The following is a 55,610-nucleotide window of genomic DNA, read 5'->3' as shown; positions in this document are numbered from 1 at the left end:
GAGGCCTCGAGTCCTTCGCGCAGGCCGATGAGGTAGTTGCCGAGCAACAAGGGGCGCACCTCCTCCAGGGGCTCCGGTGGCGGAGCCGGATGTTCGGGCCTAGGCGCACTAGGCCATTAGGTAAACCTAACCTAATCGCGATTCTGTGGCGCGGGAGGGGGCGACGCAACCCTGTGGCCTGTGACACTTGCGGGTAGATCGTCCGGAGTGCCGAGCAATGATCATTTGGTGTTGATTTGGTGGGGCCACATGTACCCCAAGCGCCTCTAGAGGGCATAGCGTTTGACATGTGGAGTTTAGGGACGTGGTGACTCGCCGTCGGATGCTCGCGCTGGGCGCCGCCGGCCTCGGTGCGCTCGCCGTGGGCGACCGTGGCCGGGTGGCGTCTCTCCCGGTGCGCCCCTTAGCGCAGGGGCGGCCGGCGGCCCGGCCGGTCAAGAGGAAGCGGGTCCCCTCGGGACCGCGGCCGGGCGTCATGCCTCCGCCGAACGCCCCCGTGCCCGCGCGGACCGACGCGATCCACCGGGTGCACGACCTGTTCCCGACGGCGCCGCCGAACGCCATCGCGCTGACGATCGACGACGGCCCGCAGCCGGAGTGGACGCCGAAGATGCTCGACCTGCTGGCCGAGTTCGACGTGAAGGCGACCTTCTCGCTCATCGGCATCCAGGTGAAGCAGTTCCCGAAGCTGGCGGAGCGAATCGTCCAGGGGGGTCACCAGTTGTGCAACCACACGATGACCCATCCGCTCGACATCGCCTCGCTGTCACGGAAGCGGGTCGACCGGGAGATCACCGAGGCGCACGACCGCATCGGTGAGGCGACCGGGATCGCGCCGAAGTTCTTCCGCTCGCCCGGCGGGGCCTGGTCGCACGCCGTGTTCCACTCGGCCGCCCGGCACGGCATGATGCCCATCGACTGGGACATCGACCCCCGCGACTGGGCGCGTCCGGGCACCGGGCACATCAAACGCGCGATGCTGAAGGCCAAGGGCGGCGACATCCTCCTCTGCCACGACGGCGGCGGCGACCGCTCGGAGACCATCAAGGCCCTGCGCAAGGTCATCCCAGAGCTGAAGAAACGCGGCCTGACCTTCGTGTCCCTGTGAACTCGAGATCGGCCGCCGGCTCGACGCCGGCCGAAATTCCGGCATCGCGCTGGGCCCGGGTGCTCGACCGTGACTGAGCCGCCCGGTCATGACGGCCGCGCGTCGGCCGATCCGGGTCGAACACTCACAGGTCGTGGGAAAGGACGCGGGAGTACCAGACGTACGGCGAGGCCAGGTGGTCGATGGTGAAGCTCAGGCGTTCGAGCAGGCGCCGGGACGCGAGGTTCGTCTCGTGTACCTCGGCGGTCACCCGGCGACAGCCGGCGAGGTTCGGCAGCCACTCGACCAGGGCGCCGACCGCCTCGGTGCCGTAGCCGTTCGCCCGCCAGGCCGCGCCCATGCCGTACCCGATCTCCGCCGACCCGTCCGGGCCCGGTGCGTGTTTCAGGCCGCATTCGCCGATCACCATGCCTCGGCGGGCGATCAGCCAGGTCAGCGCGCCCGGGTCCACGGCGGCCCGCATCGCGACGATCGGCGTCGCCTCCGTGGGCCAGTCGGCACCGGCGGGTACGCCGGAGTAGTCGCCGTCCGCCAGGTCGCGTGCGGTTCCGGCGGTCAGCGGCCGCAGTTCGAGCCGAGGGGTGCGGATCGCCTCGAAAGGCTCGCCACGGCTCCCGGGCGGGCCCTCAGGACTCACTCTTGGTCGCCAGCCTGACCATCGCCTTGGCCAGCGGCTTCGCCGTCAGCGTCACCTGCCACGTCCGGGCTCCGAGCGCGGTCAGCACGAGCCCGACCGACTCCTCGCTGATCGACTCCGGCGGGCTCCACGCCAGCCGCCGTACGGTGTCGGGCTGCAGGAGGTTCTCCGTCGGCATGGTGTGCTCGTCGGCGAGGGCGGCGACCACGGCGCGGGTGGCGGTGAGGCGTTCGGCGGCGGCCGGGTCGCGTTCGGCCCAGCGGTGCGCGGGCGGCGGGCCCTCTCCGGGCAGGCTGTGCTCGGGCAGTGCGGCGTCCGGCAGCGTACGGCCCTTCTGCACGGCGCGGAACCACGCCGCCGCGTGCCGCCGGGGGTTGCGCCCGCGGAACGCCGGCAGCGCGGCCAGGTCGTCGGGCGTGCGCGGGAGCTGGAGCGCGGCCTCGATGATGGCCGCGTCGGGCAGGACGCGCCCGGGGGACAGGTCGCGCTCGCGGGCGATCCGGTCGCGCGTCGTCCACATCTCCCGTACGACCGCCAGGCCACGCCGGGTGCGCAGCCGGTGGATGCCGGAGGTGCGGCGCCAGGGGTCCTGGCGGGGCTCTTTGGGCGGCGCGGCCAGGATCGCGGCGAACTCCTCCTCGGCCCAGGCGAGCTTGCCCGCCTCGTCCAGCTCGGTGCGCAGCGCGTCACGGAGCTCGACGAGGAGCTCGACGTCGAGCGCGGCGTACCGCAGCCAGTCGGCGGGCAGCGGGCGCGTGGACCAGTCGGCGGCGGAATGACCCTTCTCGAGGGTGAAGCCCAGCACGGTCTCGACCATGGTGCCCAGCCCCACACGGGGGTAGCCGAGCAGCCGGCCGGCCAGCTCGGTGTCGAACAGCCGGCCCGGTACGAGACCGAGCTCCGAGAGGCACGGCAGATCCTGGGTGGCGGCGTGCAGGACCATCTCGGTGTCGGCGAGCGCGTTGTTCAGCTCGCACAGGTCCGAGCAGGGCACGGGGTCGACGAGGACCGTTCCGGCGCCCCTGCGGCGGAGCTGCACCAGGTAGGCGCGCTGCCCGTAGCGATAGCCCGAGGCACGCTCGGCGTCGACCGCCACCGGCCCCTCGCCCCCGGCGAGCCGCTCGACCGCCGCGGCCAGCGCATGCGCGCTCTCACAGACCGGGGGGATGCCTTCCCGTGGTTCGAGGAGAGGTACTACTTCTGCTTCCGACAATCCCACGCGCCTACCGTACGTCGTCAAACACCTGGACCAGGCAGGGAGGTGACTCCCGCCGGCGGCAATCCAGCCGCAAGACACAGAACATCACACCAGGCGTTGATATGCCCGGACATGTCCCCGTCCGTCGGTGACCAGGAAGCCCGCAGCTCGAGTTCGGTGGTCTCAGGGTCGTCGTTCTTGTCGCCGAAGCTCTCCGAGACCGCCCGGGTGATCGTCCCGGAGGCGGCCTTGTAGCCCGCGCCGCGCTGGTCGAGGGCCTCCGTCAGCCAGCTCCAGCCGACCGGGCCGATCAGCGGATCGGCCGCGATCTCCGGCTCCAGGTCGGCGCGGACGTAGGCGACCACGCGGAAGTCGCCGTGCCAGCCGCGCTGACCCTCGGGGTCGTACAGCAGGATGAGCCGGCCGACGCCCAGCTCGCTGTCGTCCTCGCGGTAGACGGTCGCCATGATCGCCGCGGCGTACGGCGCCAGGCGCTGCGGCGCCGGCATGTCCTCGATCACGAGCTCCGAGCGGGCCGGCTCTGCCTCGACGAACGCGCGCATGGTCTCGACGGCTCGCCGGAACGGCTCCGGCGGGCGCGCGTCCCGGGGAGTCATCGGTCCACCGGGCGATCCGCCGGACGCATGTCCTCGGTGGGGAGAAGGGGACGCATGGTACGGGGTGGTCCTACGCGGCCTGGGACCGAATGATCACCGGCATCTCGGGGGCATCGCCGATCACGATCGCCGTGCCGCACACCGAGCACATCAGATCGGGGCAGTCGACGCCGTGACCTTCGTCGCACGGCGGCTGCTCGAAGACGCGTTCGTCATCACAGACGGAGCAGTGACGGGTGAGGGTCATCCGCTGACAGCCTCCCTCAACTCGGCTTCGGGGTGGAGCGTTCACACGCTCGCATGCCGCCCGGCACGATCGCGGGATGTCGCTCGGCGTGTCCCGAAGATTCTCATAACGGACGTGCGGCGCTTGTCGCCGTACGGACTTGGGGGTACCGGCCCGGCCTGCGATGTTTCGTGGGACCATCCAAGTGTGCCCGACGTCGAGAACCCCCAGAACGGCGCCGCTCCGCGGCCCGGCGCAGCACCGGAGACCAGGCCGGACAACGGCCGTGCGAACCTGCCCGCCGCCCGCCGCGACGGCCCGTTCCTCAACGCGTGCCGCCGGCTGCCGGTGCCGCACACGCCGGTGTGGTTCATGCGGCAGGCCGGCCGGTCGCTCCCGGAGTACCGCGAGGCACGAGGCACCGTCCCGATGCTCGAGGCGTGCACGATCCCCGACCTGATCGTGGAGATCACGATGCAGCCGCTGCGCCGCTACGCGGTGGACGCGGCCATCTTCTTCAGCGACATCGTGGTGCCGCTCAAGGCCATCGGCGTCGACCTGGACATCAAGCCGGGCGTCGGCCCGGTGATCGCCGACCCGATCCGCGACGCCGCCGCGGTCGGTCGCCTGCGCCCCCTGACGCCGGACGACGTGCCCTACGTCACCGAGGCGGTGCGCTCCCTCGACGCCGAGCTGGGCGACATCCCGCTGATCGGCTTCGCCGGCGGGCCGTTCACCCTGGCCTCCTACCTCATCGAGGGCGGCCCGTCGAAGAACCACGAGCGCACCAAGGCGATGATGTACGGCGAGCCGGAGCTGTGGGCGCGGCTGCTCGACCGCCTCGCCGACATCGCGATCGCCTACCTGAAGGTGCAGGTCGAGGCGGGCGCGCGGGCGATCCAGCTGTTCGACTCGTGGGTCGGCGGCGTGGCGCCGGCCGACTACCGGCGGTCGGTGCTGCCGCACAGCGAAAAGATCTTCTCCGCCCTGGAGCCGTACGGCGTGCCGCGCATCCACTTCGGCGTCGGCACGGGCGAGCTCCTGGGGCTGATGGGAGAGGCGGGCGCGGACGTGGTCGGCGTCGACTGGCGGGTCCCGCTCGACGATGCCGTACGCCGCGTCGACGCCGGCAAGGCCCTGCAGGGCAACCTCGACCCGGCCATCCTGCTGGCCCCGTGGGAGGTCGCGGCCGAACGCGCCCGCGAGGTCCTCGCCCAGGGCCGTACGGCGGAGGGCCACGTGTTCAACCTGGGCCACGGGGTGCTCCCGTCGACCGACCCGGGCGTGCTGGCCCGCCTCGCCGACCTGGTCCACGAGGAGTCCGCCGTCCACGCCCAGGCGCGCTGACCGCCCCGGGGCGGGCCGGGGCGTACGGTCAGGCGGCGCTCGACCCGGACGAACGGCGGCGGCGGCGCCACAGCCACCAGGCCGGCAGGCTGATCACCGCGGCGAGGCCGGCGAACGGCAGGAGCCAGCCGACCACGAGCGCCAGTCCCTTCACGAACACCGTGAACGCGTGCCAGCCCGACGACACGCCGCCCGAGAAGCCCGTCGACCGGTGATGTTCGCGGCGCGTCGGCGTCGTGCCCTCCAGCCGCAGCGTCACGGTGGCGTAGCTCGTCTGGGAGGCCAGTGACTTCTGGCGTGCCTGCAGGGACTCAAGGTCGGACTCCCGGCTGGCGATCTCCTGTTCCAACTGCACGATGTCGTCGACGTCGGAGGCCTTGTCGAGCAGCTTCCGGAACGACGCCAGGGTCGCTTTGGCCGACTTGACCCGGCTGTCGACGTCGGCGACCTCCTGGGTCACGTCGTCGGCCTGCTGCCGCAGCGAGACGCGGGTGCCGATGCGCGAGGACGCGAGCTGGTCCAGCACGCCCTGGTACCGCGCCGACGGGATCTTGAAGGTGATCGTGGCCGACGGGCGCGAGCCGGGGTTCTCGGTCGCGTTCTCGTTGCCGACGTAGCCGCCCGCGGCGGCGACCACGCTCTTCGCCCGGCCCGCGGCGCCGGTGACGTCGCCGGACCGCATCGTGAGGTCCGCGGTGTAGACGATGGCCTGGGTGGGCGCGAGGCGCACGTTCTGCGCCCGGCCCGCGGCGTCGGCCTCTTTGCTCGGTGCGCGCGCGACGGCGGCGCGGCCGCCCGAGCCGGCGGATGCTCCGTTGTCGGCGCCGGAGCAGGCCGTGAGGAGGACGAGCGCGGCGGCCGATACGACGATGAACGGTCTCATATGACTGGGACGTCGTGACGTACGTCACCGTTCGCGGGGCGGCCGTCGCGATCGGATCACGATGACGACGCGCCCAGGTCACGGCACCCGTGTCAGGGACGGGTGGTGTGCCGGCCGGGCGAAGGCTCTGGGATCGTGGAGCCATGACCGATGCGCCGACCCGTGCCCACGTCGCCGTCGTCGGCGGCGGGATCGCCGGGCTGACCGCCGCGTACCACGCCGCCAAGGGCGGAGCCCGCGTCACGCTCCTGGAGGGTTCCGCCGACGTCGGCGGCAAGCTCCGCGTCAGCGAGGTCGCCGGCCTGGCGGTGGACGAGGGCGCCGAGGCGATGCTCGCGCGGCGGCCCGAGGGGCTGGAGCTCGTCCGCGAGCTGGGCATCGGCGACCGGCTGGCCTTCCCCGGGACGACCTCCTCGGCGATCTGGAGCCGAGGCGCGCTCCACGACATGCCCTCCGGGCACATCATGGGCGTCCCCGCCGACCTGGTCGCGCTGGCCCGCTCCGGCGTGCTGTCGGCCGCCGGGATGGCCCGCGTCCCGCTCGACCTCGTACGCCCCGCCACCCCCCGCGGAGAGGACGTGTCCGTCGCCGGCCTGGTCGGCGCGCGGATGGGCGCCGAGGTGGTGGACCGGCTGGTCGAGCCGCTGCTGGGCGGGGTGTACGCCGGGCGGGCCGACGACCTGTCCTTCGAGGCGACGATGCCGGGCCTGGCCGACGCGGCGCGGACCCACCGATCGCTGATCGCCGCGGCCCGCGCCGTACGCGAGGCCGCGCCGGCGAGCTCGGGCCCGGTGTTCACCACGCTCACCGGTGGCATGGGCGCGTTCGCGCAGTCCCTCGCGAGCCGGGTCACCGACCTGGACGTCACCCTGCGCACGGAGACGATGGTGCGCGAGCTGCGCCGCGGGCCGGAGGGCTGGCGGCTCACCGTCGGCCCCGCGCGGGAGCCGGAACTGGTCGAGGCCGACGCGGTCATCCTCGCGGTGCCGGCGCACGCGGCCCGGCGGCTCCTGCAGGAGGAGGTGCCCGCGGCATCGGCCGAGCTGGGGCGGATCGGGTACGCCAGCATGGCGATCGTCACTCTGGCCTACTCCGCCACGGCGTTCCCGCGGCCACCGCGCCGGAGCGGCTACCTCGTGCCCGCCGTGGAGTCCGACGGCGTCAAGGCGGTCACGTTCAGCACCACCAAGTGGCCGCACCTCCTCGACGACGCGCCCGGCGTGGTGGTCGTCCGCTGCTCGATCGGCCGGTACGGCGAGGAACAGGTCCTCCAGCGCCCCGACGAGGAGCTGAAGGCCCTGGCCATGACCGAGCTGGCCCGGACGACCGGGGTGACCGAACTGCCCGTCGACAGCCGGGTCACCCGCTGGGGCGGCTCGCTCCCGCAGTACTCCGTCGGCCACCTCGACCGGGTCGCGCGGATCCGCGGCGCCGTCGCCGGCGCGCCGGGCCTCGCGGTGTGCGGCGCCGCGTACGACGGCGTGGGCGTCCCGGCGTGCATCGCGTCGGCCCGCGCGGCGGTGGCCCGGGTGACGGGGGACCTGAAGAGTCGGGGAGAATCGGAGACGACCGGGCGACGTCGGCCGGTGCCGGAGCAGAAGGGGAACTGACCGTGAGTGGCGACAAGCCGAAGGCACGCGACCTCAACCAGGTGATCCGCTACACCATGTGGTCGGTCTTCCGGGTGCGCAACCTCGCCGACGCCGACCGCGACGCGGTCGCCCGCGAGGTCGAGGACCTGCTCGAACAGGCCGCGGCCAAGGACGTCACGACCCGTGGGGTGTACGACGTGGCCGGCCTGCGGGCCGACGCCGACTACATGTTCTGGTGGCACGCGCCGTCCTCCGACGACCTCCAGGAGATCTACAACCGGTTCCGCCGTACGACGCTGGGCCGGGCGTCGGAGCCGGTGTGGTCGGTGATGGCGCTGCACCGCCCGGCGGAGTTCAACAAGAGCCACGTCCCGGCGTTCCTCGCCGAGGAGCAGGCCCGCGCGTACGTCTGCGTGTACCCCTTCGTCCGCTCCTACGAGTGGTACCTGCTGCCGGACGAGGAGCGGCGGGCACTGCTCGCCGAGCACGGCCGGATGGCACGGGAGTACCCCGACGTGCGGGCCAACACGGTGTCCTCGTTCGCTCTGGGCGACTACGAGTGGATCCTCGCCTTCGAGGGCGACGAGCTGTACCGCATCGTCGACCTGATGCGTCACCTGCGGGGCTCGGAGACGCGCCGGCACGTCCGCGAGGAGACGCCGTTCTACACCGGCTCCCGCAAGCCGGTCACCGAGCTCGTCGCCGCCCTTCCCTGAGGGACAGACCCCTGTTCCGCCGGTAAAGACTTCGCCATCGGCGGCACCCCGCGTACCGGCCGTGCACGAGGATCCGTGACGCGGCGACCGCCGCGGGCCCGGGGGAGCCGGAGGAGCAGGGTGAACGGAGCACGGCGAATAAGGGGACGGCACGCGCGCCTACCGGGCGCGGTGAGCGCCGTACGCGCGGCCCTGTCGCCGCGGCGCACGCGGATCGTCGTGGCCGCGGGCTTGTTCGTGACCCTGACCGGTGCCGTGGCCACGTTCGTCACGCTGGCCCCGGCGGACACGCATCGGCCGGACACCGTGCCGAAGGCCGCCGCGGCGAACGTCCTCGGCGGCCGGTCCGCCCAGGCGCCCGTCGCGCGGTCACGCCCCGTGCGGCCCGGCGACCTGGCCGCCCTGGCCTTCTACCGGCAGCAGGACCCGACGCGCGCCGCGCACGTCACCGAGGTGATCTGGACCGGCCCCATGCTGCGCGTCTACACCGACCTGCCCGCCTCCGACGCGAACTCCCGTACGGCCATCGCCCTGTGCGAGACCGCCGCGGCGTACGCCGAGGACCACGGCCATCTCCCGGAGGTGTTCGTGCACGCCGACCGCGCGGCCGGATACCCGGTCCTGGCCAACAAGATGAACGACCGAGACGACTGCCGCCTCGACCGCGTGCCCTGAGGACCGGCCGGACCGGCCGTCGCCGGGGCTGGTAGCCCCCTCTGGGGCTGGAACGTTCGTGATGCTGCCTTCTGGGCTTCTGGCTTATTTGGGGAGGGTGGGGAGGTATTTCGGGGGGCGGCGGGACTGGGTGGCCTGTTCGAAGGCGTAGGCCAGGCCGAGGATCTGCTCGTCGGCCTTGTCACGTCCCATGAAGGAGACGCCCACGGGCAGCTCCCCTTCGGCGAACCCGGCCGGGACGTTGATGTTCGGGTATCCGGCGACGGCCGCAGGGCCGCAGGTGCCGTTCCAGGAACCGTTGTTGTCGAGGATCCTGGTGGAGGGCGAGATGGTCGGGGCGACGATCGCGTCCAGGTGGTGCGTGTCGAAGATGCGGTCGAGGTGGTGACGGGCCTGCTCGGTGATGTTCTGGCGCCTCTCGTCGTGCTCGTGTATGGAGAGCACCGTGTCCGTGTCCGTGTCCTGGGCCCGTTCGAACACGGCCTGCCCGAAGTCTGAGGATCGTTCGCCGGGGTGATCTCGGGTGAAGGCGATCAGTTCGGCGAGGTCGCGTGGGTGTTCGCCGCCGGTCGTGGCCAGGTAGCTGTTGATGGCCTGCTTGAACTCGTACGGCAGCACGACCCATGTGTTGGGGAGGGGCAGGTCGACGGTGACCGTGGTGGCGCCCAGTTCGTGGAGGCTTTCGACCGTCTCGGCGAGGACGCGGTCCACATCGGGATGGTTTCCGTCCCGACGCCACACGCCGATCCTCGTTCCCGGTGGCAGGTCGGGGCTCAGGCGGATCGGCTCGGACGTGGTCGCGATGGCCTCGAAGACCGCGGCGGCGTCGGCCACGTTCCGGGTGATCGGCCCGGCGGTGTCCTGGAAGAGTGAGACCGGCACGACGCCATGCGGGCTGACCCGCCACAAAGAAGGTTTGAAACCGACCACGCCGTTCATCGCCGCGGGGGAGACGATGGAGCCGGAGGTCTCGGTGCCGATGGTGATGGGCGCCATGCCGGTGGCGGCCGCCACCGCGGAGCCGCTGGAGGACCCGGACGGGCTCCGGTCGAGGACGTAGGGGTTCCTGGTCTGGCCGCCGGTCGCGCTCCAGCCGTGTCGGGGGGTGTCCGAACGAAAGTTGGCCCATTCGGACAGGTTCGTCTTGCCGAGGATGATCGCGCCGGCGTCGCGGAGTTGGGTGACCACCTTGGCGTCCGCGTAGGGTTTGTTGTGCAGCAGGGCGAGGGAGCCGGCGGTGGTGGGCAGGTCACGGGTGTCGATGTTGTCCTTGACCAGGACGGGGATGCCGTGTAGCGGGCCGATGTCGACGCCGGAGGCGCGGACACGGTCGGCCTCGCGGGCTTGGGCGAGTACGGCGTCCCGGTTCAGTGAGCCCGGTATGACGGCGCCCAGTTCCTTATTCATCGCGTCGATGCGGTCCAGGCACCGCTGCGTCAGTTCTTCTGAGGTCAGCCGGCCGGCGGCCATCTCGGTTCGCAGGTCCTGGACGGTCATCGTCTCGGGGAAGGCCGGTGGGACGTCGCGGAGATAGGGGGCTCCGGCCCCGGCATCGAGTCTGGCGGTGAGGTCGCCGGGGCTCACCACGTGATCGTGGACGCTGCCGGGGTTCACCGGGTGGTCGTGGACGCCGCCGAGCCCCGCGGTGGCCGGGCCGTCGAGCGGACCGGGTGCCGTGCTGTGGAGCGGTCCGCTCGCCGGTGGTGCGGATGGGGTGTGGTGGAAGAGCCGGCCGGCCAGTTCGGTTCCGGCGCCGGTGAAGGCCATGCCGAAGCCGTATTTGGCGGCGTCTTGGAGCTGGTCCAGATCCCAGCCGTGGCCGGTGAGTCCTCCGGCGGTCCAGATCGCGGCGGTGCCGGCGCTTCCGGACAGGGCGTACCGGGTGGTGACTCCTCGTGCGCCGGGGGACCGGCTCCACCGCGACAGCCATTCCAGCGCCGGGGACCGCCGTAGCAGGGCCGGCAGCGCCCCGTGGACGGCGAAGCCGGTCAGCCCCCCGACGAGGAGTCCTTCCAGCGCCAGGCGGGCGAGCGCACCGAAATCAAGGCCGTCGCCGTGGAACAGCAGACCGATCTCCCCGGTCCCGGCCGTGAACGCCATTCCCAGTACCGCGTCCCGGATCACCCGCAGCGCGATCCACAGCGCCGCGCCCTCCAGCTTGATCAACCGCGCGACCAGGCCCTGGACCCAGCGGCCCAGCGCACCCGCGAGCAGGGTCAGCGCCACCACGAACACCGCCGTGGCGACGCACTGCCACCGCGCGCTGATGATCGCGCGCCGGCTGTCGTCGCAGTAGCGTGCCAGTTCCCCGCACCGGTGCGCGAGGGACCTCAGCAGGCCGGATTCGCCGTGCACCACGTTCGCGGTCGCGGTGAACGCCTCGGTCGCCGCGCCGGATCCGTCACCGACCCGTCTGGCGTGCCCGGCCACCTCCTCGGCCACCTCGTCGAGCACGCTCTTCATCGACAGCGCGGCATCGCGCAGATCGGCCAGCGCGGTCAGGTCGCCCTCGGGCCAGGCGACCGGTACCCCGCACCATCCCAGTACCTTCTCGGCCCAGGCCCACACATCCGGCGCAGGCGCCGCGGCCGGCAGGCCGCCCGGGACCGGCGGCAGGACATAGGACTCCGGCATCCGTGCCCACCGGGGCGGATCCTGCCCGGCCGGGCCCGGCCCGCCCAGCCCCTCCGCGATCGTCCCGTCCGCCTCCCGGTACGTCCCCCCGGCCACCACCAGACCCGCGGCCATCGCCCGCAGGAGGTTCACGGTCCAGGTCAGGTCCTTCAAGAGCCCGTCCCGCAGCCCGGCGAATCCCGGCGCGCCCGACTCCCGGTCCCCCTCGAACAGCGCCCGCCCCAGGTCATCGGTGCCGAACCGCGAAGGCCCTCCCACCGCCCGGCAGAACGCGTCCACACCCTCCCCGGCCCGACGCCCGCACGCCAAAACCTCGGCGGCGTCACGGATCTTCGTCCCCGCCTCCACCCAGGTCCCCGCAGCGACAGCGAATCCCTCCACCCCGAGCCTCCAGCCGCCGCCTTCCCGCTGCGTCATCGTGGAACCGGCCGACCGCCGCTCCACCAAGATCACATTTTGCTAAGCCACGGTAATCAGCAGGTGCGGGCCACCGCCATGGCCCAAAAGTGGAAGAACAAACCGCAGACCCGGGTCGCAGGATCGCAGCACCGTCGTGCCCGTTCGTTGCGGGTCCGGGCCGGGCTTGCTCGTGTGGGCTTTATTCGGCCGGTTCGAGGGTCAGGGAGACGCTGTTGATGCAGTACCTCTGGTCCGTTGGCGTGGGGTAGCCCTCGCCTTCGAACACGTGGCCGAGGTGTGAGTCGCAGTTGGCGCAGCGCACCTCCGTGCGGGTCATGCCGAGGCTCCGGTCCTCGATGAGCGTGACCGCGTCCGACTCGGTCGGCTGGTAGAAGCTCGGCCAGCCGCAGTGGGAGTCGAACTTGGTCTCCGACCGGAACAGCTCGGTGCCGCAGGCCCGGCAGCGGTAGACGCCCACCGTCTTGGTGGAGACGTACTCACCGGTCCACGGAGCCTCCGTGCCGGCCTCCCGAAGGACGTGGTACTCCTCGGGCGAAAGCTGGGCCTTCCATTCCTCGTCGCTCTTGCGTATCGCTGTCACACAGTGAACAACCATCGCCGGCAAGACGTCATTCCAGGGCGGAACCCGATCGAATGTCGGTCCCGGCGGGTACCGTGCGCGTATGGCGTCACCATTCGTGGAGCTCGAGGTCGGCGACCGCGTCGTCAAGGTCACCAACCCGGACAAGGTCTACTTCCCGGCCCGGGGAGAGACGAAGCTGGACCTGGTCAACTACTACCTGTCCGTGGGTGAGGGCATCCTCCGGGCGCTGCGCGAGCGGCCGACCACTCTGGAGCGCTGGCCCGGCGGGGTCTTCGAGGGCGCCAAGTTGTCCACCCGTGCCGACAACCGGGGTGACGCCTTCTACCAGAAGCGCATCCCCAAGAACACCCCCGAGTGGATCGAGACGGCGCGCATCGCCTTCCCCAGCGGCCGGTTCGCCGACGAGCTGGCCCCGATGCACCTCGCGGACGTCGCCTGGGCGGCCAACCTCGGCACCGTGACCTTCCATCCCTGGCCCGTACGCCGCGCCGACGTCGACCACCCCGACGAGCTGCGCATCGACCTGGACCCGCAGCCCGGCACCGACTTCGACGACGCGAAGAAGATCGCCCTCGGCCCGGTGCGCGACATGCTCGCCGAGCTCGGCTACACCGGTTACCCCAAGACCTCCGGCAGCCGCGGCGTCCACATCTATGTGCGCGTCGAGCCGCGCTGGACCTTCACCGAGGTACGCCGTTGCGCGCTGGCGTTCGGCCGGGAGGTGGAGCGGCGGATGCCCGACCTGGTCACCACCAACTGGTGGAAGGAGGAGCGCGGCGAGAAGGTCTTCATCGACTTCAACCAGAACGCCCGCGACCGTACGATCGCCTCGGCCTACAGCGTCCGCCCGAAGCCGCACGCCCCGGTCTCCACGCCGGTGACCTGGGACGAGCTGCCCGACGTGGACACCGACGACTTCACCATCGCGACGGTGCCGGAGCGCTTCGCCAAGCTCGGTGACCCGCACGCCACCATCGACGACGCGGCGTTCTCCCTGGAGCCCCTGCTGGAGTGGGCCGACCGGGACGAGCGCGACCACGGCCTCGGCGACATGCCGTACCCACCGAACTACCCGAAGATGAAGGGCGAGCCCAAGCGCGTCCAGCCCAGCAAGGCCCGCAAGGACTGACTCGGTGCGGTCAGCCGCGGGCCTCGCGGAAGCGTTTGATCGCTTGGCCCGCGCTCACGGCGAGGACGGCCAAGGCCGTGACGTTGTAGAAGGCGTCCGGGGTCTTCCAGTCCGGGCCGTTGAAGTCCGTCAGGACGTTCGGGTCGAAGAGCATGTGGCGGGACAGCACGTACGCCACGGGCAGCGCGAAGATCGCGTGGGCGGCCGCGTGAACGGCGGCCAGGGGGACGGTCCAGTCGCGGGTGGTGAGCTGGATCAGGTTGAGCGCCACGATGCCGGCCAGGCCGAGGAGGATCGGCCAGATCCAGCCTGACCACAGGGCCGGGTCGAGCACCTGTACCCGGGCGTCGCCGAGGCGGTAGGGCTTGGCGACGTGCTGCCAGATGATCAGTACGAGCAGCAGCGCGTGCCACACCGCCGAAGTGAGAGTGGCGGCGCCCCGCCTCTCCCTCTGCACGGGCGCGGGCAGGTCGTCGGGAGTCCAGGCGCGGGTGCGGGCCGTCGCGCCGCGCCGATGCAGGGACCGCTCGACCAGGGCGAACAGCATGGTGACCCAGGCGATCATCTGCGCCCCGACGGTCAGCACCATGGTGACCGCGCCGCCGATCGCCGCGCCGACGCTCTTGCCGTCCGCGACGTCGAGCAGCATGAGCGCGGCGGCGACCAGCGGCAGCACGGTGGACAGCAACCCCACCAGCAGGCGTTTGTAGACCGGGAACAGGTCGGGCCCGATGAGGGCCGGCGGCCGGTCGGCGTAGCGGGCGGCGAGCCGGGCGGGGGCGCCCATCTCGGTGAGCACCTCGCGTTCGGTCGCGCCGCGTGCCTCGACGGTGTCGGCGATCGTGGCGCGCAGTTCGTCGGCGATGTCGTCGCGCTGGTCGGCCGGGATCCACCGGACGACCTCATGCACGTAGCGCTCGGTCAGCGAGCTGGCGGTCATCGACTCTCCTTGGTCAGTTCTGCGATCGAGGCGACCAGGCCCTGCCATTCGCGGATCAGGCCGGCGCGTACCCGGGAGCCGTCGGGGCTGACCCGGTAGAACTTCCGGGGCCGCGACTCGTCGGTGTTCCACTCGCTGGTCAGCAGGCCTTGCTTGTCCAGCCGGCGCAGCAGCGGATAGAGGGTGTTGCCGTCGACGGCGATCCCGGCGTTGTTGAGCGTCTCCAGCAGCGCGTAGCCGTACTGCGGCTCGTCCAGCAGCGCCAGGCAGGCCAGCACGACCGTGCCGCGGCGCAGCTCCTGCGCCTGACCGAGGATCAGCTCATCCAACGTCATGCGACACACCATAGTGTGTGGCGCACACTAATGTCGAGCGCGATGGAACCGCGGCCGAACGTGAGAAGACCCCGAGCGCGACGCGCTCGGGGTCTCCCATCGGCCGCTCACGGGCTCCAGGTGAGGAGAACCGTCACGGGATGACCTGCACGGTGTCGCCGACCGCGCGTTCGCCGGTCGCGTCGGACGGCTTGTTGACCACGGTGCCGTCGACCGCCATCGCGGTCGAGCCTCCGCCGTCGAGGTTCAGCGCGTTCACCGCGCCGAGGCCGCGCATCAGCCGGGCGGCCTCCTCCAGCGTCGCGCCCTCGCTGACGCCCGGCTGGCGGCCGTCGACGGTGACGAGGATGAGCCGGCCCCAGGCGTCCGTGCCCGCGAGGGTGCGGGGCTGGCGCTGTTCCGCCCAGGCGTAGCCGAAGGAGAGGTCCGCCGGGTCCACGACCCCTTCCGCGGCGGCGTCGATGGCGACCTTCCCGTCGCGCAGCAGGATCGGCCCGGCGCTCGCGATGCCGGTCCGGCCGGTCAGCGGCACCGTACGGCCGGCGGAGTCACGGACCCGCTCGTCGACGGTCAGCCGCCGTCCCACGACGGCGTGGGCCTTCAGCCACGTCGCGGCCGTTCCGATGCCCTGGAGCACCTCGCCGCCGGCCGGGACCCTGCCGCCGACGGTCCCCGCGGCGACCACCCGGCCGCGGCCGTCGAGCACGGCCTGCGCGCCGGCCCCGGTGGGCAGGTCCGCGCCGTAGTGCGGCGTGAAGGACACCAGGTCGTCGGCGCTGGTGCAGGTGAAGTCCTGGCGCGGCTGCTCGGTCGGCGACACCCCCGGCCGCCCGCAGTCACGGATCCTGCCCGGCACGCGGTTCGTTCCGTTGATCGGGTACGACGACGCGCCGTCGCGGACGGTCGCGCGGGAGGTGAGGTTCGCGACCCGGCTGTGCCGGCCACCGTCCTGGAGGATGAGGGCGGCCCGGCCGCCGGAGGACTGGGCGTCGAGCACGCCGCCGTAGACGCCGAGACCCGCCTGCGTGCCCTGGACGCCGTCGGCGTCGGCGGTGATGAAGAAGCCGGCGTTGACCGCGAGGACGGAGCCGGCCGCGCGGGCCTGGGCCGAGGTGGTCGACCGTCCGGCGACCGCGCCGCCGTGGTCGGCGACGACCCTGCCGTGGAACACCGTGGGATCGACGATCCCGACATGGACGCTCTCCCGGTCGGGTGCCTGGTCGACGTCGTACCCGGTCCATTCGACCAGCGGGTGCAGGCCGGCGGCGGTGACCGCGTCCGCCTGCTTCTTCGCGTCGGCCTGGGTGGCGAAGCCGCCGACGCGTACGCGCGAGCCCTCGGTGCCGTGCGGAGTGTCGGTGAAGGCCGGCCAGGGCACCTGGTCGACGTGCGCGTCGATCCCCGCCGCGGCCAGCCGCGAGACGGACGTCGCGGCCCACGCCGCGTCTCCGAGCTCCGCCCAGGCGGCGGCGCCGGTCATCCGGTTCACGGCGGGAGCCTGCACGGTGACCGTCCACACCGGCTGCGCCTGCGGCACGGAGATCGACGCGGTGCGCACCTCCACGCCCGGGGCCGGGGAGGTGGACGTCCACGTCGCCGTCGCCGATCCCCACGGCAACGCGACCCCGCCCGGCCGCTCGGCCGCCACGGCCGGGCCGGCGACGGCCGTGGACGCGGCGATCAAGGCGATGCCCGCGGCCATCCATCTTCGACGCACCATCGAGGACTCCCAACTGGATATAAGTGGACGTTCTGGACATAGAAGATCATCCACTGCGGTTGGGGTCCACGCTGATCAGAAAGCCGGCAGGTGAACTGCCGTTGAAAGCTGTGCCGCGCCGGGCTCAGGTGCCCAGGATGTCGTCCAGGTCGTAGGCCACCGGCACTTCGAGCTGGTCATAGCCGCACGACTCCGGCGTACGGTCCGGGCGCCAGCGGCGGAACCGCGCCGTGTGCCGGAACCTGCGCCCCTCCATCTGGTCGTAGGCGACCTCGCACACCAGCTCCGGGCGCACCGCGACCCACGACAGGTCCTTCTTGGCGTTCCAGCGGGTGATCGCGCCCGGCATGCGGTCGGCGGTGGCCTCGGTCTGGGCGGCCCACTCGGCCCAGGGGTGCCCGTCGAGCTCGGTCATCCGGTACGGGGCCAGCTCGTCCACCAGCTCCGCGCGGCGTTTCATCGGGAAGGACGCGGAGACGCCCACGTGCTGGAGCCGCTCGCCGTCGTACAGGCCGAGCAGCAGCGACCCGACGATCGGCCCGGACTTGTGCCAGCGGAACCCGGCCACCACGCAGTCGGCGGTGCGCTCGGGCTTGACCTTGAACATGGCCCGCCGGTCCGGCTCGTACGGCCCGTCCAGCGGCTTGGCGATCACTCCGTCCAGCCCGGCGCCCTCGAACTCGGAGAACCACCGCAGGCCGACGTCGTACTGGTCGGTGGCCGGGGTCACGTGGACCGGCGCCCCGGCGTCCGCCAGCACCTCGGTGAGCCGGGCCCGGCGCTCGCCGAACGGCGTCTCCATGAGCGACTCGTCGCCCAGCGCCAGCAGGTCGAAGGTGACGTAGGACGCCGGGGTCTGCTCGGCCAGCAGCTTGATCCGCGAGGCGGCCGGGTGGATGCGCTGCTGGAGCACCTCGAACTCCAGCACGTGCCCCTGCCGCAGGACGATCTCGCCGTCGAGCACGCAGCGTTCGGGCAGCTCACGGCCGAACCCCTCGACCAGCTCGGGGAAGTAGCGGCCGAGCGGCTTGCCGTTGCGACCGCGGATGTCGATCTCGTCGCCGTCGCGGAACACGACCGCGCGGAACCCGTCCCACTTGGGCTCGTACAGCAGGTCGCCGCGCGGGAGTTCCTTGACGGCCTTGGCGAGCATCGGCGCGACCGGCGGGCTCACGGGAAGATCCATGAGCTCACCCCCTTAGGTATCGGAGGAAGACGAAGCCGTCTTCTTCGAGGACATGCCCGAGGCGCAGCGGGATCGGCGCCGTCGCCGGGCCGTTCAGCACGCGTGCCGCGTCCCCGGCGGTGAGCCGGGGACTCATCGTAAGGCAGAGCTCGTCGAGGCGCCCGGCCGCGGAGAGTTCGGCCAGCAGCCGCGGGCCGCCCTCGGTGAGCTGCCGTACGAGCCCCCGCTCCGCGAGCGCGTCCAGGGCCGCGGGTACGTCCGCCTGCTCGCCGCCGGTGACGATCACCTCGGCGTGCCTCCGGGCGGCGCGCAGGCGCTCGGCGGGCGCGGACGGGCAGGTCACCAGGATCGTCGGCACGAGGGCCTCGGTGAACACCGGCGCGTCGAAGTCGAAGTCGAGTCCGCGCGAGACGATCGCCAGCGGCGGCGCCGGCGTACGGCCGCGGCGCAGGTCGCCCCACCACTCGCGGGGCCGCACCGGCCCGTACCCCTCGGCCCGTACGGTGGCGCCGCCCACGACCACCACGTCGGCCAGGGCTCGCAGGAGCGAGAGCAGCCGCCGGTCGGCCCGGCCGCCGAGCGCCTCGGTACGGCCGTCGTGGACCGCGGCGCCGTCGGCGGAGGACACCATGTTGGCGCGCAGCCAGGGCCGCCGGCCGGGGTAGGCGTACGCCTCGGGCAGGTCGGGGGTGCCGGCCGGTTCGAGTCTGCGCATGTCATCAGGGTGTCACACATATGTTCGGTCACATTTTGCGACTGGATGGCTGCGTTCGGCTTATCAAATCGGCGTTTTCCAGGAAGACTTGTCGCGGAAGGGGAGAGGTCCGGGAGAAGGAGACGCGTTGGAGATCGCCGCATTAGTCATGTGGGTGCTCACCGCGGTGGCGGGACTCCGCCCCCTCGTACGCCGGCTGTCCGAGGGCGGGCTCCGGCGGCAGGGCACCAAGGTCACCCGCTATCCGGTCGCGCTGCTCCTCGGCCATCCCGCACTCGCCCTGCTGGCCCTGGCGATCTGGGTGGTGTTCCTGCTGACGCGCAGCTCCGTGTACGCCTGGAGTTCCTTCGGCGCGCTGGTGCTGGTGACGCTGCTGGGCTTCACCATGTTCACGCGCTGGCTGACCGGCCAGGGCGGCAAGCACGCGCGGGACGGCGAGCAGGGCTTCCCGGTCGTCTCCGTCGTGGCCCACGCGGCGGTGGCGACGCTGACGTTCGTGCTCGTACTGCTCACCGCGATCACGGTGAGCCGTCACTGAGCCTCCGCAGGAGCAGCAGCCCGCGGTCGATCACCTCGATCTCGTCGCGGGCCTTGACCGGCTCGTGGCCGCTCACCAGGTCGGTCGCCGTGTCCAGGGCGATCTCCCAGCGCTCGCCGTACCCCTCCTCGGGCAGCCGGAAGACGATGCTCTCGGAGTGGGCGTTGAACAGGAGGAGGAAGGAGTCGTCGCGCACCCGCTGACCCCGGGTGTCCGGCTCGGTGATGGCGTCACCGTTGAGGTAGACCGCGACCGCGCGGGCGTACCCGGTGTGCCAGTCCGACTCCGTCATCTCCTCGCCGGCCGGCGTCAGCCAGACGAGGTCGCGCTCGCCGTCGAGGCCGGCGCCGTGCGTACGGCCCTCGAAGAAGCGGCGGCGCCGGAACACCGGGTGGTCGCCGCGCAGCGTCGAGACCCGCTGGACGAAGTCGCTGAGGTCGTCGTCGGTCCGCCACGACACCCAGGCGAGCTCGTTGTCCTGGCAGTAGGCGTTGTTGTTGCCGCGCTGGGTGCGGCCCAGCTCGTCGCCGTGGGAGATCATCGGCACGCCCTGCGACAGGAACAGCGTGGCGATGAGGTTGCGCTTCTGGCGCAGCCGCAGCGCGCGGATGTCCGCGTCGTCGGTCTCGCCCTCGGCGCCGTGGTTCCACGAGCGGTTGTCGTCGGTGCCGTCGCGGTTGTCCTCGCCGTTGGCCTCGTTGTGCTTGTGGTCGTAGGAGACCAGGTCGTGCAGGCTGAAGCCGTCGTGGCAGGTGACGAAGTTGATCGAGGCGAGCGGCCGGCGGCCGTCGTCGGCGTACAGGTCGCTGGAGCCGGTCAGGCGCGAGGCGAACTCCGGCAGCACCGGCTCACCGCGCCAGAAGTCGCGGACCGAGTCGCGGTATTTGCCGTTCCACTCCGTCCACAGCGGGGGGAAGTTGCCGACCTGGTAGCCGCCCTCGCCGACGTCCCACGGCTCGGCGATCAGCTTGACCTGCGAGACCACCGGGTCCTGCTGCACCAGGTCGAAGAAGGCGGACAGCCGGTCGACGTCGTGGAACTCCCGCGCCAGCGCCGACGCCAGGTCGAACCGGAAGCCGTCCACGTGCATCTCCAGCACCCAGTAGCGCAGCGAGTCCATGATCAGCTGAAGCGCGTGCGGATGCCGGACGTTGAGGCTGTTGCCGCAGCCGGTGTAGTCGAGGTTGTACCGCCGGTCGCTGTCGCTGAGCCGGTAGTACGCGGCGTTGTCGATGCCGCGGAAGCTCAGCGTCGGCCCCAGGTGGTCGCCCTCGGCGGTGTGGTTGTAGACCACGTCGAGGATCACCTCGATGCCCGCCTCGTGCAGGGTCCGCACCATCGCCTTGAACTCCAGCACCTGCTCGCCGCGCTGGCCGGAGGAGGAGTAGGCGTTGTGCGGGGCGAAGAAGCCGACCGTGTTGTAGCCCCAGTAGTTCGTCAGCCCGCGCGCGACCAGCGCGTGCTCGGAGACGAACTGGTGCACCGGCATCAGCTCGATCGCGGTCACGCCCAGCTCGATCAGGTGATCGACCATGGCCGGGTGCGCGAGACCCGCGTACGTGCCGCGCTGGCTCTTCGGGATCTGCGGATGCCGCCGGGTGAGGCCCTTGACGTGCGCCTCGTAGATCACCGTCTCGTTGTACGGCGTGTGCGGCGCGCGGTCGTCGCCCCAGTCGAAGAACGGGTTGATCACGACGTTCTTCGGCATGTACGGCGCGCTGTCCTCGGTGTTCATCTCCGACGGCGCGGCGAAGTGGTACGAGAAGACCGACTCGTGCCATCTCAGGTCGCCGTCGACCGCCTTGCCGTACGGGTCGAGCAGCAGCTTGGCCGGGTTGCACCGGTGACCGTACTTGGGCTCGTGCGGGCCGTACACCCGGTAGCCGTACCGCTGACCCGGGCCGACGCCGAGCACGTACCCGTGCCAGACGAAGCCGTCCACCTCGGGCAGCTCCAGCCGCGTCTCCCGCCCGCGGTCGTCGAACAGGCACAGCTCGACCCGCTGCGCCACCTCCGAGAACAGGGCGAAGTTGGTCCCGGTGCCGTCCCAGCTGGCACCCAAGGGGTACGGCGTACCAGGCCACACCTCGTGCATCGCTCTCCTCGGCCTGCGGCGGACTCTCCCACGTTGACAGATGGGTTGATTGTTGCCGCACCCGGAGAAATATGCGAACGGCGAGGCCGAGCGCGTGATCCGATCGTGACGCTGAGTACCTGGGCGTCGACTCTCCGGGGCGCTAAGTGGCCGTCTCGGGGGTGGCGACGGGATCTCGGCCGAACTCCACGCTGTGCGCCTCCTTGCCGAAGGCGGTCAGCAGGATCACGGCCAGCAGTGTCGGGGCCACCACGACCGCGAACGCGAACGAGTAGCTGTGCGAGTCGGCCAGGTGTTCCTGCAACGGCAGGTTGAGCGCGGCGAGGAGGTTGCCGAGCTGGTACGTCACCCCGGGATAGAAGCCCCGGATGGCGTCCGGTGACATCTCGGTGAGGTGCGCCGGGATGACGCCCCACGCGCCCTGCACGAAGAACTGCATCAGGAAGGACCCGATCAGCAGGAACGCCGTCGTCGTGGAGTAGGCGAACAGCGGCAGCGCGACCAGGGCCAGAATGGAGGACCCGACGATCGCCCGGCGCCGGCCGAAGCGCTGGGAGAGCGCGCCGACCAGCGTGCCGCCGAGGATGGCCCCGACGTTGTAGACCACGGCGATCCCGACCGCGTAGTGCGGGGAGTGACCGAGGCCCTTCTTGAGGAACGTGGGGTAGACGTCCTGCGTGCCGTGGCTCATGAAGTTGAACGCCGTCATGAGCAGCACGAGGTAGACGAACCGGATCAGCACCTTGCGGTCGAAGAAGACCCGGCGCAGCGGCGTGCGGGTGATCTGAAGGCGTTCGTTGGTGCGCTCCCAGGCCTCCGACTCGCCCACCCGGTAACGGATGTACAGCGCGATCAGTCCCGGGATGGCGCCGAACATGAACAGGCCCCGCCACCCGAACAGCGGCGTGATCACGAAGTACGCGACGGCGGCGACCAGGTAGCCGAGCGAGTAGCCGACCTGGAGCAGCCCGGAGAAGAAGCCGCGCTTGCCGACCGGGATCTTCTCCATCGCCAGTGACGCGCCGAGCCCCCACTCGCCGCCCATGCCCAGGCCGTACAGGAAGCGCAGCACCAGCAGCATGGTGAGCGAGGTCGAGAACCCGGAGATGAACTCGACGGCGGAGTAGAACAGCACGTCGACCATCAGCGGCAGGCGCCGGCCGGACTTGTCCGCCCAGATGCCGAACAGGTACGCGCCCACCGGCCGGGCGATCAGGGTCAGCGTCGTGGCGACGGTGACCTTCTCGGGCGAGGTGTCGAAGTCCTTGGCCACCTCGGTGATGACGAAGATGAGGAGGAAGTAGTCGAAGGCGTCCATCGTCCAGCCCAGCAGGGCGGCGAGGAAGGCGTTGCGTTGGTCGCGGTCGAGGCCGGAGGCCTGGTCGCGGATGTCACTGAGCAGGGGGAGGCTCATGTCGATCCTTTGTCCGATCCGTCGCTCCCAGTGATCCATCAATCAGACTCGCCGTCAAGATCTTCCTATCCGCGCGGCAAGGAGGTTGGTCAGCGACGTTTACGCCGCGCGTGGCCGGGATCGGCCCGGACGAACACGCCGACGCCGTTGGCGACGGCCCGTTCCGCGCCGCGCGACGGGGAGTTCCGTACGGACACGACGGGCTCGCCGGGCGTCCGCAGCACGAGAGTCGACGAGCCCCCACCGTCGAGGTCCATCGCGTCGTGCGCGCCCGCGCGCCGGAGCAGCAGGGCCAGCTCCGCGAGCGTCGCGCCGTGGCCGGCGGGGGAGCGGCCGTCCACGACGACGAGGTAGAGGTGCCGGCCGTTCGCGCTCACGCCCGCGGCCGTACGGGCGGCGCGGATGGCGGCGTCCAGGCCCGGCAGCGGCGCGCCGCCGCGCAGGATCGCGAAGCCGCCCACCGCGAACCGCAGGCGCGCCGGCCCGGCCAGGTCGTACGCGACGTGCACGTGGTCGCCCGGACGCAGTCGCCGCAGCACGTCCGCCCCGGCCTCCCGTCCGGCCAGCACGGTCGTGCCCGGCGGGATCGTCCCCCCGCCGACGGGGGCGGCGACCCGCGTCACCACCCCTCGCCGTACGGTCACCTCGGCGGCGTCGGCGCTGCACGGGGCACGGCGTACGGCGTCGGTGCCGCAGACCGCACGCCGCCGCGACGCCGAACCCCAGTGGTTCGTGAACAGCCCGACACCCCCGACCGGCAGGGCGTACTGGTTGAGGCCGCCCAGCGGGATGCTCAGCCGCCCGTCGGGTGCGCGCCGTGACGCGTGCACTCGCCGCGGATGCCGTCGCCCCGGGTGCCGTACGCGCAGGGCCGAGTCGTCGGCCTCGTCCGCGTCGTCGTCCAGGTCGTCGTCGAGATCCTCGTCCGGCGGCCCGTGTACGGGGCCTCGCGGGGGCCGGGCCACGGGAGCGTTCGCCGGGGGCCCGAGCGGTCCCTGGACGGTGACGGTCCCGTTCAGGCGCAGTGTCGTCATCCGCCCGACGCGGTCGGCGCCGACGCCGATGACCTCCTCGGTCGTCGCGCCGAGCGGGCGGCGCGGGCCGAACCGCTGTCCCTCGGGCACGGCCGCCTTCAGCGCCCGCCCGTCCGCCATCTCCGGGCCGACGGCCGCCCCGGTCGCCGGCACCCCCCGATGCGACTCGCTGATGTTGAAGAAGTCCCCGTTGACGCCGGCCACCGCGTGCTGCGCGTCGGCCATCAGCGACACGCGCTCCCGCGCCGCCACGACCGGCGGGTGCAGCAGCCCGACGGTGACCCGCGGCTCGCTCAGGTCGACGTCGAGCAGGTACCCCTGCACCGGACCCCGCGCCCCGGCGGCGGCGAAGGCGCGGAACACCACCCCCGGCCACACCCGCGAGGCCGCGGTGAAGTGCGGCGGCCATGCCCCGGCCGTCGCGGCCGGCGCCGCGGCGCCCGCCGCGACCGTCACGAGCAGCAGGGACAGAGTCCGTCTCGGCACCGGCCAACGCCCTTCATTCGGCTCCCTCGGCGCCGATCATCCTTCAGGGATCGAGGCCGGGGATCCAGCCGCGCGGGGGTGTGTCCCGCTCCCGGATCAGGCCTGGGCGGTGGGGCGGACGACGATTTCCCCCACATCGACATCGGCCGGTTGTTCGATCGCGAAAGCGATGGCGCGGGCGATAGCGTCCGGCGCGATGGCGAACGCGTCCCTGGACCGGACGATCCGGGCTCTGACCTCCTCATCGGCGATGCCGTCCGCGAAGTCCGTCGCCACGAAACCCGGCGAGATGACCGTGACGCGCAGGGAGTCGCCGGCCTCCTGGCGCAGGCCCTCGGAGATGGCGCGGACGGCGAGTTTCGTACCGGCGTAGACCGCCTGGTCCGGGACGATGCGCAGGCCCGCCGTGGAGGCGGTGTTCACGAAGTGCCCGAACCCCTGCTCGCGGAAGACCGGCAGCGCCGCCGCGATCCCGTACAGGACGCCCTTGACGTTGACGTCGACCATCGCCTCCCAGTCCTCGACGCGCAGGTCGTCGAGAGGGGAGATGGGGCCGATGCCGGCGTTGTTCACCAGGACGTCGAGCCGGCCGTAGCGCTCGCGCGCCAGACCGACGAGCGCGGTCAGGTCCGCGCGCCGCGTCACGTCGGTGGGCGCACAGGCGGCGTCGCCGCCGGCCTCGGTGATGCGCTCCGTCAGTTCCGCGAGCCGGTCCGCCCGGCGCGCGCCGAGCACGACCTTCGCCCCGCTCTCGGCGAGGCGCAGCGCGGTGGCCGCGCCGATGCCGCCGCTCGCCCCGGTGATGGCGACGACCTTGTCCTTGATCTGTGACATGTGACCTCCCGCCAGCCAATGTAAGATAGGTCTTACATTCACGCGAATCGGAGGAGGCACAGGTGGCGCGGCGCGGCACCTACCATCACGGCGATCTGCGGGCCGCGCTCGTCGACGCGGCCCTCGCGCTGGTCGCCGAACACGGCGTCGAGGCGCTGTCCGTGGCCGAGGCCGCCCGGCGTACGGGAGTCAGCCCGGCGGCGCCGTACCGTCACTTCCCCACGCGTCAGGCGCTGCTCGCGGCCACCGCGACGCGTGCGGCCGAGCTTCTCGCGGGGGAGCTGCGCGAGGCGCTCGCGGGCGAGCCGTCCGGCGACCCCGGTGAGGCGCTCGCCGTCACCGCGGGCGTGTACGCGCGGTTCGTGGTGCGTCATCACGCCGGGTTCGACCTGATCTTCGCCGACGGGCTGCGCGACCTCGGCGACGAGGGGCTGGCCACGGCCGGGCGCGCGGTCATGGACCTGCTGCTGCCCGTCGCCATGGAGATCACCGGCGGCGACGCCCCGGCCGCGCTGACCCTCCTGGAACGACACGTCGCGGCCGCGCACGGCTACGCGGTGCTGCACCTGAGCGGCTTCCTGCGCCGCCGGATCCCGGACGTCGACGGCATCGCCGCGGGCGCGGCCGAGGTCGGTCGCACCCTCGCCCGCGCCGCGCGGCCCGATGCCGAGGAGTCCTGAACGCCGGGCTCAGCCGGACGAGCCGAGCTCCTCGGCCAGGGCCTCCTCTTCGGCCCGGTCCTCGGCGGTACGGCCCGCCTCGGCCTCCTGGGCGCGTTCGGCCTCGCCGAGCAGGCGATGGCCGGTGGCCAGCACGACGATGCCGAGCGCGATGGCGGCCGAGCCCACGTAGAAGGGCACGTGCACGTTCGAATGCTCGGCGATCTTCCCGGCCGCGAACGGGGCGAGGCCGCCGCCGATGAAGCGGACGAACCCGTACGCCGCCGACGCCACCGGCCGCTCCACCGGCGCGACGGTCATGACGGCCTGCGTGGTGATGGTGTTGTTCACGCCGATGAAGATCCCAGCGATGATCACGGCGATGATCAGCACCGTCTTCGAGGTGGTGAACACCGCGATGACCAGCACGTCCACGGCGAACAGCGCGAGGTTCACGTACAGCGCCCGCGCGATGCCGAGCCGGGCCTGCAGCCGCGGCGCGCCGAAGATGGCGAAGATCGCGACGAACACGCCCCAGCCGGTGAAGACGTACCCGAGCTCGTGGGCGCCCAGGTCCATCGGGAACGGCGCGTACCCCAGCACCGTGAAGAAGCCCCAGTTGTAGCAGAGGGCGGTCAGGGCCATCGTGAGCAGGCCACGGTGCCGCAGCGCCTTGATCGGGTCGGCGATCGACGTACGGTGCTCGGGCCGGGGCGTGGGCTGCACCAGGACCACCGTGGCGATGAGCGCGATCGCCATCAGAACCGTCACGCCGAAGAACGGCCCGCGCCACGTGATGGCACCCAGCTCGCCGCCGAGCAGCGGGCCGATCGCGATGCCGATCCCCAGCGCTGTCTCGTACAGGATGATCGCCCCGGCGAAGCCGCCGCTGGCCGAGCCGACGATCACCGCCAGGGACGTGGCGATGAACAGCGCGTTGCCCAGTCCCCAGCCGGCCCGGAAGCCGACGATGCCCGAGATCGAGTCCGCCGACCCGGCCAGCGCGCTGAACACCACGATGAGGATCAGGCCGGCGACGAGCGTCCGCTTGGCGCCGATGCGGCTGGAGACGAAGCCGGTCACGAGCATCGCGACCGCCGTCACGACCAGGTAGCTGGTGAACAGCAGTTCCACCTGGCTGGGGCTGGCGTTCAGTTTCGTCGACAGCGCGGGCAGGATCGGGTCCACCAGCCCGATGCCCATGAAGGAGATGACACAGGCGAACGCCACGGCCCACACGGCGCGCGGCTGCCGGAACGGATTGCTCTGGGGGGCGTGCGAACTGCTGGAATGGCTCAACGGTCCCGTCCTGGGGTGAGAGGTTCGGCCGGGTTCGTGCGGCTTGTGTCCTGTTCTGTGCCATGCGGGCGTCGCTCGGTGAGTCTGCGGATGACCGGCAGCGCCTCGAGCACGGCGGCGCCGAGCGCCGCCTCCTCCTCGGGCGGCAGGGTGGCGAGCACCTCGGCCAGCTCGGCGGCCCGCGAACGCCGGCGGTCGGCGAGCAGCCGCCGCCCGGCGTCGGTGATGTGCACCCAGACCAGCCGCCGGTCGTCGGGATCGCGGTTGCGCTCGACGAACCCCTGCCGCTCCAGCCGCTGGACGAGCTGCGTCATCGAGGGCTGGGCGACCCCTTCCTCGACGGCGAGCGAGGTGAGACGACGGGGACCGTCCTGCTCGAGCCGGGCGAGCGTCGACGCGGTCGTGAAGCTGATGTCCCGAGGCGCCCCGGTACGCCGGAGCGCGAACCGGGAGAGCTCGTCCAGCCCTGCCGCGACAGAGGCCCGCGTGGCAGAACGTGATGTATCGGACTCTGCGCGCATGTCTGGAAAAATATCACATGCCTATATAGATGGCCTATGTATCGCTCTCTGGAGGCGGAGAGGCGGTCGTCGCCGACGCGTGTCCGGGTGGGCGGTTATCCACAGCTGCCGCGGGGATCTGCGCAGGCGGAGCCGCAGGCTGGACAATGGAAGTGGGGTCGCCCCCCAGGGCGGGCGGGGACCGCGGGCGGGACCGCGGGCGGGGCCTGCGGGCGGGGACCGTGGGCGGGGCCTGCGGGCGGGGAGTGGCTAGGGGTGTTCGGGAGCGGCGTCCCGGGCCCGGGGATGGCCGGGCCCGGGGGTTCTCGTCAGGTGTGGGCCACCGCGCTGCTGACGCGGTTGGGGCCGTCGTACTCGCCCTCCGGAAGCCGGGTCAGCTCATCCAGGACGTTCTCTGGAGCCCCCTTCTCCTTCGCGTGTTCCACCAGCTGTTCCTTCGTTGCCGGATAGCTCATGCCGGACAGGTACTTCTGCACGTCGATGAAGTCCTGAGCCATGACAGACCCTCCTTTCTCGGGACGAGGTAGGCCCTACCCGATACGGCACGCCGGAACACGACCGCTCCTCCGCCCCGACCACCGGCGTTCTCGGCCGCCGGTCGCCACGGCGAACACGTGCCTCGGGTTCGCGCCGCTCGACACGCCCCGGCTGATGTTCGGCAGGGTGATGCGCCGCACCGGCTTGCCCGGCTGCGGTTTCACCGTCGACAGGCACAGGCGGACCGTCTGGTTCCGCCTCCCGGCCGCGGTGGTGACGCGGCCGTGGGTCAGACCGGTTCGAGGGCGCGGTGGGGCTCCGCCGGGAGTTCGACTCTGATCGGGTCGCCGGGGCGGACCTGGCCGCCCGTCCGTACGACGCTCATGATGCCGGCCTTGCGTACGACGTTTCCGTTCTCGTCGCGGCCGAGGACCTGCTTGAGCAGGCCGGCCTGGAAGTCGTCGATCTGGCGGCACGGGTTGCGCAGCCCCGTGACCTCCACCACCGCGGTGTCACCGAGGTGCAGGAGCGTGCCGGTCGGCAGCGCGAGCAGGTCCAGGCCGCGTGTGGTGACGTTCTCGCCGAGCCGGCCGGGCTCGACCGCGAAACCCTCGCGTGCGACCTCGGTGAAGAGCTCCTCGTGGATGAGGTGGACCTGGCGGAGGTTCGGCTGGGACGGGTCCCGCGCCACCCGTGATCGGTGCTTGACCGTCACGCCCGCGTGCACGTCCCCCTCCACGCCGAGCCCGGCGAGGAGCGTGATGCCCTCCCGGTTCGGCTTCGTGAAGGAGTACTCGCCGTTGCGGCTGACCGCCACGACCGTGCCGTCCATCTCCCCGATCCCCTTTCGCCGTACGCCGCGAACCAGCCTAGAGGTCGGTCCGCCACGGCGAGCAGGCGAGACCGGGCACGGACCGTGCGCGATGTGATCACATGTCGGGCCGCCCCTGGAGACGTGCGCGGTCATTGCGCGGTTGTGAGCATTTGTGCTATCAAACCATCAGATCTGATCACGGCCGCCTGAACGCGCGGCTCAGAACGGAGTGACCGTGACGACGCACGTCGAGACAGAGATCGCGGACCAGCCGGCCTGCTGGCAACGGGCCGTGGAGCTCGCCGCCACGCCCCTGCCCGGCCTGCCCGAGCCCGGGGAGCGCGTCGCCGTGGTCGGCTGCGGCACCTCGCTGTTCATCGCGCAGGCGTACGCCGCCCTGCGCGAGGGCGCGGGCCAGGGCGAGACCGACGCGTTCGCCGCGTCGGAGGCGCCGGCCGGCCGGCGGTACGACCGGGTCGTCGCGCTGAGCCGGTCCGGCACCACCACCGAGATCCTCGAACTCCTGGGTGAGCTGCGGGGCACGGTGCGCACCACCGCGATCACCGGCGACCCCACGACGCCGGTCATGACGGCCGCCGACGACGTCGTCGTCCTCGACTTCGCCGACGAGCGGTCGGTCGTGCAGACGCGCTTCGCCACCACCACGCTCGCGCTGCTCCGCGCCCACCTGAAGCTGGACGTCGCGTCGGCGATCGCGGACGCGCGCCGGGCCGTCGTCGAGGAGCTCCCGCCGGGCGTCGCCGACCGTACCCAGTTCACCTTCCTGGGCACGGGCTGGACCGTCGGCCTGGCCTCCGAGGCCGCGCTGAAGATGCGGGAGGCGTCGCTGAGCTGGGCGGAGTCCTACCCGGCCAAGGAGTACCGGCACGGCCCCATCGCGATCACCGACGAGCGCTCGGCGGTGTGGATGTTCGGCCCGGCTCCGGAGGGCCTGGAGGAGCAGGTACGGGAGACGGGCGGCCTGTGGGTGCAGCCGGACCTCGACCCCGCCGCGTCGCTCATCCTCGCGCAGCGCCTGGCCGTGACCCTGGCGGCCGCGCGCGGGCTGGAGCCCGACACTCCGCGCCACCTGACCCGCTCGGTCATCCTGCGTCCGGCCGCCGGCTGAGGAGCGCGCATGCCACTCGTTCCCACCGCGACCGTCGTCGGCGCCGCGCGCGCCGACGGGCGGGGCGCCGCCGCGTTCAACGTCATCCAGGTCGAGCACGCCCAGGCGATCGTGGCCGGTGCCGAACGCGCGGGCGCCCCGGTGATCCTGCAGCTCAGCCAGAACGCCGTGCGGTACCACGGCGCGCTCCGGCCGATCGCCGCGGCGACCCGCGCCGTCGCCGAACTCGCTACCACCTCGGTCGCCCTCCACCTCGACCACGCCACCGAGCGCTCCCTCGTGGAAGAGGCGGTCGAGCTCGGCTTCGGGTCGGTGATGTACGACGCCTCGGCGCTCCCGTACGAGGAGAACGTCACCGCCACCGCCGAGGTGGCACGGGCCTGTCACGGCCACGACGTCTGGGTGGAGGCGGAGCTCGGGGAGATCGGCGGCAAGGACGGCGTGCACGCGCCCGGCGCGCGTACCGACCCCGGCGAGGCGGCCGCGTACGTCGCCGCCACGGGCGTGGACGGCCTGGCCGTGGCGGTGGGCACCTCGCACGCGATGCTCACCCGCGACGCCGCGCTGGACTTCGCCCTCATCACCGCGCTGCGCGACGCCGTGCCGGTGCCCCTGGTGCTGCACGGCTCCTCCGGCGTGGCCGACGCCGACCTGGCGGCCGCCGTCGCGGCCGGCATGACCAAGATCAATATCGCCACCCAGCTCAACAAGGTGTTCACGGGCGCCGCGCGCGAGCGTCTCGCCGCCGACCCCGCTCTGGTCGACACCCGCAAGTACCTCGGCCCCGCGCGGGACGCCACCGCCGCCGAGGTGGCCCGCCTGCTCGGCGTGCTGCGGTCCGCTCCTCCCACGGAAGGCTCCCCGACATGACTGAACCGTTCCGCGTCGTTTTCGTCGGCGCCGGCTCGGTGGTCTTCACCCGGCAACTGCTGCGCGACATCTTCTCCTTCCCCGAGCTGGCGAACGTCCGGATCGCCCTGCACGACATCGACCCGCAGCGGCTCTCGGTGGCCGAGGCGCTGGCGCACCGTACGGCCGCACGCCACGGCGCGAAGCCGGAGATCGTCGCGAGCACCGACCGCCGTACGGCCCTGGAGGGCGCGCAGGCCGTCGTGAACATGGTCGCCATCGGCGGTCACGCCGCGACCGTGACCGACTTCGAGGTGCCCGCGCGGTTCGGGCTCCGGCAGACGATCGGTGACACCCTCGGCATCGGCGGGATCTTCCGCGCGCTGCGCACCTTCCCGTTCCTGGAGGCGCTGGCCGCCGACATGGCCGCCGTGTGCCCGGACGCGTGGCTGCTCAACTACACGAACCCGATGGCGATGAACCTGCAGTACCTCGCGACCGTCGCCCCGGACCTGAAGGCCGCCGGGCTCTGCCACTCGGTCTACTGGACGGTACGCGACCTGTGCGCGCTCGTCGGCGTCCCGTACGAGGAGGTCGACGTCGTCTCGGCCGGCGTCAACCACCAGGCCTGGATCCTGCGTTGGGAGCACCGGGGACGCGACCTGTACCCGGCGCTGGACGCGGCGATCGCCGCCGACCCGGAACTGCTCCGCCGCGTACGGGTCGACATGTACCGGCGTCTCGGCCACTACCCGACCGAGACCAGCGAGCACTCCTCGGAGTACGTGCCCTGGTACCTGCGCGACACGACCGAGATCGAGCGGCTGCGCATCCCGGTCGACGACTACGTCGGGATCAGCGCCGCCAACCTCGCCGAGTACGAGTCCGTCCGCGACGCGCTGGCGGCCGGCCGCGAGCCGGAGCCGGGCGAGGAGGAGGACGCCGCGGAGTACGCGCCCCAGGTGATCCACAGTCTCGCCACCGGCACGCTGCGCACCATCCAGGTCACGACGCCCAACACCGGGCTGATCACGAACCTGCCGGCCGGGGCCGGCGTCGAGGTGCCGGCGACGCTGGACCGGCTCGGCGTGCACCCCCACCACGTAGGGGCACTGCCGCCGCAGCTCGCGGCGCTGAACCGGAGTTTCCTCAACGTGGTGGACCTGACCGTCGCCGCCGCCGTCGAGGGCGACCCGCGGCACGTACGGCACGCCGCCATGGCCGATCCCGCCACCGCCGCGACGCTGAACGTCTCGCAGATCTGGGACCTCTGCGACGCCATGACCGAGGCGCACGGCGACGCCCTGCCGCCCGCCCTGCGCGGATCGCTCCGGCCGTGATCGACCTCCTGGTCGTCGGCGACGCCAACCCCGACGTACTGGTCTCGGGCGCGCCCGAGACGCCGCCCGCGGGCCAGGCCGAGACGCTCGTGGACAGTGGCACGCTGGCCCTGGGCGGATCGGCCGCGATCGTGGCCTGCGGCGCGGCACGCCTCGGCCTGTCCACCGCGCTCGCCGCCACGGTCGGCCGCGACGCGGCCGGCGACTTCGTCCTCGACACGCTCCGCGCCGCCGGCGTGGACGTCGGCGCCTGCGTACGGCACGAGACCCTGCCGACCGCCCTGACCGTGTGCCTCAACCGGGCCGACGGCGACCGTGCGATCCTGACCGCCCCCGGCTGCCTGCCCGCCTTCGACGCCGCGCAGGTGCCGGAGGTGAGCGCGCGCCACGTGCACGCGGCGTCGTACTTCCTCCAGCCGCGCCTCGCCGCCGGCCTGCCCGCGCTGCTGGAACGATTCCGGAGCACGGGCGCGTCCACGTCGCTGGACACCAACGACGACCCGGCGGGGGAGTGGCGGCTCGCGCCGGGCCTGCTGGCCGCCTGCGACTTCGTCCTGCCGAACGAGGCCGAGGCGCTCGCCCTGGCCGGAGCGCTCACCGGGGATCCGGTGAGCGCGCTGCCGGTGGCCCTGACGAGGCTCGCGGCGGCCGGCCCGGTACCGGTGGTGAAGCGGGGCGGCGACGGCGCCGTGGCCCGGCACGAGGACACGGACGTGACCGCACGGGGCCCGCGCGTCACCCCGGTCGATACTGTCGGCGCCGGCGACGGCTTCGACGCGGGCTTCCTGGCGGGCCGGCTGGCGAAAGGAGACCTCGCGGAGGCCCTGGCCTGGGCCTGCGCGTGCGGAGCCCTGTCGACCCGCGCCGCCGGAGGCACCGCCGCCCAGCCGACCCGCGCCGAAGCCGAGCCCGCCGCCGCCAAGATCCAGATAACCCGCGAACCCGTGTGACCCGCACGGACGAGGCTGACCCGTAGGAACGGGGGTGACTCGCACGGGCGGTGGTGACCCGCGTGGGCGGTGGTGACTCGCACGGACGTCGGTGACCCGCGTGGACGGTGGTGACTCGCACGGACGAAGGTGACCGGCACGGACCGGGTGACCGGCACGGACGGGGTGATTCGCGTGGGTGGCGGTGACCCGCACGAACGGGGATGACCCGCATGCGCGGCGCGGCTGTGACCTGTGCGCGCTGAGCGGCTGTGACCTGCGCGGGCAGGACGGTACTTCGGCGACCTTGGCCGGAATCTGCCGCAGAGTCGGGACGCGGATGCCTATATATGCCTGGATATGCCTCGGGAACGGCCGCTGCCGACACGCGGCGGCCGCGTGAGAACCCCGCGCCGTCTAGACCGTTGGCCCTAGGACGGTAAGTGTCGGGGCGTTCTTCTGTGAGAAGAAAATTCTTCTCACAGAAGAACGCCCCAGCCGACATGCCCTCGCCCCGGAGCCGACGGTGGCGGTGGAGCTGAAAGCGTGTGGTGCGGTGGCCTGCGGACGATCGCTGGCCGGCGATGTGCGGTCTGCGATGTTCGGCCGGGTGGGGTGCGGCAGGGTGGTGCGCGGCCCGGGTGGCGCGGACCGGTGGGGCGTGGCCGGTGGAGTGCGGTGGGATGCGGACGGTGTGGTGTGGGCGGCGGTGCTCGGGGCGCGGCCTGGTCGGCGTCATCGGCGAGCTTCGCCGGGCGCGGTCTCAGACGGTGATGACCTCGACGCCTGCCGAGCGTAGGCGGTTCAGCTCCGTCGGGTCGGCGGCCGAGTCGGTGACGAGCATCGCGACCTCCTCGATCGGGGCGATGCGGGTGAACGCACGGGTGCCCACCTTGGAGGAGTCGGCCAGGACGACGACGCGTGCGGCGGTGCGCATCAGGCAGTGGTCGGTCTGGGCCTCGACCTCGTCGTGCGTGCTGATGCCGCCGGTCGCGTCGATGCCGTCCACGCCGAGGAACACCAGGTCGAGGTGGATGCCGGCGAGGGCGCGGTCGGCGATCGGGCCGACCAGCTCGTACGACTCCGGGCGTACGCTGCCGCCCGTGACGACCAGGTCGATGGCCGAGCGTACGGAGAGGTCGCCGGCGATGTTGAGGGCGTTGGTGACGACCTTCAGCGACCGGCCGAGCGATCCGAGCGCGCGGGCCAGTTCGGTCGTCGTGGTGCCTCCGCCCAGGCCGACCGAGTGCACCGACTCGGTGACCAGGGGTACCGCGGCCTGCGCTATGCGGAGCTTCTCCTCCTGGTGGCGGCCGGTGCGGTAGCGCATCGGCAGTTCGTAGATCACCTCGGCCGCCACCGCGCCGCCATGGGTGCGTTTGAGAAGCTGCTGTTCTTCGAGCGCTCGCAGGTCGCGGCGGATGGACGCGGGCGAGGCGTTCAGCTCGGTGGTGAGGTCGAGAACCGAGACCGTGCCGTTTTTCGCCAGCCGATCGAGGATCAGGCCCAGCCGCTCCTGTTGACGCATTCGATCACTATAAAGCACATTTGGCGCTTGATAATAGTCGTTGTCACGCGTTATTCGTCATCTGATCTGCACATTCGCTCACTTGAAGCCGGACGACGCGATCGACCGTACGAAGAAGCGCTGGGCGATCACGAACAGTACGAGTACCGGGATCTGGCTGGTCACGGTGCCGGCCATCAGCACCGGCCAGTTCGTCAGGTGGGAGCCCTGGAAGTTCTGCAGGCCCATCTGGACGGTCATGTTGCCCGGGCTCTGGATGGCGATCAGCGGCCACAGGAAGTCGTTCCAGACGTTGAGGAACGTGAGTACCGCCAGCGTCGCCAGGGTGGGGCCCATCAGCGGCAGCAGCACCCGTACGAGCGTGCGGAGGCGGCCGGCGCCGTCGATGCGGGCGGCCTCCTCCAGCTCGCGGGGCACGGTCGTGAAGAACTGGCGCATCAGGAAGACGCCGAACGGCGTCGCGAGGTTGGGTGCGATCAGCGCGCCGAGCGTGTCGGTCAGGTGCAGGTCGCGTACGACGATCAGCGTCGGCAGCATGACGATCTGGAACGGCACCATCAGGGTGGCGAGTACCAGGACGAACAGCACGCGGCTGCCGAGGAAGGGGATCCGCGCGAACGCGTACCCGGCGAGCGCGCAGAACACCAGGTTGCCGAGCACGCAGGTGACCGAGACGACCGTGCTGTTGAGCAGCCAGTGCCCGAACGGCCCCTGGTGCCAGGCGTCCACGTAGTTCTGCCAGTGCACGCCGCCGGGCAGGCCGGGCGGGAAGCGCCGGGTCTCCGCCTGGGTGGAGATCGACAGCAGCACCATCCAGATGAGCGGTGCCAGCATCACCAGGGACAGCGGGATCAGCAGCAGGTGCAGCGGGCTGGGCCGCCGGCGCGGCCGCAGCGGGCCGCCGTCCTTCGTACGGACCGCCTGGCGTGGAAGAGCGAGGGTCATGTGTCAGCCCGCCTCGTAGTGGGAGCTCCGCCGGCCGAGCCACAGCTGAACGACGGTCACGATGAGGATCACCACGAACAGGGCGCAGCCGATGGCGGCGGCGTAACCGCCGTCGAAGTCGACGAACGCCTGCTGGTAGAGGTAGTAGACCAGCACGGTGCTGGCGTGCAGCGGCCCGCCCTTGGTCGTCACGTACACCTCGTCGAACAGCTGCAGCGCGTTGATGGTCAGCCAGACGAGCAGGAACGACGAGGCCGGCGCGAGCAGCGGCAGCTCCACCTTCCAGAACGCCTTCACCCGCCCGCAGCCGTCGAGGGCGGCGGCCTCCATCAGCTCGCGCGGCACGTTCTGCAGCGCGGACAGGTAGATGATGACGGCGAAGCCGAGCCAGCCCCACACGGTCATGCCGACCACGGCCGGCAGTGCCTCGCCGGTGCTCTGGAAGAAGCCCTGCTGGGGGAGGCCGAGCTTGTCGAGCCCGGCGTTGATCAGGCCGATCTGCGGGTTGTACAGCCAGCTGAAGATCACACCGGTCGCGACGGTGGAGGTGACGAGCGGGGCGAACACCGCCATCCGGTAGAAGGTCATCCCGCGGACCTTCTGGTTGAGCAGCACGGCGATCGGGATGGCGAGCACCATCGTGACCGGCACGAACATCAGGCAGTAGTACAGCGTCTGCCGCGCGGCCTGCCAGAAGACCGGGTCGTGCACCATCTTCTGGTAGTTCGCCGCGCCCGACCAGGTGCCGGGCGAGGTCAGGTCGGTCTGCTGGAAGGACAGCAGCACCGACCACAGCACCGGCACCAGACCGAACACCGCGATGAGCAGCACCGCCGGGGACACGAACGCCCAGCCGGCGAGATGGTCGGCTCTCCGGAAGCGGCCGCCCCGCTTCCGCTCCGCCCGCGCGGCGCGCCGTCCCGTGGGCCGCCGGGCGGTGGCCACCGCCATCATGCCCCCGCGAGGATCTGGTCGACCTGCTGACGTGCCTGGTCGAGCGCGGCCTGTGGCTGTGCCTTGCCGAGGAGCACCGACTGTACGGCGGCGCCCAGGGCCTGGGAGATCTTCGGATACTCCGGAATGTTCGGGCGGGACTTGGTGGCGTTCTTGCTCAGGTTGTCGACGAAGACCTCGTTCGCCGGGTAGCGCTTGAGGAAGTCCTTGTAGCCGGGCAGTTTCGTCTCCGACTCGCGCAGCGGCAGGTCACCGGTGGCGACCGCGAACTTCAGATGTGTCTGCGCCGAGTCGAGCCATTGCAGGAACGCCCACGCGGTCTTGCGGTCGCCCTTGTTGAACAGCATGTAATTGTCCGGGCCGGCGATGGTCGCGTGGTTGACCTTGGCGGGCAGGACCTGCGCGCCGTACGAGATGTCCTTGTTGATGCCGGACAGGTCCCAGGGGCCGGTCCAGAGCATCCCGATCTTCCCGGAGTTGAAGAGGTTCTGGTACTGCCCGTCGCCGGTGTCGAGGTAGACCGAGTGGTCGGTCACCGACATGTCGTGCAGCAGTTGCATGGCCTGCAGCCCGGCCGGTGAGTCGAACGCGGCCTTCTTGTTGTCGGGGGTGAGCAGGTCGCCGCCCGCCTGCCACAGCATCGCGATGTACCGCCAGACGGTGTCCTCGGTGCCGTCGTTGACGTACGCCCAGCCGTACCGGTGCTGGGAGGCGTCGGTCAGCTTGCGGGCGGCGGCGCGGAAGTCGTCCCAGGTCCAGTTCGCCGTCGGGTACGAGAGACCGGCGGCGTCGAAGAGCTTCTTGTTGTAGACCAGCGCGAGGTTGTCCACGAGCGCGGGGACGCCGTAGATCTTGCCGTCGGGCGTGGTGGTCGCCTGCCGGGCGGCCGGGAAGAAGTCGTCCCACTGGAACGACGGGCTGCTCTTGACCAGCGAGGTGAGGTCCTGCGTCTGGTTGCGGGCGGCGAGCGTGTTGATCGACGAGCCGAACTCGTACGCGATGCCAGGCGCCTTGCCGGAGACGAAGGAGGCGAGCGTCTTCTTCAGCGCGTCGTCGTTGCTGCCGCCGAAGGTGACGTTCACCTTCTGGTCGGGATGGGCGGCGTTCCACTCCTGGCCGAGCTGGGCGATCGCCTTGGCCTCGACGTCGGTGTAGCCGTGCCACATGACCACCGCGCCGTGGGAGCCGCCCGAGCCGCCGGATCCGCCGGAACACGCGGCCAGGGACGCGAGGGCGAGTGTCGCCGCGCCCGCGGTGACCCGTACGCCGAGCCGCCGCCCGGCTCGTCTTGGTGTATCGCGCATCTCCACGACTCTCCCTAGAAACGACGGCACACCCGAGTGGCCGCCTCGGGTGTTCGGTGCTCGCTAACGATTGATAGGCGGGACTTTAGATCAGAAACAATCACCGAACAAGGCGTATCGCCAAGAAAGCGACAGCTCGACGCCCCCGTGAGCGCCGCCGCGGCCGATCTCGATCACTACGGCTCGCCGAGCGGCGGGCGGGCCGCGGCCGGGGAAGCTCCTGGGGGCGGCGGCGGGGTGGGTGCGCCGCGGCCTGGTTCGTACGGGCGGTGGTGATGGAGGCGTGATCGCTCGCTCAGTGTGGCGAACCCATCACTGACCTTGGTCCATTACTCGTGGTAACCATCTGTTTTCAATTTTGCCCGTTGACGCGATTTTTACCTGCGTTTTATGCTCCCCACGGATTTTCCCGGTGGGAAGGGGGGCGGTGCGTCAGGTCTCCGCCATATTTAATCGGCCGAGCCGACGCAGCTATCTTCCATCCTGCACCGATGCGCTGATGGATCGTGCAATTCGCCCCGCCGTTCATCCGTGCCCCAATAGGCCGGATCGCGATTCGCCGCACCTTTTCCCGGTCCCTCGTAGCCCCAATGAGGTGGTAGAGCCGTGCGCAGAAAAAGAACAAGGGTCCGCCGGCTGACGGCGGTCCTGACGGCCGGAGCGCTCCTGGGCGCCGGCATGAGCGGGGTGGCGTCAGCGGCTCAGAACGCCGCCGCGCCTCGCGGGCAGGCGCCCCGCTCAGGCGTCGGCGACCGTGACGCCCGCCCGGGGCACCGCGCCCCCTCGGCACGCCAGCGCGACCTGGTGGCACGGCAGCGGGTCGACGCCCGCTGGAACAACCTCGGCACGCCCACCAGCCTCGTCTCCCGCGACACGGCGCTGGCCACCGGCCTGCCCGCCGATCCGGCCACCGCGGCCCGTACCTATCTGTCCCAGCAGCACGAGATGCTCGGGCTGACCCAGAAGGCCGTCGACTCCCTCGAGGTCGTCGCGGTCAACCCGATCGGCGCGGGCTCGGCGGTCCTGTTCCGCGAACGCTTCGGGAGCCTGCCGGCCGGCTATGACGGGCTCGCGGCGGTCGGCGTGGCCGGCGGCAAGGTGTACCTGGTCAGCTCCACACTCGCCCCGGACGTCTCCACGCCCGCCCCGGCCACGCTCAGCGCCGCCGAGGCATTGGCGAAGGCGAGCCGCGACGCCGGCCTGAACAGCGGCACCGTGACCTCGCAGGGCTCCTCCGGCGGCTGGAGCCGCTTCGCGGCCAGCGAGCTGAGCGGCACGCAGAGCGCCAAGCTCGTCGCGGTGCCGATGCCCGAGGGCGGGGCCCGCACCGCGTACGAGGTGGCCGTCAACGACACCGACCAGAGCGGCACGCGGTCCTACACCAGCTACGTCGACGCCCGTACCGGCGAGGTCCTCATCCGCGAGGACAACGTCGCGGACGACTCCGCGAACGACGGCCCGGAGTGGAAGGCCTTCCCGGAGAACCCGCCGGCCGACTACTCCTCCAGGGACACCCGCGAGACCTGGTGCCTGACCGGGGCCAAGGGCTGCGACCGCGTGGTCGCCAACCCGGCCTCCCCCCTGGCCTGGGACGTCGACCCGGGCGTGAGCGCCACCGAGCCGACGCACACCACCCGCGGCAACAACGAGTGGGCGGCGCAGGACTGGCTCGACGCCACCGGCCGCGGCTTCAACCTGGACGGGTTCGCCAGCCCCCGTGCGGACCGCCGGTACACCTATCCCTGGACGAACCAGTGGTACCGGTCCAAGTGCGCGCCGGACACGTTCGACAGCCCGCAGCGCAATGACATCGACGCGGCGGACGCCAACCTGCTCGCCATGCACAACCGCATGCACGACTTCTCCTACAACCTCGGCTTCACCGAGTCGGCCTGGAACCTGCAGGACGACAACTTCGGCAAGGGCGGCCTCGGCGCCGACCCCGAGCACGGCAACTCCCAGTCGGGCGCCCGCGTGCCGGACGTGCTGATCCGGGACAACGCCAACCAGGCCACGCCGCCCGACGGCAATCCGCCGACCACGAACATGTACCTCTGGCAGGCGATCGCGGGCTCGTTCTACAGCCCCTGCGTCGACGGCGACTACGACATGTCGGTCATCGGGCACGAGTACACGCACGCCATCTCCAACCGGATGGTGGCCGGGCCGGACCGCGGCCTCAGCGGTTTCCAGGCGGGCGCGATGGGCGAGTCGTGGTCGGACCTGGACGCGATGGAGTACCTGGCCGCCAACGACCTGGTGCCGCGCGGTCAGTCGCCGTTCGTCACCGGCCAGTACGTCACCGGCAACGACGTGCGGGGCATCCGCGACTACGACCTGTCCAAGAACCCGCTGAACTACAGCGACCTCGGGTTCGACCTGACCGGTCCGGAGGTGCACGCCGACGGCGAGATCTGGAACGGCGTCAACTACGACCTCCGCCAGGCCTTCATCCACAAGTACGGCGCGGGCAACGTCGCGCTGAACAGGTCGTGCGCCGAGGGCAGGACGCCGGTCACGCGGTGCCCCGGCGACCGGCGGTGGATCCAGCTCGTCTACGACGGCTGGCTGCTCATGGCGAACGGCAACGTCTCGATGCTGGACGCGCGGGACGCGATGCTCGCCGCGGACCGGATCCGGTTCGGCGGTGCCGACCAGGATCTGCTCTGGAACGTCTTCGCCAAGCGCGGCATGGGCGACGGCGCGGCCAGCAACACCAACGCCGACGCGGACGCGACGCCGAGCTTCGCCTCGCCGTCCGCCCGCAACGCCACGGTGCGGTTCAGCGTGACCGACGACTCTGGCGCCCCGGTGCCGGGGGCGCGCGTCTTCGTCGGCGACTACCAGGGACGCGCGATGCCGGTCGCCGACACCGACGCGGCCACCGCGCTGCCGGACACCGCCTCGATGGTGGCGGGAGGCTACGCGTTCGTCGCCCAGGCGCCGGGCCACGGCCTGACCCGCTTGACCGCGCACGTGACGGCGGGCTCGCACCCGACCGTACGGGTGAAACTGCCGCGCAACGTCGCCTCGGCCTCCGCCGGTGCGACGGCGAGCGGCGACGGCGTCGACCTCGGCGCCCTCATCGACGACGACGAAGCCACCACCTGGGCGTACCTGGGCGCGCAGGCCGCGCCGGTGGCGGGTAAGGGCGTCACCGTGCGCCTCGCCGGCGACAAGCCGCAGCAGGTACGCCGGGTCCAGGTCAGCGCGCTGCTGCGCCCGGCGAACGCGCAGGACCCGGGCGGCGACACCCAGTCGCAGAACCGGTTCACCGCGCTGCGGTCGTTCCGGATCCTCGCGTGCACGGCCTCGGCCACCGTCGACTGCTCGCAGGCCAAGGACTACCGCCGGGTCTACACCAGCCCGCGGGACGCCTTCCCGGCGGCCAGGCCCCGGCCGGTGGCGCCGAACCTGACCATGCGCTCCTTCACGATCCCGAAGACGACCGCCACCCACCTGCGCTTCGAGGTCGCCGCCTCGCAGTGCACCGGCAACCCCGACTACGCGGGTCAGCAGACGAACGACCCGAACGTCCCGACCGACTGCACCGCCGGAAGCGCCTTCTCCGGCCAGGTGAGGGCCGCCGACTTCGAGGTGTTCACCCACTGATCCGGTCGCCCGCGACCCCGGCCGGGCCCCGCCGCCGTACGGTGGCGGGGCCCGGTCAGTCCGGAATCCGGGCGGACCACCGCAGGAGGAAGCCCAGCGCCTCGTGCGAAGGGGAGCCGGGCTCCGCGGTGTAGGCGACCAGCTGCTGGTCGGGGTGGGTGTCGACGGAGAACTGCTGGACGTCGAGGGTGAGCGTGCCCGCCACCGGATGGTGGTAGGTCTTGGCGAGCTGCCGGGGCCCGCGGACCTCGTGGCCGGCCCACCAGGTGCGAAAGTCCGGGTCGCGGACGCTCAGCTCGCCGACGAGTGTGCTCAGGGCGGAGTCGTGGGGGTTACGGCCGGCCTCCATCCGCAGCACCGCGACGCATTCGCGGGCGGAGCGCGGCCAGTCCGCGTACAGCGACCGGAAGGCCTCGTCCAGGAAGGTCAGCCGGATCAGGTTGCGTTCGGCCGGGCGCAGCGCGCCGAAGTCGGTCAGCAGGGCGGAGATCCCCCGGTTCCAGGCCAGCACGTCCGTGCGGCGATTCAAAACCATCGCCGGGACGTCGGGCATCGTGTCCAGCAGCTGCCGCAGCCGCGGGGCCACCTCCGCCCGGCCGGGCCGCCGCGCGGGGGCGGCGGGCGCGACGTCGGCGACCGTGAACAGGTAGTCCCGTTCGTCCGGGGCGAGCCGCAGCGCGCCGGCGAGCGCGTCGAGGACCGGCCGGGAGACCCGGCGGGTGCGTCCCTGCTCCAGCCGGACGATGTAGTCGACGCTGACGTGCGCGAGCTGGGCCAGCTCCTCCCGGCGCAGGCCCGGCACGCGGCGCAGCCGCCCGTCGTCCGGCAGGCCCGCCCGGTGCGGGTCGAGGGCGGCGCGGCGCGAGCGCAGGAACGTGCCCAGCTCGTTGCCGGTGGAGGGGGCCACGGGGGATGTCATGCCTCCAGTATCCGCCCCGCTCACGGCGACGTGCCTGGTACTGGCCCGCATAGGCAGGACCGTCCCTGGCACCCCGTACCCGGCGGCACGAGGCTCAAGACGTGGCCGCCGGACTCAGGCCGCCACCGGAGCCCGCGGGCCCCGCCCTCGTTTCGATCCGACGGGAGAACACCACCGTGCGAACGGACGTCACCTTCCTCAGCGCCGGCCTGAAGATCGCCGGCCACCTCTACACCCCGGACGGCGAGGCCGCCGGTCCCCGGCCGGCCATCGTCGTCGGCCACCCCGGCACCGGCGTGAAGGAACAGGCCGCCGGCCTGTACGCGCGGCACCTCGCCGAGCGAGGATTCGTCACCCTCGCGTTCGACGCCGCCTACCAGGGCGAGAGCGCCGGTGAGCCGCGCGGCCTGGAGGACCCGGCCCAGCGGGTCGAGGACATCAAGGCCGCGGTCTCCTTCCTCACCACCCGCGACGAGGTCGACCCGGGCCTCGTCGGCGTGCTGGGCATCTGCGCCTCCGGCGGGTACGCCCTCCCCGCCGCCGCGACCGACCATCGCGTCCGGGCCGTCGCCACCGTCAGCGCCGTCGACATCGCCCGCCAGTTCCGCGACGGCGCCGACGGCGCCCAGGACCCCGCGGTGATCCGGGGCATGCTGGAGGCGGCCGCGGCGGCGCGTACCGCCGAGGCGCGCGGCGAGGGCGTCCAGACGTTCCCTCTCTTCCCGGACACCGAGGAGGAGGCGCGCCGGGGCGGCCCGCACGTCTTCGAGGGCTGGGAGTACTACCGCACGCCTCGCGCCGAGCACCCGCGTTCGGCCAAGTCGCTGACCTGGACCAGCGTCGACCGCATCGTCACCTTCGACGCCTTCCGCTCCCTCGGCCTCCTCGGCTCGCGCCCGCTGCTCCTGATCGCCGGCCGGGAGGCGGTGACCTCCTGGATGAGCGTGGAGGCGTTCCAGCGGGCGCCCGGCCCGAAGGAACTGCACTGGATCGACGGCGCGAGCCACGTCGACCTCTACGACAGGGAGCAGTACGTCGGCCCCGCGGTCGCAGAGCTGTCCCGTTTCTTCGGCGCGCACCTGGCCGAGGCCGCGTGAACTCTGAGGTCAGCCGGCCATCGTGAGGCCGCCGCTGACGCTCAGCACCTGCCCGGTGACGAAAGAGGCCGCGTCGGAGGCGAAGAACAGCACCGCCGCGGCGACCTCGTCGGGCCGGGCCGGCCGGCGGAACGGGATCGCCCGGATCAGCGCCTCCCTGAGCTTTTCCGGCAGCGCGTTGAACAGCGGGGTGTCCGTCGGCCCCGGGCACACGCAGTTGACGTTGATCCGGTGCCGGGCCATCTCGCGGGCCAGCGACTTGGTGAGCGCGATGACCCCGCCCTTGGCTCCGGCGTAGATGCTCTCGCCGGAACTGCCGACCCGGCCCGCGTCGCTGGCGATGTTCACCACCTTGCCGCCGGCCCCGGCCTCGATCATCGGCGGGAGGAAGGCCCGGCACAGGTAGACCGGTCCGAGGTAGTTGATGTCGACGACCTTCCGGGCGAAGTCCGGGCCGGCGTCGAGGAACGCGCCGGTGACGTCCCAGCCCGCCGCGTTGACGAGCACGTTCGGCGCGCCGACCTCACCGCACACCACGTCGCGCAGCGCCTCGACCGCGCCGGGATCGGCGACGTCGACCCGCCGGGCGGCGACCGGCCCGGGATGGCCGGCGGCCCTGGCGTCGGCGGCGGTGGCCTCGGCGCCGGCCAGATCCAGGTCGGCCGCGACAACGTGGGCGCCGGTGCCGGCCAGGCCCAGCGCGATGGCGCGGCCGATGCCCGAACCCGCCCCGGTGACCAGCGCGATCCGTTCCGTCATGAGGCATCCTCGTCGATTATCCGGGAAAAGGGGATGGGCCGGGGCGCTAATCTTCGTACCGCAGGAAAAGGGAGGTGACGGTTCGGTGTCCAAGCGCCGCGACTTCGCCGGCTTCCACACCCGGACACCGAACGAGGCCCGGGTGGTGGACTACCTTCTGGGCGGCAAGGACAACTTCGCCGCCGACCGGGAGGCCGCCGAGCGGGCCATCGCGCTCGCGCCGGGGCTGCCGATGATGGCGCTCGAGAGTCGCAGGTTCCTCGGCCGGGTCGTGCGCTTCCTCGTCGAGGCGGGGATACGGCAGTTCATCGACCTCGGCTGCGGCCTGCCCACGCAGAACAACGCGCACGAGGTCGCCCAGGCCGCCACGCCGGAGGCGCGGGTGGTCTACGTCGACTTCGACCCGGTCGTGGTCACGCACGCGCGCGCCCTCCTGGCCGACAACGTACGGACCAGCGTGGTCCAGGCCGACGTGCGCGATCCCGACCTGATCCTCGGCCACCCCGACCTGGTGCGGCTCATCGACCTGAAGCGGCCCGTCGCGATCCTGCTGATCTCGACGCTCCAGGCCGTTCCGGAGGACGAGGTGGTCCTGGACATCGTCACCCGCCTGCGCGAGGCGATCTGCCCGGGCAGCTGGATGGTGATCTCGCATCCGACCTCCGACGACCGGCCCGAGGTGACCGGGCGGCTCGCCGCGATGTTCCAGGACGAGGAGATCGTCAAGGGCACGCGACGCCGCGACAACCTGCGCACCCGGGCCGAGATCGAGCCGTACTTCGACGGCCTGGAGCTGGCCGACCCGGGCATCGTACGGATCCCGGCCTGGCGCCCGGACGGGGCCGGACCGGGCGTCGACCCGGAGTCCGTGTGGGCGATCGCCGGAGTCGGCCGCAAACCCGCGTAGGCGTCAGCCGAGTCCCAGCGGCAGGAACCGCAGGGACCGGAACTCCAGGTTGTGGTGCCACTCGGGTTCACCGGCCGGCCGGATCTTCGGGAACCGGGCGAACAGTGCCGTGAAGAACCACTTGAGCTGGAGGCCGGCGATCTGCCGGCCGAGGCAGGAGTGCGGCCCGGAGCCGAACGAGAGGTTCCTGCCGCTGTTCGCCCGGCCGAGGTCGAAGGCGTCCGGCCGCGGGAACACGCGGTGGTCCCGGTTCGCCGCGCCGAGGAAGAGCGCGACGCACCGTCCCTTCTCGATCCGCACGCCGCCGATTTCGAGGTCCTCCTTGGCGACGCGCCAGGTGAACTGGTTGGAGGCGTTGTAGCGCACCACCTCGTTGACCGCGTTGTCGGCGCACGCGCGTTCGGTCAGGAAACGCCCGATCTGCGGCTGGTTCCGGGCGAAGGAGAGCATGCCGCTGCTGGCCGAGCCGGGCGTCGTGGGCGCGTACAGCGCGATGAGCAGCAGGACGAGCTGGTGCGTCGTCTGCTCGAACGTGGCCTCGGCGTCCTCCTGAGCGGCCGCGAGACGCGCGATGACCGTGTCCGGAAGAACCCGGCCCCGGCCGCCCCGGATGAGCTCTCGCGCGTAGGTGTGCAGCTCCGTGAGGTGTTCGAGCAGGCGGTCGAACTCCATCGGCTGGTCTCGCGGGCCGGACCAGTAGGTCATGAGCGCGTTCACCCGGGGGACGACGAAGTCCAGGTCCTCCTCGGGCACGCCGAAGGCGTGGACCGAGGTGCGGACGGGCAGCCGCAGGGCCAGTTCTGACACGGCGTCGATCTCCGTGGCACGGCGCGGAACGGTGGCGACCAGATCGGCCGTGACGCGTCGGATGACCTCGCCGTAATGGTCGTGCGCCGCGCGGCTGAAAGCCGGATGGGTGGATCTTCGCAGTGAGTCGTGCAGCGGCGGATCGGTGTACATCATCACGTTCTTGGTGAACCGGTGATAGATGTTGCCGGGCGGCACCGAGCGGCCGTCGAATTTCACGCGCAGGACTTCTTCCATGCGCTCCGCCGTGAGCCGTGAGTCCGTCAGCGCGCCGGCGCAGTCGGCGTACCTCAGGACGGCCCAGGCGTTGAGGCCGTCACACCAGTGGACCGGCTCGCGTTCGGCCAGCTCAGCGTAGACGGGATAGGGGTCGGGGATGATGCCGGGATCCGCTAATCGCGAAGAATTGTGCACGGGTCCACTCCTTCCGTGCGGATGAAATGTAGTCGGGGATGCTGTCACCTTACGACTTTCCCTTGCCGAGGGTGTCCTTTTTCGGGGTTGACGAAGAAATTCAACGGCTGTAGAATTCAATGTCTGTTGAATGGCATGATCGCCGAATTCGGGAGGTCCCGCTGTGTGGGCCATGGTGACCAAGGAGTTTCGCCAGCTGCGGCGTGACCGGCGCACGCTGGCGATGATGATCGTTCTTCCCGTGCTGCTGCTGGTCGTCTTCGGCTACGCCGCCAGCTTCAACGTCCACGAGATCCCGACGGTCGTGGTCGGTCCCGGCGCCTCGCGTGCCGCCGCCTCCCTCCGGCCGCCGTTCGACGTGACGCGCGTGGACGCCGGCGCCGATGAGTCCGCGGCCCGGTCCGACATCGCGCACGGCCGGGCCGTCGTCGCGCTGGTGACCCGGCCGGGAACAGGCCTGTCGGTTCTGCTGGACGGCACTCAGCTGTTCTCGGCGCAGGCCGCGCAGAGCGCCCTCGCGCGCACCGGAGCCCTCGGCGCGTCCGCGCACGTCACGATCCTGTACAACCCGAGGCTCAAGACCTCATGGATCATGGTGCCGGGCCTGGCCGGCCTCATCCTGGCGTTCGTCGGTACGGTGATCACGAGTCTCGGTGTCGTGCGCGAGCGTCAGGCCGGCACGCTCGAACAGCTCGCGGTCATGCCCCTGCGCCCGTGGGACGTCATCATCGGGAAGATCATCCCGTACTTCCTCGTGGCGGCGGCCGACCTCACCGCGATCGTGGTCATCGGGAGGCTGCTGTTCGGAGTGCCCTTCGCCGGCAACGTCGGGGTCTTCGCGCTCGGCGCGATGCTGTTCCTCCTCGTCACCCTCGGCATGGGCGTCCTCATCTCGACCGTCTCGCAGAACCAGGGGCAGGCCATCCAGCTCGCGCTGATGACCCTGCTGCCCCAGATCCTGCTGTCCGGCCTGATCTTCCCGCTGTCGTCCATGGCGGCGGGCGTCCGGTGGATCTCCTACGTCCTGCCGCTCACCTACTTCGTCCGGCTCAGCCGCGCCGTCATGCTGAAGGGCACCTCGATCACCGGACTGTGGCAGCCCCTCGTACTGCTGGCCCTCCTGGGCGTCGCGGTGCTCGGCCTCGCCGTGCTCCGCTTCCGCCGCGACCTGGCTCCGGGCGGCGGCGACGGAGACGAGGAGCCGGCCGTACGCGAGTCGGTGACCGCGTGAGCGAGCGAAGCGAGCGAACCAGAGACACGCGGGCCGAGCTCACTCCTCCGACGAAGGAGGGTTCATGAGGTGGGGACTGGACGGGGTGACCGTCCGGTTCGGCTCGCGGGTCGCGCTCGCGGACGTGACCGTGCCGGCGGAGCCCTCGGCCGTGACGGTCGTGGTCGGCGGCGACGGCGCGGGCAAGTCGACCTGCCTGCGGAGCCTCGTCGGGCTGGTGCGGCCCGACGAGGGGCGCGTGAGCCGCCCGCCCAAGACGAGGATCGGGTACGTCCCGGCCACTGGCGGGCTCTACCCCGACCTGACCGTAGCGGAGAACCTCGCCTTCGCCGTGTCGTCGTACGGGGTCCCGGGCGCCGACGTCGGCGCGATGCTCGACCGGATCGGCCTGGCGGGTGCCCGTGACCGGCTGGGCGGGCGGCTGTCCGGCGGGATGCAACGGAAGCTGTCCGTCGGGCTGGCGCTCATCCACGGCCCCGACCTGCTGGTCCTCGACGAGCCCACCACGGGCGTCGACCCGGTGAGCCGCATGGAGCTGTGGCGGCTCGTGTCCGGCGCGGCCGCCGGCGGCACCGCGGTGGTCGTCGCCACGACCTACGTCAACGAGGCCGAGCGCGGCACCCGCGCCGTCCTGCTGGACGACGGGCGGGTGCTGGCCGATGGTTCCGCCGCCGACATCGCCGCGGGCGTGCCCGGCGCGGTCGGCCGCCGCCGCGCCCGCGACGGTGTGTCCCCGGGCGGTGAATGGTGGCGCCGCGGCGCCGGCTGGCGTGTGTGGTCGCCGTCGGGCGACCTTCCGGAGGGAACGGAGGCGGTACGGCCCGATCTCCACGACGCCGCGATCGTGGCCGCCCTCGCCGCCGAGCGTGGCACCGGCGGCCGGTCCGCCGGTGCGAAGGAGGAGTGACCGATGCTCGCTCAGGCGCAGGAGGTCTCGGTCCGGTTCGGCTCGTTCATCGCGGTGCGCGCGGTGAACATGACCGTCGGCCCGGGGGAGGTGGTCGGCCTGCTCGGCGCGAACGGCGCCGGCAAGACCACGCTGATCCGGGTCCTGCTCGGCCTGCTGCGGCCGAGCGCCGGGCGGGCGCGGCTGTTCGGGGCCCAGCCGTCGCTGGAGACGCGGCGTTCGGTGGGCTATGTCCCGCAGACGCTGGGCCTGTACTCCGACCTGACGGTCCGGGAGAACTGGAGCTTCGCCGCCGCCGCCTTCGGCCGCGCCGGCACCCGCGTGCCGGCCGACCTCCGGCCCTGGGAGGATGATCTCGTCGGCGGGCTGTCCCTCGGCGTGGCGCGGCGCGTCGCGTTCGCGGTCGCCCTGTCGCACGAGCCGAAGCTGTTCGTCCTGGACGAGCCGACCTCCGGCGTGGGCCCGCTCGGCGCGGCCCGGCTGTGGCAGGAGATCCGGCAGGCCGCCGAGCAGGGGGCGGGCGTCCTGGTGACGACGCACAACATGGAGGAGGCCGAGCAGTGCGACCGGCTGTACGTGATGGTCGCCGGCCGGGTCGAGGCCGAGGGCGCCGTCGCGGAGGTGATCGGCGACCGTACGGTCCTGGAGGTGCGCTGCGCCGACTGGATGCGCGCCTACCAGGCGCTCGACGACCACGGCTTCGCCGTCCAGGCCCACGGCTCCGTGTTGCGGGTGCCGGTGCCGCCGGGCGAACGCGACACGGTGACCGGCCTGCTGGAGCATGCCGGCATGGACGTCACCGTACGGGTCCGGCCCGCCGGCCTGGAGGAGGCGTTCATGGCGATCCTGGGAGACGGGAGGGCGGCTCATGACCCGCACGGGGCGCAGGCCGGGGGCTCCGCACACGCGTGAGGCGATCATGACCGCCGCCCGGCGCTGCTTCGGCACGTCGGGGTATGAGGCGACCTCGCTCCGGCGGGTCGCGGACGAGGCCGGGGTGGACCCCGCGTTGCTGATCCACTACTTCGGGAGCAAGGAGGGCCTGTTCACCGCCGCGATGGGGCTGCCGTTCCGGCCGTCGGAGCTGTTCGCCGGGCTGCCGGAGATGACGCTGCCCGAGGCGGCGCGGACCATCGCCGGTCTCTTCCTCCGGCTGGCCGACGGCGACGACAGCCGGAACGCCATGCTCGCCCTGGTCCGCTCGGCGGTGTCGAACGAGCGGGCGGCCGCCATGCTCCGGGAGTTCGTCACCGAGGAACTCCTCACCATCATCGGCGGCGTCTCGACCCGTGCCGACGCGCGCATGCGCGCGTCGCTGGTGGCCGCCCAGCTCATCGGCGTCGCCATGCTCCGGCACGTCGTGAAGATCGAGACGCTCGCCGACGCGTCCCCGGACGAGATCGTCGCCCTCGTCGCACCGGTGATCGAGCAGTACCTGCGGTAGCGCCCGCCCCGGCGCGGCTCAGGTGAGGCTCTCGCCGCCGTCGACGGTGATGACCTGGCCGGTGACGTAGTTGTTGGCCATGAGGAACAGGGCGGAGGCGGCGGCCTCCTCCGCGGTGCCGAAGCGGCCGAGGGGAGTGGTCGATCCGGCCTCGGTGACCGCGTCGTCGGAGTCCAGCCCCGGCAGCGAGCGCAGGAGCGGAGTGTCGGTCCGGCCGTAGCGGACGGTGTTCACGCGCAGCCGCGCGGGGGCGAGCTCCACGGCCAGGGCTTTGGTGAGCGTCTCCACGGCGCCGGCGGCCGACAGCGGGACGGTCATGCCCGGAGCGGGGCGGAGCACGAGGATCCCCGAGCTGAACGTGATCGAGCCTCCCGCGGGAAGCCGGGTCGCCGCCGTACGGGCGATGGCGAAGGTCGTCCCGAGGAGGGCGTCGAAGGTCGCGCGGACGTCGTCGGCCGACAGCCCGGTCACCGGGCCGGTGCCGCTGAGGCCGCCCGCGGTGACGAAGACGTGGTCGACGTGACCCGCCCCGTCGAAGGCCTCGGCGAGGGTCCGCTCGTCTCCGCCGTTGCCGGAGACGCCCAGCACGGCGTCGTCGGGATCCTCGGCCGGGCCCGCGCTTCGTACCCGGGAGACGGCGGCCTTCAGTCGGCCGGGGTCGCGGCCGACCAGCACGACGCGGGCGCCGACCGAACGCAGCAGGACGCCCGCCGCCAGGCCGATGCCCGAGCTTCCGCCGATGAGGACGGCGGTCGTACCGGACAGGGCACTCGTCAGCGGCGAACGAACGGGAATGGGAGCGCTCATGTAAGAACCCTTCGGGAATAAACCATCTGGTTGTTTTAGAAGCTGCCTCGATACTGCCGTGTGAGAGGAGAGGAGTCAACCGGATGGTTTAATTCGTGCATGGCCTATGACGCGGAGGACACCAGGCGGCGGATCTTCGAGGCCGCCGCCGCCGAGTTCGCCGAGCACGGCCTGGCCGGGGCCAGGGTCGACCGGATCGCGACCGCCGCCCGGGCCAACAAGCAGGCCATCTACCTGTACTACGGGAGCAAGGAGAAGCTGTTCGCCGCCATCGTGCGGGCGAAGCTGGAAGAGGTCCGCGTCTCCGTGTTCATCGACCCGGACGCGGTGGCCGAGTCGGTCGGGCAGATGTTCGACTGGTACCGGGAACACCCGGAGCTGATCAGGCTGCTGCTGTGGGAGGCGCTGGAGGTGCGCGACGACGCGGACGACAGCGAACGGGAGCGCCTCTACGGCTTCCGCGAGAAGGTCGACCGGCTCGTGGACGCAGGCGTGGCCCGGCACCTCCCCGAGGACGCCCGCGTCCGCGCCGCCCAGGACCTGCTGTTCACCATCATTGGACTGATCGCCTGGAACTTCGCGGTGCCCAGGACGTGCCGCGCCGTCCTGGGCGAGGAGACCGAACAGGCCGCCCTGGACCGCCGCCGCGAGACGGTCATCGCCACCGCCCGCCGGCTCGCCACCGCGCCGGACCCCTCACGCTGACCCGGCGGACGCGGCCGTCTCAGTTCGGGTGGGTCAGTTCGGTGGTGAGCCACTGGAAGCATCGCGGCAGCATGGTGCTCCACACGCCCGTGTTGTGTCCGCCGCGCGGCACCACGTACGTGGCGACGAGCGTCGGTGGCCGGGTCGCCTTGACCATGCCGTCGATGGCGGTGGTGGTGCCGGGGTCCTGGCGGCTGGTGGCCAGGAGCAGGTCGACGCGGGGCCGCCGCCGGCGGACCACCACGGGCAGGTTCTCGCCCGGCAGCCGCGTCAGGCCCGGCGTGGACGGGGTGAAGTATCCGGCGAGGCTGACCCCGGCGCGGAACAGCCGCGGATACTGAACCGGCAGCTTGGCCGCGCAGTAGCCGCCCGTGGAGTACCCCATCGTGCCCCAGGCGTCACGACCCGGCAGGGTGCGGAAGTCCGCCGTGATGACGCTGCGGACGTCTTCGGTCAGCCAGGTCGCGACCTTCGGGCCGCGTGGGACGTCGACGCACTCGGTGTCGTGGCCCGGCCACACGGTGATGGTCGGCGCGACCAGGATGTACGGCTGCGCGGTGCGCTTCTCGACGTCCCGGGTCAGCTGCTCCGGGCCCCGCATCGCGTGGAACCAGGCGGTGGGCGTGCCCGGGAAGCCGGTGAACAGCTCCACCACGGGGAAGCGCCGCCGCGGTTCGAGCCGGTACTGCGGCGGCAGCCACACCCACACCCTGCTGCGGATGCCGGACCTGGCCCCGGCGAACGTGGCCTCCAGCGTGTGGTCGGCGGCCGGATGGAAGTCGTGGGGCACCGAAGGCGGCCCGCCGGCGTGCGCCGGCTGCTCGATCGGGGCGTTCGCGCCGTCGTCGCCGGCCAGGTCGCCCCAGGACGCGAAGAACTCGTAGTGATCGTTGAGGACGACGCCGACCGCGATGATGGCGGTGACCTGGCAGGCCAGGATCAGCGACAGCCGCGCCGGCCACGCGGCCGGGCCGCGGACGCGGCCCCACAGGACGGCGCACGCCACCGGACACCCCAGCGCCAGCACGATCGTCGCGACGAGCAGCGGCCAGCCCAGCAGACCCACCGCAGTCCTCCTGACCCCCGGGTGGCGCCGCCCCCACGCGGGCGACGGCTCGTTCCGGGTCTACCGCGTACGGGCCGTCGAGTAGAAGAGCGTTTGCCGTCCGTTGGCGGACTTCTGTCGATGCCATAACACGCGTTCACCTGGCGTGAAGGAACGGATGGGTACGACTTGTGTCGAACCGGGCGAGCCGCCGGACACGGGGCCGCCGCGGCGTACGGAGGCGACCCGGCCGGTTCAACTTCTACTCACCTGTAGTAGCTTGTGGGCACCGTGCGGGCGGCGCGCCCGCGTGGCCCCGACAGCCCGAGCGTGGAAGGCCGCCGATGTCCCTGACCTATCCCGAGGCGATCGTGGTCGGCCTCTTCCAGGGCGTGACCGAGCTGTTCCCGGTCTCCAGCCTCGGCCACAGCGTCATCATCCCGGCGCTGATCGGCGGCCGGTGGGCCCGCGACCTGAACGTCTCGGCGCCCGAGTCGCCGTACCTGGCGTTCATCGTCGGCCTGCACGTCGCCACGGCCCTCGCCCTGCTCGTCTTCTTCTGGCGCGACTGGGTGCGGATCGTCGGCGGGCTCCTCACCTCGATCCGGGACCGGCGCATCGAGACGCCGGACCAGAGGCTGGCCTGGCTGCTGATCGTCGCCACCGTCCCGGTCGGCGTCGCCGGCCTGCTGCTGGAGCACACCTTCCGCACCGTGCTCGGCAAGCCCCTGCCGTCCTCGCTGTTCCTGGCCGTCAACGGCGTGGTCCTGTACGGCGGCGAGCTGCTGCGCCGCCGCGCCGCCAAGCGCGTCGACACCGCCACCATGGGCGCCCCCGACGAGCGTCTTCCCCCCGATGTCGTCTCCGACCGGCGGCTCGCCGGGCTCGGCTGGGGCGAGAGCGTCCTGATCGGCGCGGCCGAGATCCTCGCCCTGCTGCCCGGCATCAGCCGCTCGGGCGCGACCATGGTCGCCGGCCTGGCCCGCGGCCTGTCCCACGAGGACGCCGCGCGCTTCTCCTTCCTGCTGGCCACGCCCGTCATCCTCGCCGCCGGCATGTTGAAGATCCCCGACCTGACCGGGCCGCTCGGCGCCGGGATCCACGGGCAGGTGCTGGCCGGCAGCATCGTCTCCGGCATCGGCGCCTACGTCGCCGTGCGGTTCCTCGTCCGCTACTTCGAGACCCGCACCCTCATCCCGTTCGCCGTCTACTGCACCGTCGCGGGCCTGGCCTCCGCCGCCTACCTCGCCCTCACCTGAGCCCGAAGGCCTCTCGATGACCCGACCCGGCCCGATCCCCGCCACGATGCGGGCGGCCGTCCTGTACGGCGCGGGCGACCTGCGGGTCGTCGACCGTCCGGTCCCCGAGCCGCGGGCGGAGGAGGTCCTCGTACTGGTGGCGATGTGCGGCATCTGCGGCACCGACCTGAAGATCCTCGACGGGCGGTTCCCGCAGACCCCGCCGTACGGCGACTACGTTCCGGGCCACGAGTGGACCGGCACCGTGGTGGCCACCGGTTCCACGGTGGACGAGCTCGCGCCCGGCGACCGGGTGTGCATCGAGGCGCACCACGGCTGCGGACGATGCGCCAGCTGCCTGGCCGGCAAGTACACCGCGTGCCTCAACTACGGCGATCCCGGCAAGGGGCATCGGGCCAGCGGCATGACGGTGAACGGCGGCTTCGCGCAGTACGCGCTCCACCACGTCGGCGCGCTCTACCGCCTGCCGGACCGCGTCGGCGCGGATGACGCCGTGCTCCTCACCACGGCCGGCACCGGCCTGTACGGCCTGGAGACCGCGGGGGGCTACGTCGCCGGTCAGGACGTCGTGGTGTTCGGGCCCGGCGCGGTCGGGCTGATGACCGTCCAGCTGTGCAAACGCATGGGCGCGGCCCGGGTGATCCTGGTCGGCACCCGGGAGTCCCGGCTGCGGCTCGGCCGCGACCTGGGGGCCGACCACACCGTGGACGCCACCGAGACCGACCCGGTCCGCGCGGTGCTCGACCTCACCGGCGGCCAGGGCGCCGACCTGGTCATCGAGGCGTCCGGGGGGCTGGACGCGCCGGACCAGTGCGGGCGGGCGGTCAGGCGCGGCGGCAAGATCTTGTTCCTCGCCTTCTACCCGGAGGCCGTACGGCTCGACCTGAGCGGGGTGATCCGCAAGGACGTCACCCTGTACACCGCGCGCGGCGAGGGCGGCGGCAACGTCCGGCGCGGCGTCGCGCTGGCCGCGGCGGGAATGCTCCGGTGCGGGGAGCTCATCACCCATCGCTTCGCGCTGGAGGACATCGGCGAGGCGTTCCGGGTCCTGCGGGAGCGCGCCGGCGAGCCGCTGAAGGTCGTCGTCGTCCCCTGACCGAGCGCCGGCCGACGGAAAGAGCGCCATGGACCACCGGATCCCGCCTCCGATCGGTGGCTCGCCCGCCCTCTCGGCCGTGGTGGCGGCCCTCCCGCTGGCCGTGCTGCTCGTGCTGCTCGGCGGGTTCCGCGTGCGGTCCGACCTGGCGGCGGCCGGGAGCCTGCTCGCCGCCCTGGCGGTCGCCGTGCTCGCGTTCCGCCTGCCGGTGGTGACGGCGGTGAGCGGCACGGCGCAGGGTGCCGCGTTCGGCGTCTTCCCGATCGTGTGGATCATGGTCAACGCACTGTGGGTGAACCGGCTGCTCGCCGCTTCGGGACTGCTCTCGGTGGTACGGGACACGTTCGCCGGCGTGTCACCGGACCACCGGGTCCAGGCGCTCGTGCTGGCGTTCTGCTTCGGCTCCGTCCTGGAGGCCCTCGCCGGGTTCGGCGCGCCCGTCGTGGTGATCGCGGCGATCCTCCTGGCGCTGGGGCTCACGCCGATCCGCGCGGCGACCGTCGCCATGTTCGCCGACGCGGCGGGGACCGCGTTCGGGTCGATGGGAAACCCGATCGTCGCCCTCAGCCGGGCGGCGAACCTGCCGGCGGCGGAACTGGGCCGCATGGTCGGCCGCCAGGCCGCGATCGTGGCGGTCTTCATGCCGTTCGTCATCCTGCTCGTACTGGACGGACGGCGCGGGCTGCGGGAGCTGTGGCCGGTCGGGCTGGTGGCCGGGCTCGGCTTCGCGACCGGGCAGGTCGTGACGTCCAACTTCATCGCCTTCCCGCTGTCGGACCTGATCGGCGCGC

Annotated in this window: 53 protein-coding genes (2 of these 53 only partly in view); 23 read left to right on the top strand and 30 right to left on the bottom strand. The window is 71.9% G+C overall.

Features of this window, described 5'->3' with window-relative positions; translation table 11 throughout:
• Positions 1-59 carry the start of an iron uptake transporter permease EfeU gene (gene efeU, locus ACQEV1_RS37945; RefSeq protein WP_433400944.1) on the bottom strand. Its footprint begins 811 nt before the window's first position, so only the first 59 of its 870 coding nucleotides appear in the window; the start codon lies at positions 57-59; its stop codon lies off the left edge, out of view.
• A 245-nt stretch (positions 60-304) separates the two neighbouring features.
• On the opposite strand from efeU, the gene ACQEV1_RS37940 reads away from it, so the two are divergent.
• Entirely contained in the window at positions 305-1,108 is an 804-nt protein-coding gene (locus ACQEV1_RS37940) for a polysaccharide deacetylase family protein (protein ID WP_433400941.1), read from the top strand.
• Positions 1,109-1,232: 124 nt separating this feature from the next.
• On the opposite strand, the gene ACQEV1_RS37935 is transcribed toward ACQEV1_RS37940, so the two are convergent.
• The 4 genes from ACQEV1_RS37935 to ACQEV1_RS37920 form a co-directional block, all read right to left on the bottom strand.
• A complete protein-coding gene (locus tag ACQEV1_RS37935) occupies positions 1,233-1,745 on the bottom strand; it encodes a GNAT family N-acetyltransferase (protein WP_285628824.1) in 513 nt (170 codons plus the stop codon).
• A complete protein-coding gene (locus ACQEV1_RS37930) occupies positions 1,735-2,958 on the bottom strand; it encodes a ribonuclease D (protein WP_285628864.1) in 1,224 nt (407 codons plus the stop codon). The genes ACQEV1_RS37935 and ACQEV1_RS37930 overlap by 11 nt, the downstream gene beginning before the upstream one ends.
• A 23-nt stretch (positions 2,959-2,981) precedes the next feature.
• Positions 2,982-3,560 carry a DUF3000 domain-containing protein gene (locus tag ACQEV1_RS37925; protein WP_285628827.1) on the bottom strand — a complete coding sequence of 193 codons (579 nt, stop codon included), beginning with the start codon at positions 3,558-3,560 and terminating at the stop codon, positions 2,982-2,984.
• A gap of 70 nt (positions 3,561-3,630) precedes the next feature.
• Entirely contained in the window at positions 3,631-3,807 is a 177-nt protein-coding gene (locus ACQEV1_RS37920) for a hypothetical protein (protein ID WP_285581808.1), read from the bottom strand.
• A 273-nt stretch (positions 3,808-4,080) separates the two neighbouring features.
• On the opposite strand from ACQEV1_RS37920, the gene hemE reads away from it, so the two are divergent.
• Entirely contained in the window at positions 4,081-5,133 is a 1,053-nt protein-coding gene (gene hemE / locus ACQEV1_RS37915) for a uroporphyrinogen decarboxylase (RefSeq protein ID WP_285581965.1), read from the top strand.
• A gap of 28 nt (positions 5,134-5,161) precedes the next feature.
• Here hemE and ACQEV1_RS37910 read toward each other — a convergent pair whose 3' ends face one another.
• Positions 5,162-6,016: a DUF4349 domain-containing protein gene (locus ACQEV1_RS37910; protein ID WP_433400936.1), complete on the bottom strand. Its 855-nt coding sequence runs from the start codon at positions 6,014-6,016 to the stop codon at positions 5,162-5,164.
• Positions 6,017-6,159: 143 nt separating this feature from the next.
• Between ACQEV1_RS37910 and hemG the strand changes: the two genes are divergently transcribed.
• The 3 genes from hemG (at position 6,160) to ACQEV1_RS37895 (ending at position 8,999) form a co-directional block, all read left to right on the top strand.
• Positions 6,160-7,626, top strand: a complete 1,467-nt coding sequence (gene hemG / locus ACQEV1_RS37905; protein ID WP_433400933.1) for a protoporphyrinogen oxidase — start codon at positions 6,160-6,162, stop codon at positions 7,624-7,626.
• A 56-nt stretch (positions 7,627-7,682) separates the two neighbouring features.
• Complete coding sequence (gene hemQ / locus ACQEV1_RS37900) at positions 7,683-8,324, top strand: hydrogen peroxide-dependent heme synthase (RefSeq protein ID WP_285581967.1); 642 nt, start codon at positions 7,683-7,685, stop codon at positions 8,322-8,324.
• A 120-nt stretch (positions 8,325-8,444) separates the two neighbouring features.
• Complete coding sequence (locus ACQEV1_RS37895) at positions 8,445-8,999, top strand: hypothetical protein (RefSeq protein ID WP_433400930.1); 555 nt, start codon at positions 8,445-8,447, stop codon at positions 8,997-8,999.
• An 84-nt stretch (positions 9,000-9,083) separates the two neighbouring features.
• Here the strand turns inward: ACQEV1_RS37895 and ACQEV1_RS37890 are convergent, their stop codons facing one another.
• Both ACQEV1_RS37890 and msrB read right to left on the bottom strand, forming a co-directional pair.
• Positions 9,084-12,050, bottom strand: a complete 2,967-nt coding sequence (locus tag ACQEV1_RS37890) for an amidase family protein (RefSeq protein WP_433400927.1) — start codon at positions 12,048-12,050, stop codon at positions 9,084-9,086.
• 181 nt (positions 12,051-12,231) lie between these two features.
• On the bottom strand, positions 12,232-12,648 hold the full coding sequence (gene msrB, locus ACQEV1_RS37885; protein ID WP_432705681.1) for a peptide-methionine (R)-S-oxide reductase MsrB: 417 nt from the start codon (positions 12,646-12,648) through the stop codon (positions 12,232-12,234).
• 67 nt (positions 12,649-12,715) lie between these two features.
• On the opposite strand from msrB, the gene ACQEV1_RS37880 reads away from it, so the two are divergent.
• On the top strand, positions 12,716-13,765 hold the full coding sequence (locus ACQEV1_RS37880; protein ID WP_433400923.1) for a DNA polymerase domain-containing protein: 1,050 nt from the start codon (positions 12,716-12,718) through the stop codon (positions 13,763-13,765).
• A gap of 10 nt (positions 13,766-13,775) precedes the next feature.
• Here the strand turns inward: ACQEV1_RS37880 and ACQEV1_RS37875 are convergent, their stop codons facing one another.
• The 5 genes from ACQEV1_RS37875 to ACQEV1_RS37855 form a co-directional block, all read right to left on the bottom strand.
• A complete protein-coding gene (locus ACQEV1_RS37875) occupies positions 13,776-14,705 on the bottom strand; it encodes an HAAS signaling domain-containing protein (RefSeq protein WP_433400920.1) in 930 nt (309 codons plus the stop codon).
• Positions 14,702-15,040: a PadR family transcriptional regulator gene (locus ACQEV1_RS37870; RefSeq protein ID WP_285636338.1), complete on the bottom strand. Its 339-nt coding sequence runs from the start codon at positions 15,038-15,040 to the stop codon at positions 14,702-14,704. The genes ACQEV1_RS37875 and ACQEV1_RS37870 overlap by 4 nt, the downstream gene beginning before the upstream one ends.
• Before the next feature lie 133 nt (positions 15,041-15,173).
• Complete coding sequence (locus ACQEV1_RS37865; RefSeq protein ID WP_433400916.1) at positions 15,174-16,760, bottom strand: phosphodiester glycosidase family protein; 1,587 nt, start codon at positions 16,758-16,760, stop codon at positions 15,174-15,176.
• Positions 16,761-16,884: 124 nt separating this feature from the next.
• A complete protein-coding gene (locus ACQEV1_RS37860) occupies positions 16,885-17,946 on the bottom strand; it encodes an ATP-dependent DNA ligase (protein WP_433400913.1) in 1,062 nt (353 codons plus the stop codon).
• Positions 17,947-17,950: 4 nt separating this feature from the next.
• Positions 17,951-18,661 carry a pyrimidine reductase family protein gene (locus tag ACQEV1_RS37855; protein ID WP_433400910.1) on the bottom strand — a complete coding sequence of 237 codons (711 nt, stop codon included), beginning with the start codon at positions 18,659-18,661 and terminating at the stop codon, positions 17,951-17,953.
• 127 nt (positions 18,662-18,788) lie between these two features.
• Here ACQEV1_RS37855 and ACQEV1_RS37850 point away from each other — a divergent pair, with 127 nt between their 5' ends.
• Positions 18,789-19,199: a hypothetical protein gene (locus ACQEV1_RS37850; RefSeq protein WP_285636349.1), complete on the top strand. Its 411-nt coding sequence runs from the start codon at positions 18,789-18,791 to the stop codon at positions 19,197-19,199.
• Here the strand turns inward: ACQEV1_RS37850 and glgX are convergent.
• From glgX to ACQEV1_RS37830, 4 genes are all read right to left on the bottom strand, one after another.
• Positions 19,180-21,294, bottom strand: a complete 2,115-nt coding sequence (gene glgX, locus ACQEV1_RS37845; protein WP_285636351.1) for a glycogen debranching protein GlgX — start codon at positions 21,292-21,294, stop codon at positions 19,180-19,182. The genes ACQEV1_RS37850 and glgX overlap by 20 nt on opposite strands.
• A gap of 142 nt (positions 21,295-21,436) precedes the next feature.
• Positions 21,437-22,708 carry an MFS transporter gene (locus ACQEV1_RS37840; protein ID WP_433400905.1) on the bottom strand — a complete coding sequence of 424 codons (1,272 nt, stop codon included), beginning with the start codon at positions 22,706-22,708 and terminating at the stop codon, positions 21,437-21,439.
• Between the two features lie 89 nt (positions 22,709-22,797).
• On the bottom strand, positions 22,798-24,228 hold the full coding sequence (locus tag ACQEV1_RS37835; RefSeq protein ID WP_433400902.1) for a phosphodiester glycosidase family protein: 1,431 nt from the start codon (positions 24,226-24,228) through the stop codon (positions 22,798-22,800).
• A 96-nt stretch (positions 24,229-24,324) separates the two neighbouring features.
• Positions 24,325-25,062: an SDR family oxidoreductase gene (locus ACQEV1_RS37830; RefSeq protein WP_285636360.1), complete on the bottom strand. Its 738-nt coding sequence runs from the start codon at positions 25,060-25,062 to the stop codon at positions 24,325-24,327.
• 62 nt (positions 25,063-25,124) lie between these two features.
• On the opposite strand from ACQEV1_RS37830, the gene ACQEV1_RS37825 reads away from it, so the two are divergent.
• Entirely contained in the window at positions 25,125-25,742 is a 618-nt protein-coding gene (locus ACQEV1_RS37825; RefSeq protein ID WP_285581842.1) for a TetR/AcrR family transcriptional regulator, read from the top strand.
• A 9-nt stretch (positions 25,743-25,751) separates the two neighbouring features.
• Here the strand turns inward: ACQEV1_RS37825 and ACQEV1_RS37820 are convergent, their stop codons facing one another.
• From ACQEV1_RS37820 to ACQEV1_RS37805, 4 genes are all read right to left on the bottom strand, one after another.
• Positions 25,752-27,020, bottom strand: a complete 1,269-nt coding sequence (locus ACQEV1_RS37820; RefSeq protein WP_285581844.1) for an MFS transporter — start codon at positions 27,018-27,020, stop codon at positions 25,752-25,754.
• Positions 27,017-27,541 carry a MarR family winged helix-turn-helix transcriptional regulator gene (locus ACQEV1_RS37815; protein ID WP_433400896.1) on the bottom strand — a complete coding sequence of 175 codons (525 nt, stop codon included), beginning with the start codon at positions 27,539-27,541 and terminating at the stop codon, positions 27,017-27,019. Before ACQEV1_RS37815 ends, ACQEV1_RS37820 begins: the two co-directional genes overlap by 4 nt.
• Before the next feature lie 308 nt (positions 27,542-27,849).
• Entirely contained in the window at positions 27,850-28,038 is a 189-nt protein-coding gene (locus ACQEV1_RS37810) for a DUF2795 domain-containing protein (protein ID WP_285636371.1), read from the bottom strand.
• A 269-nt stretch (positions 28,039-28,307) separates the two neighbouring features.
• Entirely contained in the window at positions 28,308-28,850 is a 543-nt protein-coding gene (locus ACQEV1_RS37805) for an MOSC domain-containing protein (RefSeq protein WP_433400892.1), read from the bottom strand.
• A gap of 217 nt (positions 28,851-29,067) precedes the next feature.
• On the opposite strand from ACQEV1_RS37805, the gene ACQEV1_RS37800 reads away from it, so the two are divergent.
• From ACQEV1_RS37800 to ACQEV1_RS37785, 4 genes are read left to right on the top strand one after another with little or no spacing between them, the layout of a single operon-like run.
• Positions 29,068-29,961, top strand: a complete 894-nt coding sequence (locus ACQEV1_RS37800) for an SIS domain-containing protein (protein WP_285636377.1) — start codon at positions 29,068-29,070, stop codon at positions 29,959-29,961.
• Positions 29,962-29,970: 9 nt separating this feature from the next.
• The gene (locus tag ACQEV1_RS37795; protein WP_433400888.1) at positions 29,971-30,831 is read left to right on the top strand and encodes a class II fructose-bisphosphate aldolase; all 861 of its coding nucleotides are present in this window, start codon (positions 29,971-29,973) and stop codon (positions 30,829-30,831) included.
• Positions 30,828-32,150 (top strand): alpha-glucosidase/alpha-galactosidase, encoded by a 1,323-nt coding sequence (locus ACQEV1_RS37790; protein WP_433400885.1) that lies wholly within the window; start codon positions 30,828-30,830, stop codon positions 32,148-32,150. Before ACQEV1_RS37795 ends, ACQEV1_RS37790 begins: the two co-directional genes overlap by 4 nt.
• A complete protein-coding gene (locus ACQEV1_RS37785) occupies positions 32,147-33,100 on the top strand; it encodes a carbohydrate kinase family protein (RefSeq protein WP_433400882.1) in 954 nt (317 codons plus the stop codon). Before ACQEV1_RS37790 ends, ACQEV1_RS37785 begins: the two co-directional genes overlap by 4 nt.
• 742 nt (positions 33,101-33,842) lie before the next feature.
• Here ACQEV1_RS37785 and ACQEV1_RS37780 read toward each other — a convergent pair.
• The 4 genes from ACQEV1_RS37780 to ACQEV1_RS37765 form a co-directional block, all read right to left on the bottom strand.
• A complete protein-coding gene (locus ACQEV1_RS37780) occupies positions 33,843-34,607 on the bottom strand; it encodes a DeoR/GlpR family DNA-binding transcription regulator (protein ID WP_285581859.1) in 765 nt (254 codons plus the stop codon).
• A gap of 78 nt (positions 34,608-34,685) precedes the next feature.
• On the bottom strand, positions 34,686-35,552 hold the full coding sequence (locus ACQEV1_RS37775; RefSeq protein ID WP_285636389.1) for a carbohydrate ABC transporter permease: 867 nt from the start codon (positions 35,550-35,552) through the stop codon (positions 34,686-34,688).
• Positions 35,553-35,555: 3 nt separating this feature from the next.
• Complete coding sequence (locus tag ACQEV1_RS37770; RefSeq protein ID WP_285581863.1) at positions 35,556-36,506, bottom strand: carbohydrate ABC transporter permease; 951 nt, start codon at positions 36,504-36,506, stop codon at positions 35,556-35,558.
• A complete protein-coding gene (locus ACQEV1_RS37765; RefSeq protein ID WP_285636394.1) occupies positions 36,503-37,810 on the bottom strand; it encodes an ABC transporter substrate-binding protein in 1,308 nt (435 codons plus the stop codon). The genes ACQEV1_RS37770 and ACQEV1_RS37765 overlap by 4 nt, the downstream gene beginning before the upstream one ends.
• Before the next feature lie 606 nt (positions 37,811-38,416).
• On the opposite strand from ACQEV1_RS37765, the gene ACQEV1_RS37760 reads away from it, so the two are divergent.
• Positions 38,417-41,422 carry a M36 family metallopeptidase gene (locus ACQEV1_RS37760; protein WP_285636396.1) on the top strand — a complete coding sequence of 1,002 codons (3,006 nt, stop codon included), beginning with the start codon at positions 38,417-38,419 and terminating at the stop codon, positions 41,420-41,422.
• Positions 41,423-41,477: 55 nt separating this feature from the next.
• Here the strand turns inward: ACQEV1_RS37760 and ACQEV1_RS37755 are convergent, their stop codons facing one another.
• A complete protein-coding gene (locus ACQEV1_RS37755) occupies positions 41,478-42,341 on the bottom strand; it encodes a helix-turn-helix transcriptional regulator (protein ID WP_433400875.1) in 864 nt (287 codons plus the stop codon).
• A 176-nt stretch (positions 42,342-42,517) separates the two neighbouring features.
• Between ACQEV1_RS37755 and ACQEV1_RS37750 the strand changes: the two genes are divergently transcribed.
• Positions 42,518-43,438 carry an alpha/beta hydrolase gene (locus ACQEV1_RS37750; protein ID WP_433400872.1) on the top strand — a complete coding sequence of 307 codons (921 nt, stop codon included), beginning with the start codon at positions 42,518-42,520 and terminating at the stop codon, positions 43,436-43,438.
• A 9-nt stretch (positions 43,439-43,447) separates the two neighbouring features.
• Here the strand turns inward: ACQEV1_RS37750 and ACQEV1_RS37745 are convergent, their stop codons facing one another.
• On the bottom strand, positions 43,448-44,197 hold the full coding sequence (locus ACQEV1_RS37745; protein ID WP_433400869.1) for an SDR family NAD(P)-dependent oxidoreductase: 750 nt from the start codon (positions 44,195-44,197) through the stop codon (positions 43,448-43,450).
• Positions 44,198-44,282: 85 nt separating this feature from the next.
• On the opposite strand from ACQEV1_RS37745, the gene ACQEV1_RS37740 reads away from it, so the two are divergent.
• Positions 44,283-45,104: an SAM-dependent methyltransferase gene (locus tag ACQEV1_RS37740; RefSeq protein ID WP_285636404.1), complete on the top strand. Its 822-nt coding sequence runs from the start codon at positions 44,283-44,285 to the stop codon at positions 45,102-45,104.
• 3 nt (positions 45,105-45,107) lie between these two features.
• On the opposite strand, the gene txtE is transcribed toward ACQEV1_RS37740, so the two are convergent.
• Positions 45,108-46,325, bottom strand: coding sequence for a 4-nitrotryptophan synthase (gene txtE / locus ACQEV1_RS37735; protein ID WP_433400865.1), 1,218 nt, complete (start codon positions 46,323-46,325; stop codon positions 45,108-45,110).
• Between the two features lie 172 nt (positions 46,326-46,497).
• On the opposite strand from txtE, the gene ACQEV1_RS37730 reads away from it, so the two are divergent.
• From ACQEV1_RS37730 to ACQEV1_RS37715, 4 genes are all read left to right on the top strand, one after another.
• Entirely contained in the window at positions 46,498-47,556 is a 1,059-nt protein-coding gene (locus ACQEV1_RS37730) for an ABC transporter permease (RefSeq protein ID WP_433406049.1), read from the top strand.
• A 64-nt stretch (positions 47,557-47,620) separates the two neighbouring features.
• The gene (locus ACQEV1_RS37725; protein ID WP_433400862.1) at positions 47,621-48,463 is read left to right on the top strand and encodes an ABC transporter ATP-binding protein; all 843 of its coding nucleotides are present in this window, start codon (positions 47,621-47,623) and stop codon (positions 48,461-48,463) included.
• A gap of 3 nt (positions 48,464-48,466) precedes the next feature.
• Entirely contained in the window at positions 48,467-49,375 is a 909-nt protein-coding gene (locus ACQEV1_RS37720) for an ABC transporter ATP-binding protein (RefSeq protein ID WP_433400859.1), read from the top strand.
• Positions 49,332-49,907, top strand: a complete 576-nt coding sequence (locus ACQEV1_RS37715; RefSeq protein ID WP_433400856.1) for a TetR family transcriptional regulator — start codon at positions 49,332-49,334, stop codon at positions 49,905-49,907. Before ACQEV1_RS37720 ends, ACQEV1_RS37715 begins: the two co-directional genes overlap by 44 nt.
• A gap of 18 nt (positions 49,908-49,925) precedes the next feature.
• Here ACQEV1_RS37715 and ACQEV1_RS37710 read toward each other — a convergent pair whose 3' ends face one another.
• Positions 49,926-50,714 (bottom strand): SDR family NAD(P)-dependent oxidoreductase, encoded by a 789-nt coding sequence (locus ACQEV1_RS37710; protein ID WP_433400853.1) that lies wholly within the window; start codon positions 50,712-50,714, stop codon positions 49,926-49,928.
• Positions 50,715-50,813: 99 nt separating this feature from the next.
• On the opposite strand from ACQEV1_RS37710, the gene ACQEV1_RS37705 reads away from it, so the two are divergent.
• Positions 50,814-51,419: a TetR family transcriptional regulator gene (locus ACQEV1_RS37705; RefSeq protein ID WP_285636418.1), complete on the top strand. Its 606-nt coding sequence runs from the start codon at positions 50,814-50,816 to the stop codon at positions 51,417-51,419.
• Between the two features lie 19 nt (positions 51,420-51,438).
• Here ACQEV1_RS37705 and ACQEV1_RS37700 read toward each other — a convergent pair whose 3' ends face one another.
• Positions 51,439-52,485, bottom strand: coding sequence for an alpha/beta hydrolase (locus tag ACQEV1_RS37700; RefSeq protein WP_433400849.1), 1,047 nt, complete (start codon positions 52,483-52,485; stop codon positions 51,439-51,441).
• Positions 52,486-52,808: 323 nt separating this feature from the next.
• On the opposite strand from ACQEV1_RS37700, the gene ACQEV1_RS37695 reads away from it, so the two are divergent.
• The 3 genes in view from ACQEV1_RS37695 to ACQEV1_RS37685 are tightly spaced (at most 28 nt apart) and all read left to right on the top strand, a layout consistent with a single transcriptional unit that may run on beyond the window.
• Positions 52,809-53,723, top strand: a complete 915-nt coding sequence (locus tag ACQEV1_RS37695; RefSeq protein ID WP_433400846.1) for an undecaprenyl-diphosphate phosphatase — start codon at positions 52,809-52,811, stop codon at positions 53,721-53,723.
• Between the two features lie 16 nt (positions 53,724-53,739).
• Complete coding sequence (locus ACQEV1_RS37690) at positions 53,740-54,819, top strand: zinc-dependent alcohol dehydrogenase (RefSeq protein ID WP_433400843.1); 1,080 nt, start codon at positions 53,740-53,742, stop codon at positions 54,817-54,819.
• 28 nt (positions 54,820-54,847) lie between these two features.
• On the top strand, positions 54,848-55,610 hold the beginning of the coding sequence (locus ACQEV1_RS37685; RefSeq protein WP_433400840.1) for an L-lactate permease. The gene runs 863 nt beyond the window's last position; only the first 763 of its 1,626 coding nucleotides appear in the window; the start codon lies at positions 54,848-54,850; the stop codon falls past the right edge of the window.

Origin of the sequence: Actinoallomurus sp. CA-142502, from assembly GCF_050936355.1 — a bacterium.
Lineage (GTDB): Bacteria > Actinomycetota > Actinomycetes > Streptosporangiales > Streptosporangiaceae > Actinoallomurus > Actinoallomurus iriomotensis.
This window is presented reverse-complemented; position numbering and strand designations above follow the sequence as displayed.

Excerpts from the sequence above, each read along its gene's own strand:
- ACQEV1_RS37725 (WP_433400862.1), top strand. The coding sequence starts at position 47,621 with ATGAGGTGGGGACTGGACGGGGTGACCGTCCGGTTCGGCTCGCGGGTC.
- msrB (WP_432705681.1), bottom strand. The coding sequence starts at position 12,648 with ATGGTTGTTCACTGTGTGACAGCGATACGCAAGAGCGACGAGGAATGG.
- ACQEV1_RS37795 (WP_433400888.1), top strand. The coding sequence starts at position 29,971 with ATGCCACTCGTTCCCACCGCGACCGTCGTCGGCGCCGCGCGCGCCGAC.
- ACQEV1_RS37810 (WP_285636371.1), bottom strand. The coding sequence starts at position 28,038 with ATGGCTCAGGACTTCATCGACGTGCAGAAGTACCTGTCCGGCATGAGC.
- ACQEV1_RS37720 (WP_433400859.1), top strand. The coding sequence starts at position 48,467 with ATGCTCGCTCAGGCGCAGGAGGTCTCGGTCCGGTTCGGCTCGTTCATC.
- ACQEV1_RS37805 (WP_433400892.1), bottom strand. The coding sequence starts at position 28,850 with ATGGACGGCACGGTCGTGGCGGTCAGCCGCAACGGCGAGTACTCCTTC.
- ACQEV1_RS37870 (WP_285636338.1), bottom strand. The coding sequence starts at position 15,040 with ATGACGTTGGATGAGCTGATCCTCGGTCAGGCGCAGGAGCTGCGCCGC.
- ACQEV1_RS37715 (WP_433400856.1), top strand. The coding sequence starts at position 49,332 with ATGACCCGCACGGGGCGCAGGCCGGGGGCTCCGCACACGCGTGAGGCG.
- ACQEV1_RS37865 (WP_433400916.1), bottom strand. The coding sequence starts at position 16,760 with ATGGTGCGTCGAAGATGGATGGCCGCGGGCATCGCCTTGATCGCCGCG.
- ACQEV1_RS37860 (WP_433400913.1), bottom strand. The coding sequence starts at position 17,946 with ATGGATCTTCCCGTGAGCCCGCCGGTCGCGCCGATGCTCGCCAAGGCC.
- ACQEV1_RS37830 (WP_285636360.1), bottom strand. The coding sequence starts at position 25,062 with ATGTCACAGATCAAGGACAAGGTCGTCGCCATCACCGGGGCGAGCGGC.
- ACQEV1_RS37790 (WP_433400885.1), top strand. The coding sequence starts at position 30,828 with ATGACTGAACCGTTCCGCGTCGTTTTCGTCGGCGCCGGCTCGGTGGTC.
- ACQEV1_RS37815 (WP_433400896.1), bottom strand. The coding sequence starts at position 27,541 with ATGCGCGCAGAGTCCGATACATCACGTTCTGCCACGCGGGCCTCTGTC.
- ACQEV1_RS37730 (WP_433406049.1), top strand. The coding sequence starts at position 46,498 with ATGGTGACCAAGGAGTTTCGCCAGCTGCGGCGTGACCGGCGCACGCTG.
- ACQEV1_RS37875 (WP_433400920.1), bottom strand. The coding sequence starts at position 14,705 with ATGACCGCCAGCTCGCTGACCGAGCGCTACGTGCATGAGGTCGTCCGG.
- ACQEV1_RS37690 (WP_433400843.1), top strand. The coding sequence starts at position 53,740 with ATGACCCGACCCGGCCCGATCCCCGCCACGATGCGGGCGGCCGTCCTG.
- ACQEV1_RS37710 (WP_433400853.1), bottom strand. The coding sequence starts at position 50,714 with ATGAGCGCTCCCATTCCCGTTCGTTCGCCGCTGACGAGTGCCCTGTCC.
- ACQEV1_RS37855 (WP_433400910.1), bottom strand. The coding sequence starts at position 18,661 with ATGCGCAGACTCGAACCGGCCGGCACCCCCGACCTGCCCGAGGCGTAC.
- ACQEV1_RS37775 (WP_285636389.1), bottom strand. The coding sequence starts at position 35,552 with ATGACCCTCGCTCTTCCACGCCAGGCGGTCCGTACGAAGGACGGCGGC.
- ACQEV1_RS37695 (WP_433400846.1), top strand. The coding sequence starts at position 52,809 with ATGTCCCTGACCTATCCCGAGGCGATCGTGGTCGGCCTCTTCCAGGGC.
- ACQEV1_RS37840 (WP_433400905.1), bottom strand. The coding sequence starts at position 22,708 with ATGAGCCTCCCCCTGCTCAGTGACATCCGCGACCAGGCCTCCGGCCTC.
- ACQEV1_RS37770 (WP_285581863.1), bottom strand. The coding sequence starts at position 36,506 with ATGATGGCGGTGGCCACCGCCCGGCGGCCCACGGGACGGCGCGCCGCG.
- ACQEV1_RS37745 (WP_433400869.1), bottom strand. The coding sequence starts at position 44,197 with ATGACGGAACGGATCGCGCTGGTCACCGGGGCGGGTTCGGGCATCGGC.
- ACQEV1_RS37780 (WP_285581859.1), bottom strand. The coding sequence starts at position 34,607 with ATGCGTCAACAGGAGCGGCTGGGCCTGATCCTCGATCGGCTGGCGAAA.
- ACQEV1_RS37920 (WP_285581808.1), bottom strand. The coding sequence starts at position 3,807 with ATGACCCTCACCCGTCACTGCTCCGTCTGTGATGACGAACGCGTCTTC.
- hemQ (WP_285581967.1), top strand. The coding sequence starts at position 7,683 with ATGTGGTCGGTCTTCCGGGTGCGCAACCTCGCCGACGCCGACCGCGAC.
- ACQEV1_RS37880 (WP_433400923.1), top strand. The coding sequence starts at position 12,716 with ATGGCGTCACCATTCGTGGAGCTCGAGGTCGGCGACCGCGTCGTCAAG.
- ACQEV1_RS37910 (WP_433400936.1), bottom strand. The coding sequence starts at position 6,016 with ATGAGACCGTTCATCGTCGTATCGGCCGCCGCGCTCGTCCTCCTCACG.
- ACQEV1_RS37890 (WP_433400927.1), bottom strand. The coding sequence starts at position 12,050 with ATGACGCAGCGGGAAGGCGGCGGCTGGAGGCTCGGGGTGGAGGGATTC.
- ACQEV1_RS37755 (WP_433400875.1), bottom strand. The coding sequence starts at position 42,341 with ATGACATCCCCCGTGGCCCCCTCCACCGGCAACGAGCTGGGCACGTTC.
- ACQEV1_RS37925 (WP_285628827.1), bottom strand. The coding sequence starts at position 3,560 with ATGACTCCCCGGGACGCGCGCCCGCCGGAGCCGTTCCGGCGAGCCGTC.
- ACQEV1_RS37765 (WP_285636394.1), bottom strand. The coding sequence starts at position 37,810 with ATGCGCGATACACCAAGACGAGCCGGGCGGCGGCTCGGCGTACGGGTC.
- hemG (WP_433400933.1), top strand. The coding sequence starts at position 6,160 with ATGACCGATGCGCCGACCCGTGCCCACGTCGCCGTCGTCGGCGGCGGG.
- ACQEV1_RS37705 (WP_285636418.1), top strand. The coding sequence starts at position 50,814 with ATGGCCTATGACGCGGAGGACACCAGGCGGCGGATCTTCGAGGCCGCC.
- glgX (WP_285636351.1), bottom strand. The coding sequence starts at position 21,294 with ATGCACGAGGTGTGGCCTGGTACGCCGTACCCCTTGGGTGCCAGCTGG.